46 protein-coding genes (1 of these 46 running past the window's edge) are annotated in these 57,671 nt (G+C 54.3%); 8 read left to right on the top strand and 38 right to left on the bottom strand.

From position 1 onward, the window contains the following. From cysI to C173_RS31500, 7 genes are all read right to left on the bottom strand, one after another. Positions 1-733, bottom strand: partial view of an assimilatory sulfite reductase (NADPH) hemoprotein subunit gene (cysI, locus tag C173_RS31530; protein WP_036733020.1) — the start only. Its footprint begins 983 nt before the window's first position; 733 of the gene's 1,716 nt are visible here — the first part of the coding sequence; its start codon is at positions 731-733; its stop codon lies off the left edge, out of view. A gap of 33 nt (positions 734-766) precedes the next feature. Further along, positions 767-2,620, bottom strand: a complete 1,854-nt coding sequence (locus tag C173_RS31525) for an assimilatory sulfite reductase (NADPH) flavoprotein subunit (protein ID WP_036733058.1) — start codon at positions 2,618-2,620, stop codon at positions 767-769. A 250-nt stretch (positions 2,621-2,870) separates the two neighbouring features. Further along, positions 2,871-3,335 carry a signal peptidase II gene (gene lspA, locus C173_RS31520; protein WP_036733017.1) on the bottom strand — a complete coding sequence of 155 codons (465 nt, stop codon included), beginning with the start codon at positions 3,333-3,335 and terminating at the stop codon, positions 2,871-2,873. Positions 3,336-3,636: 301 nt separating this feature from the next. Next, the gene (locus tag C173_RS31515; protein WP_036733015.1) at positions 3,637-4,611 is read right to left on the bottom strand and encodes an aldo/keto reductase; all 975 of its coding nucleotides are present in this window, start codon (positions 4,609-4,611) and stop codon (positions 3,637-3,639) included. 659 nt (positions 4,612-5,270) lie between these two features. Further along, a complete protein-coding gene (locus tag C173_RS33255) occupies positions 5,271-8,558 on the bottom strand; it encodes an ATP-binding protein (protein ID WP_051478727.1) in 3,288 nt (1,095 codons plus the stop codon). After that, positions 8,545-8,919, bottom strand: coding sequence for a response regulator (locus C173_RS31505; RefSeq protein WP_036733012.1), 375 nt, complete (start codon positions 8,917-8,919; stop codon positions 8,545-8,547). The genes C173_RS33255 and C173_RS31505 overlap by 14 nt, the downstream gene beginning before the upstream one ends. A 46-nt stretch (positions 8,920-8,965) precedes the next feature. Then, positions 8,966-10,600: a GGDEF domain-containing response regulator gene (locus tag C173_RS31500; protein ID WP_036733010.1), complete on the bottom strand. Its 1,635-nt coding sequence runs from the start codon at positions 10,598-10,600 to the stop codon at positions 8,966-8,968. Positions 10,601-10,833: 233 nt separating this feature from the next. Between C173_RS31500 and C173_RS31495 the strand changes: the two genes are divergently transcribed. Together C173_RS31495 and C173_RS31490 are read left to right on the top strand one after the other, a co-directional pair. Beyond that, positions 10,834-11,103, top strand: coding sequence for an ACT domain-containing protein (locus tag C173_RS31495; protein ID WP_036700808.1), 270 nt, complete (start codon positions 10,834-10,836; stop codon positions 11,101-11,103). A gap of 23 nt (positions 11,104-11,126) precedes the next feature. After that, positions 11,127-12,485: a PFL family protein gene (locus C173_RS31490; protein ID WP_036733006.1), complete on the top strand. Its 1,359-nt coding sequence runs from the start codon at positions 11,127-11,129 to the stop codon at positions 12,483-12,485. Positions 12,486-12,832: 347 nt separating this feature from the next. Here C173_RS31490 and C173_RS31485 read toward each other — a convergent pair whose 3' ends face one another. The 3 genes from C173_RS31485 to C173_RS31475 form a co-directional block, all read right to left on the bottom strand. Next, the gene (locus tag C173_RS31485) at positions 12,833-13,729 is read right to left on the bottom strand and encodes a sigma-70 family RNA polymerase sigma factor (RefSeq protein WP_051478731.1); all 897 of its coding nucleotides are present in this window, start codon (positions 13,727-13,729) and stop codon (positions 12,833-12,835) included. Positions 13,730-13,836: 107 nt separating this feature from the next. Then, entirely contained in the window at positions 13,837-14,283 is a 447-nt protein-coding gene (locus C173_RS31480) for a carboxymuconolactone decarboxylase family protein (protein ID WP_036733003.1), read from the bottom strand. Between the two features lie 120 nt (positions 14,284-14,403). Continuing rightward, the gene (locus C173_RS31475; RefSeq protein WP_036733000.1) at positions 14,404-15,858 is read right to left on the bottom strand and encodes an MFS transporter; all 1,455 of its coding nucleotides are present in this window, start codon (positions 15,856-15,858) and stop codon (positions 14,404-14,406) included. 169 nt (positions 15,859-16,027) lie between these two features. Between C173_RS31475 and C173_RS31470 the strand changes: the two genes are divergently transcribed. Beyond that, positions 16,028-16,471 carry a MarR family winged helix-turn-helix transcriptional regulator gene (locus C173_RS31470; RefSeq protein WP_036732999.1) on the top strand — a complete coding sequence of 148 codons (444 nt, stop codon included), beginning with the start codon at positions 16,028-16,030 and terminating at the stop codon, positions 16,469-16,471. Positions 16,472-16,502: 31 nt separating this feature from the next. Here the strand turns inward: C173_RS31470 and C173_RS31465 are convergent, their stop codons facing one another. Both C173_RS31465 and C173_RS31460 read right to left on the bottom strand, forming a co-directional pair. After that, the gene (locus tag C173_RS31465) at positions 16,503-17,942 is read right to left on the bottom strand and encodes a response regulator transcription factor (RefSeq protein ID WP_036732996.1); all 1,440 of its coding nucleotides are present in this window, start codon (positions 17,940-17,942) and stop codon (positions 16,503-16,505) included. Positions 17,943-18,323: 381 nt separating this feature from the next. Then, positions 18,324-19,199, bottom strand: a complete 876-nt coding sequence (locus C173_RS31460) for an SMP-30/gluconolactonase/LRE family protein (RefSeq protein ID WP_235192091.1) — start codon at positions 19,197-19,199, stop codon at positions 18,324-18,326. Positions 19,200-19,334: 135 nt separating this feature from the next. Here C173_RS31460 and C173_RS31455 point away from each other — a divergent pair, with 135 nt between their 5' ends. Further along, positions 19,335-19,961, top strand: coding sequence for a GyrI-like domain-containing protein (locus C173_RS31455; protein ID WP_036732994.1), 627 nt, complete (start codon positions 19,335-19,337; stop codon positions 19,959-19,961). A gap of 2 nt (positions 19,962-19,963) precedes the next feature. On the opposite strand, the gene C173_RS31450 is transcribed toward C173_RS31455, so the two are convergent. The 5 genes from C173_RS31450 to C173_RS31430 all read right to left on the bottom strand — a co-directional run bounded on the left by C173_RS31450 (position 19,964) and on the right by C173_RS31430 (position 24,297). Next, positions 19,964-20,629 carry a hypothetical protein gene (locus C173_RS31450; protein ID WP_036732991.1) on the bottom strand — a complete coding sequence of 222 codons (666 nt, stop codon included), beginning with the start codon at positions 20,627-20,629 and terminating at the stop codon, positions 19,964-19,966. Next, positions 20,622-21,308: a hypothetical protein gene (locus C173_RS31445; protein WP_036732988.1), complete on the bottom strand. Its 687-nt coding sequence runs from the start codon at positions 21,306-21,308 to the stop codon at positions 20,622-20,624. Before C173_RS31445 ends, C173_RS31450 begins: the two co-directional genes overlap by 8 nt. A 33-nt stretch (positions 21,309-21,341) precedes the next feature. Continuing rightward, the gene (locus tag C173_RS31440; protein WP_036732985.1) at positions 21,342-21,983 is read right to left on the bottom strand and encodes a DUF4004 family protein; all 642 of its coding nucleotides are present in this window, start codon (positions 21,981-21,983) and stop codon (positions 21,342-21,344) included. Between the two features lie 170 nt (positions 21,984-22,153). Next, positions 22,154-23,485 carry a vWA domain-containing protein gene (locus tag C173_RS31435; RefSeq protein ID WP_036732982.1) on the bottom strand — a complete coding sequence of 444 codons (1,332 nt, stop codon included), beginning with the start codon at positions 23,483-23,485 and terminating at the stop codon, positions 22,154-22,156. Positions 23,486-23,685: 200 nt separating this feature from the next. After that, positions 23,686-24,297, bottom strand: a complete 612-nt coding sequence (locus C173_RS31430) for a 50S ribosomal protein L25 (protein WP_036732979.1) — start codon at positions 24,295-24,297, stop codon at positions 23,686-23,688. 359 nt (positions 24,298-24,656) lie between these two features. Between C173_RS31430 and C173_RS31425 the strand changes: the two genes are divergently transcribed. Next, the gene (locus C173_RS31425; RefSeq protein ID WP_036732976.1) at positions 24,657-24,932 is read left to right on the top strand and encodes a GNAT family N-acetyltransferase; all 276 of its coding nucleotides are present in this window, start codon (positions 24,657-24,659) and stop codon (positions 24,930-24,932) included. A gap of 12 nt (positions 24,933-24,944) precedes the next feature. Continuing rightward, complete coding sequence (locus C173_RS31420; RefSeq protein WP_036732973.1) at positions 24,945-25,802, top strand: GNAT family N-acetyltransferase; 858 nt, start codon at positions 24,945-24,947, stop codon at positions 25,800-25,802. A gap of 383 nt (positions 25,803-26,185) precedes the next feature. On the opposite strand, the gene C173_RS31415 is transcribed toward C173_RS31420, so the two are convergent. The 4 genes from C173_RS31415 to C173_RS31400 all read right to left on the bottom strand — a co-directional run bounded on the left by C173_RS31415 (position 26,186) and on the right by C173_RS31400 (position 28,970). Continuing rightward, positions 26,186-26,965: a hypothetical protein gene (locus C173_RS31415; protein WP_051478724.1), complete on the bottom strand. Its 780-nt coding sequence runs from the start codon at positions 26,963-26,965 to the stop codon at positions 26,186-26,188. A 2-nt stretch (positions 26,966-26,967) separates the two neighbouring features. Then, the gene (locus tag C173_RS31410) at positions 26,968-27,420 is read right to left on the bottom strand and encodes a flavodoxin (protein ID WP_036732971.1); all 453 of its coding nucleotides are present in this window, start codon (positions 27,418-27,420) and stop codon (positions 26,968-26,970) included. 260 nt (positions 27,421-27,680) lie between these two features. Continuing rightward, positions 27,681-28,046: a VOC family protein gene (locus tag C173_RS31405; RefSeq protein ID WP_036732967.1), complete on the bottom strand. Its 366-nt coding sequence runs from the start codon at positions 28,044-28,046 to the stop codon at positions 27,681-27,683. Positions 28,047-28,151: 105 nt separating this feature from the next. Beyond that, positions 28,152-28,970, bottom strand: coding sequence for a helix-turn-helix domain-containing protein (locus tag C173_RS31400; RefSeq protein ID WP_036732964.1), 819 nt, complete (start codon positions 28,968-28,970; stop codon positions 28,152-28,154). Positions 28,971-29,250: 280 nt separating this feature from the next. Between C173_RS31400 and C173_RS31395 the strand changes: the two genes are divergently transcribed. Beyond that, on the top strand, positions 29,251-30,114 hold the full coding sequence (locus C173_RS31395; protein WP_036732961.1) for a class I SAM-dependent methyltransferase: 864 nt from the start codon (positions 29,251-29,253) through the stop codon (positions 30,112-30,114). Positions 30,115-30,117: 3 nt separating this feature from the next. Next, positions 30,118-30,864: an RluA family pseudouridine synthase gene (locus tag C173_RS31390; protein WP_036732959.1), complete on the top strand. Its 747-nt coding sequence runs from the start codon at positions 30,118-30,120 to the stop codon at positions 30,862-30,864. Between the two features lie 47 nt (positions 30,865-30,911). Here C173_RS31390 and C173_RS31385 read toward each other — a convergent pair whose 3' ends face one another. The 17 genes from C173_RS31385 to C173_RS31305 all read right to left on the bottom strand — a co-directional run. Further along, a complete protein-coding gene (locus tag C173_RS31385) occupies positions 30,912-31,355 on the bottom strand; it encodes a MarR family winged helix-turn-helix transcriptional regulator (RefSeq protein WP_036732955.1) in 444 nt (147 codons plus the stop codon). Positions 31,356-31,534: 179 nt separating this feature from the next. Continuing rightward, positions 31,535-33,976 carry a DNA gyrase subunit A gene (gene gyrA, locus C173_RS31380; protein ID WP_036732953.1) on the bottom strand — a complete coding sequence of 814 codons (2,442 nt, stop codon included), beginning with the start codon at positions 33,974-33,976 and terminating at the stop codon, positions 31,535-31,537. 389 nt (positions 33,977-34,365) lie between these two features. Next, entirely contained in the window at positions 34,366-36,348 is a 1,983-nt protein-coding gene (parE, locus tag C173_RS31375) for a DNA topoisomerase IV subunit B (RefSeq protein ID WP_036732950.1), read from the bottom strand. 73 nt (positions 36,349-36,421) lie between these two features. Further along, positions 36,422-37,411 (bottom strand): ABC transporter permease, encoded by a 990-nt coding sequence (locus C173_RS31370; RefSeq protein WP_036732948.1) that lies wholly within the window; start codon positions 37,409-37,411, stop codon positions 36,422-36,424. Beyond that, positions 37,404-38,387 carry an ABC transporter ATP-binding protein gene (locus C173_RS31365; protein WP_036732945.1) on the bottom strand — a complete coding sequence of 328 codons (984 nt, stop codon included), beginning with the start codon at positions 38,385-38,387 and terminating at the stop codon, positions 37,404-37,406. Before C173_RS31365 ends, C173_RS31370 begins: the two co-directional genes overlap by 8 nt. 48 nt (positions 38,388-38,435) lie before the next feature. Next, positions 38,436-39,356: a GDSL-type esterase/lipase family protein gene (locus C173_RS31360; RefSeq protein ID WP_051478723.1), complete on the bottom strand. Its 921-nt coding sequence runs from the start codon at positions 39,354-39,356 to the stop codon at positions 38,436-38,438. Positions 39,357-39,786: 430 nt separating this feature from the next. After that, positions 39,787-40,566: a CAP domain-containing protein gene (locus tag C173_RS31355; RefSeq protein WP_051478722.1), complete on the bottom strand. Its 780-nt coding sequence runs from the start codon at positions 40,564-40,566 to the stop codon at positions 39,787-39,789. A gap of 248 nt (positions 40,567-40,814) precedes the next feature. Further along, positions 40,815-42,776: a WG repeat-containing protein gene (locus C173_RS31350; protein ID WP_036732940.1), complete on the bottom strand. Its 1,962-nt coding sequence runs from the start codon at positions 42,774-42,776 to the stop codon at positions 40,815-40,817. A gap of 1,424 nt (positions 42,777-44,200) precedes the next feature. Beyond that, positions 44,201-45,208, bottom strand: a complete 1,008-nt coding sequence (mglC, locus tag C173_RS31345; protein WP_036732937.1) for a galactose/methyl galactoside ABC transporter permease MglC — start codon at positions 45,206-45,208, stop codon at positions 44,201-44,203. Between the two features lie 109 nt (positions 45,209-45,317). Continuing rightward, positions 45,318-46,829, bottom strand: a complete 1,512-nt coding sequence (locus C173_RS31340; RefSeq protein WP_036732935.1) for a sugar ABC transporter ATP-binding protein — start codon at positions 46,827-46,829, stop codon at positions 45,318-45,320. Positions 46,830-46,990: 161 nt separating this feature from the next. Beyond that, positions 46,991-48,061 (bottom strand): galactose ABC transporter substrate-binding protein, encoded by a 1,071-nt coding sequence (locus C173_RS31335; protein WP_036732933.1) that lies wholly within the window; start codon positions 48,059-48,061, stop codon positions 46,991-46,993. Between the two features lie 151 nt (positions 48,062-48,212). Then, positions 48,213-49,235: a substrate-binding domain-containing protein gene (locus C173_RS31330; RefSeq protein WP_036732931.1), complete on the bottom strand. Its 1,023-nt coding sequence runs from the start codon at positions 49,233-49,235 to the stop codon at positions 48,213-48,215. Beyond that, positions 49,232-51,058 (bottom strand): sensor histidine kinase, encoded by a 1,827-nt coding sequence (locus C173_RS31325; protein WP_051478720.1) that lies wholly within the window; start codon positions 51,056-51,058, stop codon positions 49,232-49,234. The genes C173_RS31330 and C173_RS31325 overlap by 4 nt, the downstream gene beginning before the upstream one ends. 2 nt (positions 51,059-51,060) lie before the next feature. Further along, positions 51,061-52,710, bottom strand: coding sequence for a response regulator (locus C173_RS31320; protein WP_036732927.1), 1,650 nt, complete (start codon positions 52,708-52,710; stop codon positions 51,061-51,063). Between the two features lie 773 nt (positions 52,711-53,483). Next, positions 53,484-53,948, bottom strand: coding sequence for a GNAT family N-acetyltransferase (locus C173_RS31315; RefSeq protein WP_036732923.1), 465 nt, complete (start codon positions 53,946-53,948; stop codon positions 53,484-53,486). Continuing rightward, the gene (gene purT / locus C173_RS31310) at positions 53,938-55,128 is read right to left on the bottom strand and encodes a formate-dependent phosphoribosylglycinamide formyltransferase (RefSeq protein WP_036732921.1); all 1,191 of its coding nucleotides are present in this window, start codon (positions 55,126-55,128) and stop codon (positions 53,938-53,940) included. Before purT ends, C173_RS31315 begins: the two co-directional genes overlap by 11 nt. Before the next feature lie 681 nt (positions 55,129-55,809). Then, on the bottom strand, positions 55,810-57,671 hold a 1,862-nt coding region (locus C173_RS31305; protein ID WP_036732918.1), incomplete at its 5' end, for a dynamin family protein.

Here is a 57,671-nt window from a genome sequence, read left to right as displayed (position 1 = left end):
TGCCGTCCTCCAGAATGGCGATGAAGCCCAGATCCTGGGAGAATACATCTACATCATTGGATGGAGGCACCGCCAGGCCAATTTTGAATTTGCGGGGCAGGTAGACCGGACCATAGATCGGCTCAACCACCTTGCTGTCCACGACTTTTTCCCCGTCCAGCCAGATCTCATGATACGCGCGGGTACGCGGGGCAAGATGATCGCTGATTTTGTTGGCCCACTCTTGAACCTCGGCATGAACCTCCGACTGATACGGGTTCGGACCACTCATCACATTACGATTCACGTCACCGCAGGCCGCAAGTGTGGTCATCAGGGTGTCGTTGATCGTTCGGATCGTCTTCTTGAGATTCCACTTGAGCACCCCATGCATCTGAAAAGCCTGCCGCGTCGTCAGGCGCAGTGTCCCATTGCCGTACTTATGGGCCAGCTCATCCATGACAAGCCACTGTGCCGCAGACGCCACACCGCCGGGCGCTACTATCCGCAGCATGAACTGGAAAGCCGGTTCCAGCTTGGAGCGTTCCCGCTCACTGCGCAGATCGCGGTCATCCTGCATGTAGCTGCCGTGGAATTTCAGCAGCCGGTTGTCATCCTCCGGCAGCCCTCCTGTAATCGGATTGCTGAGGGTCTCGACAAGCGCCCCGCGCAGATAATTGCTCTCCAGCTTGATATGTTCAACATCACTCGGTGGTCCGCCAATCGGCTTCACCGCTGGTTCATTGTTTGCCATTGCTGATTCTCTCCTCTTTCGCTTGAATCCCGCTTAATAGACATCCCGCTGGTAACGCTGCTCCTGCTGAAGGGTCTCCAGATAGGCGGCAGCCGCTTCCGGGCTTAGTCCGCCCTCTTCCTGGATCACTGTAATCAGTGCTGAATGCACATCATGGGCCATATGCTTCTCATCCCCGCACACGTATACATGCGCTCCTTCCTGCAGCCAGCGGTACAGTTCCTTACTCTGCTCCAGAATACGGTGCTGTACGTACACCTTCTCCTCTGTGTCGCGGGAGAAGGCCACATCCAGCCTGCTGAGGACACCGTCCTTCAGCATCCGCTGCCAGTCCGTCTGGTAGAGGAAGTCTGTAACGAAATGACGGTCTCCATAGAACAGCCAGCTTGGACCCTCAGCCCCCTGCTCTTCACGCTCCTCCAGAAAGGAACGGAACGGGGCAACGCCCGTACCCGGACCGATCATAATTACCGGTACACTGGAATCAGCAGGCAGCTTGAAGTTCGGATTGTTCTGGATATATACCGGCAAGGTGGCACCCGGCTGTACACGCTCAGCACAGTGTACCGAACAGACGCCGTAACGCTCACGCCCATGTGACTCATAACGCACAGCCCGCACCGTGAAGTGTACTTCATCCGGGTTAGCATTATAGCTGCTGGCAATGGAATACAAACGGGCCGGAAGCTTGCGCAGGATGGTCACGAAGAGACTGGCCGGAGCATTCCAGGGTCCATAGTCTTGAATAAGATCCAGCAGATCCCGGCCCTGGATATACTCCTTCAGCTCCTGCTGCCGCCCGGGGGTCAGCAGTTCCTTAAGGGCAGGTGCGGAGGTAAGCCCGGCAGCCTGTTCTAGGAGGGGCTTTGTCAGCACCGTAATTTCGTAATGCCGCAGCAGCGCCTCCTGTAGCGTGCCTTCTTCCCCCTTCTTGTTCAGCGGAACTCGTTCATTCGCATCCCAGCCCATAGCGGCAATGATATCTTCTACCAGCTGCGGGTGATTCTCGGGATAGACGCCAAGAGAATCCCCCGGCTCAAAGGTAATATTCGATCCGGCTAGCGACAGCTCCAGATGGCGGGTCTCGCGGTCTGAGCCGCGGCCGTTCAGATTAAGATTCTCCAGTACTTCGGCATGGAAAGGATGATTTCGTGAATAGGCGGATTCCAGCGACTCTGCGCTCTCAGCAGCCTGAACCGCTGCATCCGCAATTCCTGCAGCATTCTGCGCGCCGTTAAGAGCGCTGATGACCTGGCCGAACCACTCGGCCACCGGCTCATCATAATCGAGGTCGCAATCTACACGCGGGCTTAACCGCTGTGCGCCCAGCTCTTCCAGCTTCTGATCGAAGTCTTTGCCGGTCTGGCAGAAGAATTCATAGGAGGTATCGCCCAGCGCGAGTACCGAGAAGCGCAAGCCTGGAAGCTGCGGCGCTCTTTTGCTGTAGAGGAATTCATGGAAGGCACGGGCATTATCCGGCGGTTCCCCTTCGCCATGGGTGCTGACCAGCAGCAGCAGGTTCTCTGTCTTCTTCAGTCCATTCGGCTTGAAGCTGTTCATCGCGGACACCGTGACCTTGAAGCCCTGCTCCTCCAGCTTGCGGGAGAGGCTCACGGCGAGCCGCTGGCAGTTGCCGGTCTGGGAGCCGAACAATACGGTCACTTCACGTGATGCTTGCTGCGAAGCGGCAATTGCCGACTCTGCTACTACTGCTGGAGCAGCGGGGGATTCTGCCTGGACGCTTGATCCCTGGTTACCCTGCAGCGACAGGGCAGATAAGTACCCGCTTAACCATATCTGCTGTGAAGGTGTCAGCGTGGGCAGAAGCTGATTCAGCAGCTCTGCCTGGTTCTCATTAAAAGGACTGTTTGTAACTTGTAGTTGCAACAATATCGACCTCTCCTTAGCGTGCAATCTTCTTTCCTCTTAATATCATGAACTCAGGCTAACACAATACCGGCAAACGATCAACGAATCATATAACAGGCATCATGTTCTTTAAAAGGTAAATACTTGCATAAAATGCACAAAACCCGGCTAAATCATAGTAAAATGCTCTGATTTAGCCGGGTTCATTACTAATTATGATAAGTTGCATTAGATAAAATGATAGACCGGAGATGTCTTTGCCTGCCATTTATAATAGTCTGCGGGTTGCTCTGTGCCGGAAATGGTCCACAAGCAGGTAGATTAGAATGAGAAGGCCTCCGGCATTGATCGCCAGATCGGCCAGATTCATAATCCCGCCATGATTCCCGAAGACCAGGAAATCTGTAACCTGGTGATAAAGTGCCCGGTCAATGGCATTGCCGACAGCCCCGCCAACCAGGAAGCCGCTGGCTGCTTCGAGCAGGGGGCCGCGGATTTTACCCTGACGCCGGTAATAGAAGATTGCTGCTACAAAAATCACGGCAACAATAGCAAAATACTTCCCGAATCCCTGAAAGGAGCTGAAGGCCGCACCGCTGTTCTCATAGTATACAAACCGCAAATGCGGCGTCCAGGAAGGAAGCATCTCCCCAAGCTCCATATGGGTACGCACTATCCACTTGGTCGCCTGATCTAGCATCAGGACGAAGACAGCTATCAGATAAAAAAGCATCGGCAGTTCCCCTATCTTCTCTAGTTGTTCAACTCATGATCAGGGTCATAGTAATAGTCAAGGCCGTGGTCAAGGTCACTGTTTGTCACAGAATCAGTCTACCATATTCATCTGGATACTTACAAAAATATAGCCGGACCATCCCGTCAGGGACAGTCCGGCTGTTATTCTTCAGGTCATTACGTATCGTATATGCGCTACGGGATGGACAAGGTCCAAGGCTCTGCTTACCACAAACGAATGGACGATAGATATACGATGAACACACGCGGGTGTACCTTACCCTAGCACAGGCCTGACCTTACCAGGCGTAGGCTTCCGGTGCCGGTTTGCCCGGTCCCGGGAAGATCTCGTCCAGCTTCTTCAGTGTGGCCTCATCCAGCGTAATCTCGGTCACCCGCAGGGAGTCCTCGAACTGCTGGATCGTACGCGGCCCGATAATCGGTGCGGTCACAGCCGGATTCGCCAGTACCCAGGCTAGAGCGACCTGATCCTCATGCTCGCCCAGCTCCTTGCAGAGCGCGGAGAACTGCTCCAGCTGGCTGCGGTGCTGCTCCAGCTTGGCTGAACGGGCACTGCGCACCCCGGTCTTCGCGAGTGCATTGCGTCCCAGCAGGCCTCCGGCCAGCGGACTCCACGGAATGACACCCAGGCCCAGCTCCTGTGAGGCAGGCAGCACTTCCAGCTCCGGCGTCCGCTCCAGCAGGTTATAGAGATGCTGCTCGGAGACAAGGCCGAGGAAATGGCGCTCCTTGGCCTTCGCCTGGGCAGCAGCAATATGCCAGCCCGCGAAGTTGCTGGAACCGATATAGTCGGCTTTGCCCTGGGACACCAGGATCTCGAATGCGCCCCACAGCTCGTCCCACGATACGTTCCGGTCGATATGATGCATCTGATATAGTTCAATATGATCGGTCTGCAGGCGCCGCAGCGAGCCTTCAAAATGCCGTCTGATCTTGTAGGCAGACAAGCCTGAGCCGGAATTGGGACCGTCCTGCTCGTCGAACATGTCATTGTAGACCTTGGTGGCCAGCACTACCTTCTCACGCCGTCCGCCGCCCTGCTGAAACCAGCGGCCGATAATTTCCTCCGTCCAGCCCCGCCGGTCCTGGCCGCCGTACACATTTGCCGTATCGAAGAAATTAATGCCCGCATCGAGGGCCGCATCCATAATTCTGAAGGCTTCCTTCTCCTCCGTCTCCGGCCCGAAATTCATCGTCCCCAGACACAACTGGCTGACCTTTAACCCCGATTTACCCAAATAACTGTACTTCATCGCAATTCCTCCCTTTCACTCCTGCTAGATTGGCTGCTTCATATTCACTATAACCCTTAGAGTCCACTCTAAAGCAAGTTTTGCTGGGATACTTAAGACTAGAACTCAAAGCTTGGTCGTCGCTGCGGTGAACATTTGGCCCTCCGGCCGCTGCCCAGTTTGGAGCACAATGTCTGCTGTTTTCCACATACAATGTGGCCGGTTTTTCGATTACATTCGGCCCACACATCTCCGCCAAGCCCAATGTAGTCGGTTTTTCGATTACATTCGGCCCACACGCTTCCGCCAAGCCCAATGTAGTCGGTTTTTCGATTACATTCGGCCCACACGCTTCCGTCACGCCCAATGTGGTCGGTTTTTCGATTACATTTGCACCACACACCTCCGCCAAGCGGTATGTAGTCGGTTTTTCGATTACATTCGGCCCACACGCTTCCGTCACGCCCAATGTAGTCGGTTTTTAGCATACATTTGGCCCCGTCCCCTCATTCGCCCTTTCGCTCCCCATCGTCCCCTTCCCCCACCCGGGAGAATCCCCAAATATACAAAAAAAACAAGCCCCAGAAAGAGACTTGTTCCGCACTAACTATAATCCATCATATTATTGCATTACCCATGTACCTACTAAGCAGATACTCAGCACTTACTCGATACTCACTCTAACCCTCACCAAGCGCCGCTCCATGCCCGGCTTCACCGTTATCCGGGAACAGCACCTCGCCTGTCTTCAGTTGAATGTCCACAATCTCCTGCAGCGTACCCGACAGCTCGCCGGGCGGATAGGGCTTGGTCAAATATTTCTGCACATTGTCCATCATGCTCTTATCGTCCTTGTCCAGCGCCGAGGAGATGACAATCGGCACCTTCTCGGTCCGGGGATCGTTCTTGAGCATGCGGATCAGATCCCAGCCGTCCAGCTCATCGCCCAGCATCAGATCGACAACGATCGCTACGAAGGGCGTTTTGACAGCCTGGTCAAAAGCTTTTTGCGGATGATAATGATGGGTGACCCGGAAGCCCTTACCCTTCAGCTCCTCTGAGAGCAGCAATGACAGGCTGTAATCATCCTCCACAATCATCACATCCGGCTTCTGCTCCTTGCCAGCGCTCCATCTTAACGAATGTTCCTCCTCCGGGTGGCCGGTCTCTGCCTGCATCACCGGAAGACGGAACCATACCGTCGAGCCTTCGCCCTCCACGGATTCAATCCCGATCGTTCCCTTCTGCTTCTCAATAATCTCCTTGCAGATGGCCAGCCCGAGACCTGTACCGCCAATTCGCTTGGAGGCACTGTTGTCCACTCGTCGGAATTTCTGGAACAACTGCCCGATCTGATTCTTCGGAATCCCGAGTCCGTGGTCCTGAATCCGTACCATAATCGATCCCGGTTCGTTATGAAGCATGACCTTAATTTCACCTGCGCCCGGCGAGAACTTGATCGCATTGCTCAGCAGATTGGTCAGCACCTGGATGATCTTATCCTTGTCTACCTCAACCTCGGGATTCAGCGCCTCGTCCTCCAGCAGAATATGGTGGGTACCGCTCAGCTTGTACTGATCGATGACACTCAGGACCGTCTCGCTAAGGTTAACCTTCTCCACATTATACAGCTGTGTGCCGGACTCCATCCGCTGCAGGTCCAGGAAGTCGTTAATCAGCTCCGTCAGACGCTTGGCTTCCTTATGAATCGTCTCCAGATATTTCAGCTGCTTCTCCGGCTTCATGGTTTTGGACAGGAGCAGCTCCGTGAAGCCCAGTACACTCGACAGCGGCGTCCGCAGCTCATGGCTGACGGTGCTGACCAGCTCTGACTTCATCAGATCCAGCTCATACTCGCGGGTAATGTCACGGTGGACGAACAGCGTCCCCACACGGACCTCCCGGCGGAAGACCGGTATGGCATAGGCATCCACATGCTTCATGTCTTCCTTGCCGATAGAATACTTCATCGCACTGGAGTCAGTGGTATGCTCGGACATCGCCTTCTGGTAAAAGCGACCCAGCTCTTCCGATTCATTCACCCGGAGGGTGAAATGCTCCATCCAGCGCTCCTTGGGAATCAGCATGCCTTCTGTCCAGTCCTCATAGCTGAACAGTTGGCTGAGCGCCTTGTTGATGTGCTGAATGACGCCGTCCGTGCCAACGAACTGGATGCCCTCATTGACATTGTTCACAATATCCTGATTCAGCTTGCGGCCATTCTCAATCTCCTCGTACATGAACAGGCGTTCAATGGCCAGGGCAACCCGGTTCATCATCCCCTGGATTTCGTCGGTCTCTTCCTCCGTGAACGGATGCCCGATGCGGGTTCCGCAGAAGACTGCCAGAATCTCATCCTCCGCATTCACCACAGTCGTATAGTAGTCGTAACAATATACCTCATTGGCGGAGATTCCCTGCTCTCTGACCGAGCCCACCCGCTTCACCATGTACGACTTTTCCACGCTCAGGCGGTACAGAATCTCCTTGCTGCCCTCACCGATGTACCGCTCCACATTCTCCGGCGGAACCCCTTTGACCACCGCTATCTTATCCTTGACCAGCAGAAAAAGACTGGAGTCGAACGAGTACAGACGGTTCATGAATTGGTTGAACTTGTCGGCAAATTCCTGCTTGTCCAGCGTATAGGTGATCTCATGATTCAGCTGATTGTTAAGCTCCAGCATCATGGATGTCTGCTCCGTGCTTTTCAGCGTCTCCGCCAGCTCCTGCTGCACATTCTTCATCGAGGTGACGTTATTAGCAATCAGGATATACTGGTAGATCTGGCCTTCATCGTTCAGATAAGGCATGATTGTCAGCTGCAGCCAGAGCGGCGAACCTTCCTTGGCCTTCAGCTCCGTCTCTCCGCTCCACACTCCGCCGGTCGATAGCTTGCGGATCATCTGCTCCACCTGTGATTCCGAAATATTATGCAGCTCAAACAACCGGTAGGTGTATCCGATAACCTCGGAGCTCTTGTACCCTGTGTAGACGCTCAGATTATCGTTCGCGTAAGTGAACACGCCTTTGTTCGACAGAATGCCGACGGCAGAGGTCTGATTCAGCGCCTTCATCATGCTCTCGATTTCACTGAGTGACCGCTCCAGTCTGTACTGCTGATCCTGCAGCTCGTCCTGCTGGGCGTGCAGCTCTTCATTCTGCATCATGAGCTCTTCCTCTTTATCCTGGATGCTATGAGCCATATTCAGAAAAGCCTCATAGAGCCGCCCGATCTCATCCTGCTTATGCAGCTTACCGAGCAGAACCGCATCACCGGCCGCCAGCGAATTCGTTGCTTCCTCCAGCTTCACAATCGGATCGATGATAATTTTGAGCATCTGCCAGATCAGCAGTGTGAAGAACAGCAGCAGCAAAGTGCTAAGCAGAAAAGCAACAAAAGTGAACGTATCCGCCTGCCTGATGGAGCGGGAGTTCAGCTCATTCAGCAGCGCATCCGAATTGGCTTTGAATTGCTTCGTGTAGCTCAGGAATTCGTTCACAGCCCGGGTACTGCCGCTTTGGGACAGGTTCCGGATTCCCTCGTAATCATTATTCTTCACTAAGAGCATCACTTCAGGCAGGGTCTGGCTCTTGTACTGTTCATAGAACACCTTGAGGTCATCTCTGTACCGGACTTCTTCAGCCGACAGCTTCAGGGAGGAATACTGCTCCAAAATGCCATCAAGCCCCTTAAGCGCAGCGTTCAGCAGCACAAGCTCGTTCTCACTCTGAGTAGCCACATAACCTCTCGCCCGGAAAAAGACCTCGCTTAGCGTCACCGCCAGCTCGTTGATCGTCGCCGTCTTATGTTGCAGCACTTCACGTTTCTGATCCAGCTGTTCCTGCTGGGCATTGATATAGAAGACAAGCCCGATTCCTCCGGCCATAATGGCAACGAACAGCAGCAGAAGAATCCGGTAATATTTCGTTTTGATGCTCCGGCCTTTAAGCTTAAGGTTTCTCACTCAGAATATCCTCCACGAGCTGCAGCAGCTCCATCGGGCTGAACGGCTTGGGCATGAAATAACGGGCTCCCGCCTCCCTGGCCCGGTTACGGTCCATCTCCTGTGCCTTGGCGGTCAGCATCATAATCGGCGTCCGGCTCTTCAGCTCCCCGTCCAGCTCGCACAGCACTTCAATGCCGGTCATGACGGGCATCATGTAATCCAGAATCACCAGGTCGTAAGGTTCTGCCGCCAGCCTGGCGAGCGCCTCGCCCCCATTCTCGGCAGTATGGGTCTCCACATTCTCGAGATCCTCCAGCGTATCCTCAATCAGCATGCGCAGAACCTCTTCATCATCTACAATCAGTACCTTTTGTACCATAGCTCACTCTCACCTTTCAGTCATCCCTGCTTGGGATGCATTGCATTTAGAACAGAAACCGGTGGGCCAGACGCTCAATCCGGGTCAGCAGCTCCGGCAGATGGAACGGCTTAATGACATAATCATCCGCCCCCATCTGCAGCGCATGGACAATATCCCGCTGGTTATTGCGGCCGGTCAGCATGATCACGAGAATGTTCACCTCAGGATAGCCGCTGCGGATCTTCTCCAGCACCTCAAGCCCGTCAAGCCCCGGCATGACGCCGTCCAGCAGAATCACATACTTCTCTTCAGGAGCATACCAGTCCGATTTCAATAAAAGCGCGCCGTCCGCGTAACTCGTAACCTTCACTCTGGCGTTAGTCCCGGGCTGCCAGGCAGCGAAGTGGGTCGTTACCATTCTGCGGATCAGCGGATCATCATCCACAATAATGACATTAAGCAGCGTCTCGCGCTGGCCCAGCAGCAGATCCTTGCTGTACAGGGTACTCTGGTTCCTGCCGTTATGCTTGCTGGCATAGAGCGCCAGATCCGCTTCCTCTACTAATGTATCGGCATCCTGCACCTCTCCGTTAACCTCGGTCACTCCGCAGGAGAAGGTAACATGGAAGCTCTCACGTTTGGCCTGGAATTCCCGGGCCGCGAAGACCTCCTGAATCCGCTCCATCACAAGCAGCGCCTGCTCAGCAGGAGTATTGGGCATGAACAGGGCAAATTCCTCGCCACCATAGCGGCAGAAGGTATCCTCCGTGCGGATGGACTGCTTCACCAGCTCCGAGAAGCTCTGCAGCACCTCGTCCCCCATCAGATGCCCGTAAGTATCATTAACCTGCTTGAACAGATCGAGATCCAGCAGAGCGAGGGAGAAGGTCCGGCCTGTCCGTCTGAAATCGGCGATCAGCTGCTTCATCGTCTGGTTGAAGTACTTGCGGTTGAACGCCCCGGTCAGCTCGTCGACAATGATCGATTCCTGCCACTCCTTTTTCAGTTCAAAGCGGTTCTTGATCAGCACCAGGAACAAATCGATGTCCACCGGCTTCTGTATGTAATCCATAACCCCCAGCGAATAGGCATACTTCTGAACCTCAATAGAATGCTCGCCGCTGATGATAATGATCGGGATCCGCTCTTTCTTGGCTTTGCCGATAATCTGCTTCAGCACATCGATCCCGCTGCGGTCCGGCAGCAGAATATCAAGGAGGATCAAATCCGGCTTCGTTTCATAAAAAAGCTTCAGTCCGCGTCCGGCCGACAGCGCAATGCTGACATAATAGGACTGGCGCTCCAGCGATTCCCGCAAAAAAGCGACCAGCTCCACATCATCGTCCACGATCAGAATCTCGTACTGCTGGTGGACATTGCCGTGGGACAATGCAATCCCGGGAGTCAACGGGGGCACCGCGCCTTTCGATTCCGGTTCGTCAAAGAGCTCCAGCACCGGATAGATATAATCGCCCCATTCTGCTTCCGTCCAGCTTCTATGGTTATCATCCGAGAAATAGAGCAGCGCATTACCCGAGAAAGCCTCTACGGTATCGAGACCCACAGTGCCCGAGGTGCCCTTCAAATTATGCAGGAAACGGTAAATATCCTTCTCCTCGACTGCTGACTGTTCCGACCATTTCTGCAGAGTTTCTCTCGTGCGCTCTTCAACCAGCTCTTTATATTTTCTCGTTGTCATAATAGCTCCTTATATCCAGCTTATCGTTCAAAACTCAAATAAATCATATTTCACATCAAGTGTCAACATTATTATACCCTCAGGAAAATGCAGGCTCAAATCTCTGATCAGCCCGACACAAAAGCTTTGGTTGATAACCTATCCTTGATTTGACATAATAATTAAAATCGTTCATTCCGTTAATGCGGCAATGAGCGAAGATTTCAGACCATGGATAACGGGAGGCTTTTCAATTGAAGGGGATTATTACGGTACTCGGAAAAGACAAGGTAGGCATTATCGCCAAAGTGTGTACATACCTCGCAGAGCACAATCTGAACATTCTGGACATCTCCCAGACGATTGTGCAGGATTATTTCAACATGATGATGATCGTGGACATCTCTGCCCCCAGCAAGTCCTTCGAGGAGATTGTGGAGGAGCTTCAGCAGGTAGGGGAAGACATCGGTGTGGAAATCAAGCTGCAGCATGAGGATATCTTCAATATTATGCACCGGATTTAACCGGCGAGGGAGGAGCAAGGCTAGTGATCTCGATAGTAGAAGTTCAGGAGACGAATAAAATGATCCGGGAAATGAACCTGGATGTCCGCACCATTACGATGGGCATCAGCCTGATGGACTGCGCCCATACCGATATGAAGGTGTTCAACCAGAAGGTGTATGACAAAATTACCCGCTCTGCCGAGAAGCTCGTGAAGACCGGCGAGGATCTGGAGCGCCAATTCGGGGTGCCGATTGTCAACAAACGGATCTCCGTAACGCCGATTTCGATTGCTGCGGGAGCTGTACATACCGATACCTACGTGCCTGTCGCCCAGATTCTGGACAAGGCTGCCAAGGAGGTAGGCGTCAACTTCATCGGCGGGTATTCCGCGCTGGTGCAGAAGGGCTGTACGAAGGGCGACCGGATTCTGATTGACAGTATTCCGGAAGCGCTGGCGGTGACCGAGCGAGTCTGCTCCTCCGTCAACGTCGGCTCCTCGCGCAGCGGCATCAACATGGACGCCGTGAAGCTGATGGGCGACATCATTCTCCAAACGGCGGAGCGTACCAAGGACCGCGACTCCATCGGCTGTGCCAAGCTGGTTGTATTCTGTAATGCGGTCGAGGATAACCCGTTCATGGCCGGTGCCTTCCACGGGGTCGGCGAGCGGGAGTGTGTGATTAACGTTGGCGTGAGCGGTCCGGGTGTGATCAAGCGGGCGCTGGAAGAGGTCAAGGGACAGGACTTCGAAACCCTGTGCGAGACGATCAAGCGTACAGCCTTCAAGGTTACCCGTGTCGGACAGCTGGTCGCGCAGGAAGCCTCCAAGCGGCTGAATGTACCCTTCGGCATCATCGACCTGTCGCTGGCCCCTACGCCCGAGATAGGCGATTCTATCGCAGAGATCTTCCAGGTCATGGGCCTGGAGGAAGCCGGGGCTCCCGGCACCACAGCAGCACTCGCCATTCTTAACGACAATGTCAAAAAAGGCGGAGTCATGGCCTCCTCCTATGTCGGCGGCTTAAGCGGTGCCTTCATCCCGGTCAGCGAAGACCACGGCATGATCCAGGCCGTCCAGCGGGGTGCGCTGACGCTGGAGAAGCTCGAAGCCATGACTTGTGTCTGCTCAGTAGGCCTGGACATGATTGCCATTCCCGGCAGCACCAGCAAAGAGACCCTCGCAGGCATCATTGCCGATGAAGCCGCCATCGGGATGGTCAACAACAAGACCACAGCGGTCCGCGTCATTCCGGTCATCGGCAAGGACGTCGGTGAAATGGTCGAATTCGGCGGCTTGCTGGGATACGCTCCTGTCATGGCTGTCAACCCGTTCAATTGTGCGGGCTTCGTCAACCGTGGCGGACGGATTCCCGCGCCGATTCACAGCTTCAAGAACTAAGTGAGCATGCAGGCTTAATTGCATTCTGTACATCTAAACCTCCTGATTTTCAATCCATTCTGCGTTTAGTTGTATATCGTACATGTATAAGGCCGTTTTTTCTTACTACTCACACTTTTAGGCAGAGTTAGTTGTACAGACTACACTTAAACGTGACTTGTGTGAAGTTTCGCTGTTTTAAGTGTACGTTCTACAACTATCCCTAAATTTCACTTGGAGCAAAAGACTTCATCGAGGAAATGGGTGAGTTTTATTATTTTCTTTAACAACCAATAAGACACGCTGCCTTCCCTCTCCGGGGGCAACGTGTCTTATTGGTTGTTGTGCCGGGCATCAAGAACCGGACATCAGCGCTGCGGCAGCTCTGGCGGTACGATAATATGGGACAGCTTCGCAGGGTCCATCAGAAGGTACAGGCTCTGAATCCGTTCCCCGCTGGAATCCGTACTCAGGCAGAGCACGCACTTCACGACTCCCTGATCGGTGAAGATCAGACCCGGCTCGCCGTTCAGCAGCCCGCAGGAAGGCTTCCACTCCCGCAAATAGTGCATAACCCGCTTCGAGGTCAGCAGTGCAGTAACTCCCCGGCGGCCGGTCATCGGCCGGAGAATGGTATGCACCTCGCGGCCACCGCCGTCGGCAACCAGTACCGGATGCTCGCCCAGCAGCTCCAGCATGCCGCCAACGTCATAGGAGGTGAACGCGGCAGTGAAGCGCACCAGCAGATTCTCGGTGACTGCTCCATATCTGAGCGAGGGTAACCGGGAAGCCGGCTCTGTCTGCAGGATACGCTTGGCCCGGCTGAAGATCTGCCGGCAGTTGCTGCCCGACTTGCCTAACATTCCGGCAATGGCTTCATAGTCGTATTCGAAGGCCTCCCGCAGTACGAATACCGCACGTTCCGTGGGAGACAGACGTTCCAGCAGCACCAGAAAAGCATACGACAGATTATCCTTGCGTTCTGCCGCCGCTTCCGGGCCGTCATATCCCTCGCTTACCGGCTCAGGCAGCCACTCCCCGATATAAGTCTCTCTGCGGCTGCGTGCCGAGTTCAGCATATTGAGGCAGCGGTTGGTCACGCCTTTGGCCACATAGGCTTTGATATTCTGAATGCCGCTCCGGTCCCGGTGCTGCAGCTCGGCGAACATATCCTGCACCGCATCCTCTGCATCGGCAATCACGCCAAGCATCCGGTAGGCAATGGAGAAGGCATAGCCTTTATAGCTCTGATACAGCTCCTCCATACCGGGATTCTCCGCCACAGGTGTCTTGGCCTGAGCCGTTATTTTACCCCTGTCCACTTCATGCCTCCCCCCCTTCCTTACGATTCCGGCTGCTTCATTAACCGAAGTTAGCCGAAGCAGCCCGGGAACATCCCGGTTGTAATGGCAATCCGGTTCCAGCTGTTGATCGTATTGATCGCCATAATCCAGTCTACCAGTTCCTCTTCGCTAAAGTGCGTAAGCATCTTATGGTACAGCTCCAGCGGAACACCAGCTTCGCTGATCAGCGTGACCTGCTCGGCGAATTCCAGCAGCACACGTTCCTTCGCACTGAATAACGGCGCTTCGCGCCACACACTCAGCAGCAGAATATGATCGGCATAATTGCCCAGCTTCATCAGATCCTTGCCGTGCATATCCAGACAGAACGCACAGCCGTTGATCTGGGAGACCCTTATTTTAACCAGCTCATACAACACCTTATCCTTGCTGCGGCTTCCTGCATGCTGCTCCAGCGCCATCATTGCCCGGAATGCCGGGCCGTTAACCTCACGATAATTCATTCTTAGACTCAAATTAGGTCGCCTCCATTATGGTTGTATTGCTCTTCATAACTGTAGACAAGATAGAGCCGGTTGTTGTGACACAAAAAAAGCAGGACAGCGAAATTCCGCAGCCCTGCCCGTTTATTCCTGTTATGCGCTCAGGCTCTTGGCCCTGCGCGAGGAGAACAGCCGCCAACCGGTCAGGAGCGCCGATAACAGGCAGATCCCGGAAGAAGTCAGGAAGACTGCATGCATCCCCGAGAGGAACAGCTCCGGACGTCCTTCTACCAGCCCGGTTACCCGGTAGCCGGCCTTGCTGCTCATTACATTGAACAGGATAGAGGTGGCTAAGGTAATTCCGACGACCATCCCCACATTACGGACCAGCGAGTTCACGCTGCCTGCCGAGCCTAGCTGTGTTCGCGGCACCGTTGACATAATCAGCGAGTTGTTCGGTGAGCCGAACATCCCGCTGCCGATGCCGAGCATGGCGATCCAGACGCCGACCAGCATAACCGGACTGCCTTCATGCAGCCGGGCCAGCCCGAACTGGGCAACCACCATCACGATCAGCCCTGCGAAGGTGAGCAGCTCCGAACCGATTTTGTCCGACAATGCCCCGCTTAATGGAGCGACTATCACCATGCAGATCGGGTAGAGCATCAGCAGGAAGCCTGCATCGAAAGGGGACATGTTCAGCATATTCTGCGCATAAAACGGCGCGATGATATTGAAGCAGAAGTTCGAGACGAACACCAGAAAAGCACAGAATATGCTCAGTGAGAACAAGGGATTCCTAAACAGGGTAAGCTGAAGCAGCGGCTGGGCGCTGCGCTGCTCCACAATCAGGAAGACGATGAAGGTAATCACCGCAGCGGAGAGAGCGGCAATGATCCGGGTATCCCCGTATCCAAGCTGCTGGCCGAGCAGAAGTCCGGCGAACAGAGAAACGATGAAGACAGCAAACAGCAGGCTGCCGGGAACATCAATCCCTGACTTCACGCGTACCAGATCCTTCGGCAGTACCTTCCAGCCCAGTGCAATCGCCACAATTCCAATCGGCACATTCACCCAGAAAATATACTCCCAGCCCATCGACGATACGATAATTCCGCCTAAGCTGGGCCCCGCTATACTGCCGAGGGACACGAAGGTTCCAATCAAGCCGAGAGCCTTGCCGCGTTCCGTAGACGGGAAAATATCCGTAACAATGCCCTGGCTGTTCGCCATGGTCATCGAAGCACCGACTGCCTGCACTACACGGGAAGCAATGAGCAGCGGCAGGCTGTGGCTTAATCCGCAGAGCAGAGAGCCGATGGTGAAGACGACCATGCCCAGCTTGAACATCCTGATTTTGCCGGCAATGTCACCCAGCTTCCCGAAGAACAGAATTACTGAACAGATCGCCATCAAATACCCGGTTGTCACCCACTCCACCTGGGCTACCGGCAGCCCCAGCTCCTTCACCAGCACCGGCAGCGCAATATTCACAATACTTCCATCCAGTGTAGACATAAAAGTAAACAAATTAAGCACGATCAGAATCAGCCAGCGCTTCTTCTGTATCCCGGCATCCTCCTGATAGGTCGCCTCTAAGCTGCTCATCCACTAACACCCTCTTGGTTCAAATGTAATCTAGTTGCACACGCAACAAACTAATCCTTCACAGTGTACTGCAAATTAGTTGCGTACGCAACAAAATTACGGTAAGATCTGAGACAGGGCGGTATGCCTTAGGCAGGCTGCCGTTATAATCCTCAGCGAGGTGTCCATTGTGACTTTAAATAGAGAACCCATCGGGAAGCTGATCTCCCATCTTCACCGTCAGAACCAAAAAATACTGGCCAAGGAGCTGCTTCCCTACGGCATCGGCAGCGGAGGCCAGCATAGCTTCTTAAAGCTGGTGCTGAGTCATCCGGGGATCACCCAGGATCAGATGACCAGCCGGATTAAATGCGATAAAGCGACAACTACACGCTCCGTCAAGCTTTTGGAGGCCTCGGGATATATTGAGCGCCGGACAGATCCGACCGACCGGCGCTCCTTCCTGCTGTATCCAACTCCCAAGGCGCTCGATTTCGCCCCTGCCTTCCAGGCGCTGCTGGATGACTTCAACCGCGAGCTGTCCATGGACCTCACCGAGAGTGAGCTGGATACGCTGATAGATCTGCTCCATAAGGTCACCCGTAACTCAGACCGGCTGAACGGGCAGGGCTGAGCGTATTCATTAAGTAGAGAAAATCCAGCAGTCACTGCTGTCCCCCGTGTTCAGCCGCAAATAAGGCGCCTTGAAGCTGGCCTTCTGCGCGGAATTCACTCGGCAGCTTGCCGACATGCTCCCGGAACAGCTTGCTGAAATAACGGTCATCCCCGAAGCCGGACCTGCAGGCAATTTCACACACCGGGACAGGGGTCTCCAGCAGCAGTGCTTTCGCCAGCTCCAGGCGCATGCGCCGCAGGCACTCCCCGAAAGTCTCACCGGCAAAGCGGGCGAAGCACCGGCTGAAATAGCCGCGGCTCATATGGATAGCAGCGGCAACATCGCCCTGATTGATTTTATCGCCGGCATGGCTCTTCATATAACGCACAGCGCTGATCAGGCAGAGCATCACCTCTTGACTCAGGCCCAGCTCAATCATCCGGCGCTGGACATACCCCGTGAACTGATGCAGCCAGACTTGCCAGTGCCGCCAGTGCCGGTTGCACTCTGCCGCCAGCGCGAGCTGTTGCGCTTCCTCCGCCGTAAGCAGCAGCCGGCTCCAGCCCCGCAGCAGCTCTTGGCCAAAGTCCGCCACTGCCGCAGGGTCCGGCTGCTGCATCGCAACCCCGCTGAGGAACAGATCCCATTCTCTCCGCTCCAGCGTCCAGCGTAGATTCTGCGCCTGTACCAGCGCGGAAGGGACGCCCGTCTCCGGCCGTTGCCGCGCGGCCAGCGCCTGCAGTTCACCATAGTACAGCCTCGGGAGCGCCTGGCCGCCCGCCGCATAGAACAGCGCCTGCCGGGCTGACTGTTCCAGCACCGCAGCGATTCTCTTCAGCGGCTGACCGCGCACCCCCTCCAGCAGCGCCGCTGTCCAGCTTGTCCCAAGCACCGCTCCCAGCTCTCCTCCGATCCGTGCTGCATCCACAGGATACGGCAGCGGAGACAGCCACATTCCCGGCACAGCATGCAGCGTGGAATTTCTCACCAGAGACAGCGCGTACAGCTGCTCTTCCTTCAGTTCCGGCGTAAGCGGCACATATAGCAGCGCTTTGTCCTCAGCGATTACTTTTTGCTCTGCTTTTGAAGGGATGCTCTTGTTTCCGTCCTCCCACCTGATCCGCTCCACCAGTCTGCGGATGATTTCATCGGCATTCTCCGGCTCCAGCAGCGTTTTGACAATGTAATCCACCGCTCCCAGCCGCAGCGCCTCCTGCACATCATCGAATTCATGATGGCAGGTCAGCACCACGCACCGTACCGCGGGATACCGCAGCCTCACCTCCCGGATCAGCTCGAACCCGGTCATTCCCGGCAGCGACAGATCCACGAACAACAGATCCGTCTCCTGCTCGCGCAGCAGCTCCAGTGCCGCATGCCCGTCTCTGGCCTCTCCGGTAATCACCACCCCGAAGGACGGCCAATCCAGCAGTGAGATGAAACCCTTGCGCACCAGACGCTCATCGTCTACGACAACAGCCTTAATCATCGAAGTCCTCCTTGCTTTTGATAGGAATAATGATGGATACCGGGTTCCGTCTTTCTCACCGCTCTTCGTGAAAGCGTTTCAATATATAGATACAATACCATATTTTGTTTATTCTGAAAATAAAAAGGCATGCACTTCAGGCTTGAACTCGATGCTTGGTCGTCGCTGTGGTGAACCTCTGACTTCCGGCCGCTGTTGTCCCCAGATTTCATGATTTCTTACAACATAAAAAGAGCTGCTCACAGGCAGAATATCCGCCTTTTAAACAACTCCGCTTGTATTTCTACTTCACTATTTTAACCCTTCAGGCCTCATCATGCCCAACCACAATTTAAAGACTGATGCTCTACTAGGGCAAGCGACCCGCCCGCCTACCTTCACCTAAAAAGCCGCCCGATTAGCCTCCCGGCCCCTCACTCCAGGCTTGAACCGGAACAATCCGCCCGCCTGCGGCCAGCGTTCCTGCTCTTCTGCACTCATGTATCCGCGTGCCGTAGTGATGTACAGTTCGTCCAAATTCCCGCCGCCGAAGGTACAGGAGGTTACATAATGCGCCGGAACCTCAATTTTCTCCAGCTGCTCGCCTGTATGGGGATTCCACCGTGAGATACAACCCCCGCGCCAATGGGCAACCCAGAGCATGCCTTCACTGTCGATCGTCATCCCATCCGGCCAGCCTTCGCCTTCCGCCAACCGGATGACTGTCCGGCGCCCGCTTACCGAGCCGTCTGCCAGCGAATAATCCATTACATCGATCCCCTTGGTCAACGTGTCAATATAATACATGACCCCCAAGCTGTCGTTCCAGGCCAAGCCGTTGGAGATGCCGATCCCAGTCAATACCTGCCGGACCTCACCGGCGGACTCCATTACATACAGGCTGCCATCTCTTCCCGCAAACCTTCTGTTCATCGAGCCGAACCACAAGCGTCCACGGCTGTCGCATTTGGCATCATTCAGCCGGTTACCGGGAATTCCGGTCTCCACCGTTGCCAGCAGCTCCACAGGCTGATGCTCCATATATCTGTAGATCCCGTCCTCCATCGTCAGAATCCAGCCGCCGCGCTCCGCCGGTACGGCTGCACTTACCTTTCGCTCAAAGGAATGAATATCATCCGTCCCCTTGGCGGGGTCATAGAGATGTAATTCATTGCTGTCAACATCCATCCAATACAGTCTGTCCTTCCTGTGATCCCAATGGGGACCTTCTCCGAGTGCCGCCTTCGCAGCAACCACGCGTTCCATCGTTCCGCTCAACATAAATCCTCCTCTACTAAATACTCTTTCTATGTACTACTGCTCTTCAGCCTCCAGCCTCCAACCTGACATACACCTGTCCGGTTCGCATGCTATGCTGAATGCAGCACAATCCTATGAACTGAGGTGACCCATATGAAGGTCGAATGGAGAAAACAAGACAAAGCCCTATACCTCCCCCCTGCCGAACCGGGGCTGATTCAGGTACCCGCCTTCCCGTATTTCACCCTGCGTGGTGAAGGCAATCCCAACGGCAGCGCATTCGCAGAAGCAGTAGCTGTGTTGTATTCCTTGTCCTATGCAGTCAAGATGCTGCCGAGAAAAGGTCCCGCACCCGAAGGTTACTACGACTACACCGTCTTCCCGCTGGAAGGGGTATGGGATCTAAGCGAAGCCGGGCGCCGCTTATTCGTTCTTGATAAGAACGAGCTGGTATACACCATAATGATCCGGCAGCCGGATTTCCTGACCCCTCTGCTTGCTGCAGAAGTGCTGGAGCAGGTCAAGCGCAGCAAGCCGCACCCGCTGCTGGACAAGGCCGTCTTCGCCCGCATCGAAGACGGCCTGAGTGTACAAATGCTGCATATCGGCCCCTATGATGATGAACCGCACAGCTTCGCCAGAATGGAGCAATTCTGCTCTGCTCAGGGCCTGCTGCGGGAGTCTCACCTGCACCGCGAAATCTATATCTCGGATGCCCGGCGTGCCCGCCCGGAGAAGCTGCGAACCGTGCTGCGGTTCAAGGCCGCCCGGCAGGATTAACGCTACATTTTCACCGCATTCCTTACCGTTGAGCTCTTGTGCACCTCCAGCAACTCCCGGTACTCCACCGTCTCAATCTCGCAGCCGGGCCCGATCACAACGCTTCCGCCCCGGACGGTCTGCGCCTGCGTATGCTGAAGCTCGATCCGATCTCCTTCGATCAGCCGGGCCGCGAAGCTCATCTTCTTCCCGGGTCTAAGCAACGCGCCGGAACGGCTGCGCTTGATGGAGATGCTGCCGCCGCCGACCGTATCCGCCCTACAGGGGCCGAATAACGTCAGGTCGAGCCTCTCCGCATTTAATAGTCCGCTGACCTCCAGGACTCCGGTAATCTGCACCTGCTCTGCTTCACAATCGCCCGTAACTATGATCCCGCCGGTCAGCTTGATATCCTCAATCCGCAGCCCGCCGCCTGCCGTAAGCTCTCCTTGTCCGCGCAGGCTGGCTGCGTCTACCCGGCCCTTCACCTTGCACTCCCCGGTGATTTTGATATCCTGTACCCGAAGATTTCCTTCAACCGCTACCTCTCCGGTCTGCGCAAGCTTATGGCAGTCCACATCCCCGCTAAAGGTACATTCTCCCGTCACCTTTACATCCTTAAAAACTCCGCCGACAGAGCTTGACGTTCCGAGTATCTTCAGATCATGGCGTTCTACCGCTTCATTCACCGGTCTTCTCCTCCTTTCCCACCTGGGCACCGGGATGTACAGTCAGTCCCGTTCTATACTCCACCCGGCCAATCGAGCAGCCCTGTCCGATAATGACCGTACCGCCCCTCACTACATCTGCACTCGTGTATTCCAGATCTAGCGTATCTCCCTCGATGAGCTTGGCCCGCAGCCCGATTTTGAGCTTGGGGATCATTCCGCCGAGCAGTCTGCCCCAGGCCGCGTTACCTTTTTTGCGGATCACCAGGCTCTCCACGCCAATCTCCCCTGCCTCAGACTGACCCTGTAGCCCGAACTCCATCCGGCCCGCACTCAGCAGGCCCCCCACCGTGAATACCCCTTCACCGGTCAGCTCCTCCAGCTCACAATCGCCCTTCAGCTTCAGCATGCCGTCCATTACACAGCGCTCTCCCCGCAGACTGCCTTCTCCGTTCACTACTCCATTCAGCTTCATTTCACCAACCTGCAGATTGCCCTTCAGATTGAGAGTTCCGTTCATCTCCAGCTCATCGGCCGTGAGGTCACCCTTCTGCTTCATCACGCCGTCACAGCTATAGGTATGTGCGTGGAGCGCTCCGTTCATCTTACTGACACCGTTGATATTAACTTTGTTATATCTGCCTCCGGCAGCTGTGTTGACCCCATCCATCACCAGATCCGGCAGTTCATTCTTCTCCATGGTCCAGCCTCCTGTGGTTTACTGTTCCTTACTCTATAAGCCGTCTTCAGTCAAACGTCTATTCAGTAGTTCCGCCAGATCGGCAGAGCGAAGCCTGCTCACCAGCCGTACCCCCTCTTCGAAGGCCAGCCCCGCTCCCGGCAGTGCCATAATGAAGAAGCTAACCCCCATCTTCCGCAAAAAAAACAGCTCCCACCCCTTCTCCCCGTACCCCGGCGCATGACTCTCCAGCGTCTGATAGAGCCGGTCTGCTTCCTCCCAGCTGAGCTCCCCCTTACTGAGCAGCCAATCTGCCGCAAATACATTAAGAATCTGCTCGAAGCTCAGCGGTAAGCCCTCGGCCTCCGGTCTCCCGAACCGCTCCAGACTACCCGCCGAAACAATGTTACGTTCCTTTAGCTGGGATACAGTTAAGCTGATTCTGTACGAGGATGCCGGCTCTGACAGCTTATCCGCCAATTCATCCAGGGAGAGATCATCCTTCTTCTGTAAAATATGCTGTACCCGCCCCAAAATCCGCGCCCGCGGAAAAAAGGTCTCTTGTCCCGTAAAGGTAGATTTGCGGATGAACCATTCCTCAGGAATCAACTGCTTCCGCTTCCAGCGGTACAACTGCCCGTAAGAGATTCCTGTCTCATCGAGCAGCTCCTTTTTGGAGATTAAATCCTCTTCCATATCACCACTCCTTGCGCTCATCGTAACATAACACTGTTACGTTGTAAACTGACAAGCTGCCTAAATCGCTCCCCTCCAGTGCAACAGCGCCTCCTCCTATCCACTCCTTCATAAAAAACAGAGCAGAACCTAGCCCTTACCGGCTTCGGATCTGCCCGCTATACTTCATTCTATGAACGCACAACGCCCTTCTGCCGGGCTTCACGCAGCCATTTCGGGTACTCGTTGAACAGCCGGTCATACAGGTCCTCATCGCTGACCTCGTCCAGATCATCCAGCGCGAAGAAATCGGCATTATCCACATAACGGCCCCGCAGATCGTCAAGCTCACGGAGTACGCCATAATCCGCATTGCCCAGTCCCACAAACTGCCAGAAGATATTATGCTTCGAGCTCTGGATCAGCAGCTTCGATATTTTGGGCGTCTCATAGATGCCCCCGTCGCTGAAGAAGACCACATATACCGGCAGGTCGCCCGGCTCCTCCTTCGTATATTTCTTGATCAGATCCGCCATAACCACCGGCTCATTGTTCCCGATGCCCAGTCCCCCGAACATCTTCGGTCCCGGATAGGTCCGCTTCACATAATCCTCATATCCGTGTTCATTCACGCTTGGCATTCTCTTACTCTTAGTGGCGAAGAACCAGACATCCAGCATTCCGTCATCATCCATCTTGGCAGCCACAGCCAGCACCCGTTCAAAAGCCCGCTGCACGACTCCCTTCGCATATAATTGCGCCATGGAGCCAGATGCATCGAACACCACGGCCACCCTTGCCTTCTCCTGGTCAAGATTCTTCTTGCGCAGTGAAATTCCGACCTGCTGCTTCAGGAGATCAATCTTCGTCAAATTCAGGGCAGGCCGGGGAGCCTCCTCCTGGACTGCTTCCTTAGGAGGTCCGCTGTATGCAGCCGCTGCTTCCGTATGGCCTGACACCGGTTGAGCCTCTGCTCCGCTGCCGTGCTCCGGCGCTTCGTCTTCCACCTCGACCCCGTGCGCTTCCGCCAGCGGCTTAAGTCCGCCATGAAAGCCCCGTCCAACCGCGCGAAGCTTGAAGCCCCCGCCATGGCGGTACAGCTCTGCCAGCACGAGCGAGGTCTCGGCGTTACCGTCCATAATTTCATATACCAGCTCCGTACCCTTCCCCGCCGCGCTGATTCTGCAGCCTCTGACATCGGCGAAGGTTCCGGGACCGTCCAGCGTAGCCGCGAAGACGCATTTATCAATGCCCGAGGCGCTAAGCGCACGCAGATCAATGGCGAATTCCCCGCTGTATTTATCGATAGGATTGAATACGACCGTGTGCTTAGGATCAGCTGGCTGATTATAAAAGATAAAGAAATCATCGGACGGAACCTTCCCGTTCCCGCCCACCATGAAGCAGCTGATATCCAGAATCGCCGGAGAACTGCTGCAGGATATCTTCACGGTTGCCTGGGTGGAAGCCTCGTCCAGCTTCGCATTGGAGCCGCTTACCAGCTTGATTATATTAGGATTCATGAATGCACTCTCCTACTCTCATATGTAATACCAGGATGTACCAGATTCCGCTTCCGCAAAAAGGAGCAGACCATTCCCTGCTAAGGATATGTCTGCTCCTGGTTGATCAAAGATTATGACTCTCCATATACAGCCGTTATCTCAGGCTGTCTGCGGAGTTCTCTGCATATAGAGATGCGATGGCTACAGCCAGAAAAGTCTTATTCTTCAGACTTCTCAGCTTCGGCTGCTTCCTCAGCTGGTGCGGCAGCAGCTTCATCAGCCGGCTCCTCCATCACGAGCGGAGGCGAGATCCGCACGATCAGCGTATCTTCAGGGGTAAGGATCTCCCAGCCTTCATGCTTCGGCAGATCGGACACCAGCAATTGATCACCGATATCGAGGCCGCTGATATCTACTTCGAGGTTTGCTTCCAGCTTGTCCGGCAAGGTCCGGATATCCAGCTCATACAGCTCCACCTGCTGCACGCCGCCGCTCTTGACGCCGATAGGATCACCTGTGAAGTGGAAGGCTACCTTGGTATCCAGATCAGCCTTCATGTCAATCTGCTGCAAGTCTACATGAAGCAGCGTACGGGATAACGGCTGGCGCTGCACTTCCTGAATAACCGCATTCTTTGAGCCGGAGCCCGGGAATTCCACCTTCAGGATGGCACGCGGATTTTTGCCGAGAATATCATTAAGTGTTTTGGCATCTGCTGAGAAGGACTGGGTATCTGAACCTGCACCGTAAACTACAACCGGTACAAAACCTTTGCTGCGCTGGGATGAATTCGATCCGGATCTTTCAGTCAAGCGTACTGTGGTATTCATGATATTTCCTCCTAATAGTTTTTTGAGCGCTACGCCCTTTTCGTTAAGAAAGCCGGGCAAGTTGCCGGGGGCGGCGTACGCCAAGTAGTGTCAGCATAGCTGCATTAAAAAACAAGACCAATTAGCTCTTATGTCTAATCAGTCTCTTATTAACCATATTTGCCCGCTATGGAATCAGTATAGCACCGGGAAAAGAACAAGTCAAAATAGGGTAAAATTCAAATCCAATCCATATTTATAAATGATTACGCTGAAATCACACGCTGTAAATGACCTACGGTGCCTCTCTTCCCCTTTCTCGCTTTTTGCCGCACAGGGTAGTAAAATAAAACCACTATACCCGAATGGAGTGAAGATACATGGAACAGATTGCAAAGGGAGAAGGACGTTTCTATATCGCTGGTGACGGAAAAGACCTGGCCGAGATTACATACAGAACCGAAGAGAACACAGGGAATCTGGTGATTGACCATACCTTTGTCTCCGAAGATCTGCGCGGCCAGGGGGCTGGAGAGAAGCTCGTGCGGGCGGTCGTTGACCTGGCCCGTGAGCAGAGTGTCAAGATTGTACCGGTGTGCCCGTATGCGGCCCATCAATTCGAGAAGCACGAGGAATACAAGGATGTACTCAAATAGGAGGAAGAACGTTTGACGAATACAGATACACTGAAACAGATTGAAGAGCTGCAGCAGCGCTGCGAGCAATATGAAGGAATCTCGCTGAAGCTGAACTGGGACATGCTCCGGCAGCCCAGTGTAGCAGGCGGTGCAGAGTGGCTTTTGACCTATGAGGACGGCCTGCTGGTCGGCTTCATCGGCCTGTACGGCATCGGCGGTGATATGGAGGTATGCGGCATGGTCCGGCCGGGCTACCGCCGCCGGGGGATCTTTAGCTCCCTCTGGGAACAGGCCCAGGCCATCATCCGCAGAGGGAAGACGAAGACGCTGCTGCTGAACACCCCTGCGGCTTCGGCTTCAGGCAATGCCTATCTGAAGACCTTGCCGCTTGCCTTCAGCCATTCGGAGTTTCAGATGAAATGGGATGGTGCGGGCAGCAAGGTTAGAGCCTCAGAGGCCAGCTCGGCCTCAGGCAATGTCATGCTCCGGCCTGCACGTCCGGAGGAGACCCCTCTACTCATCGCCTTCGACTGCGACGGGTTCCAGATGACCGAAGAGGACGCCGCTGAAATGTATGAGCTGCACGAACAGGAAGGCTCACAGGAGCATATCATCATTGAGCTCAGCGGCCAGCCCGCCGGGAAAATGCGTCTGTGGTCCGAGGACAACGAAACCTGGATCTACGGATTTACGGTGGACAAGAAGCTGCGCGGTCTCGGCATCGGCCGGAGTGCCCTGCAGCAGACCATTGAGCGGGAGCAGCGGAATTATAACGGAGTGAATCTGGAGGTTGCGCTGGATAACCCGAATGCACTGCGGCTCTATGAGAGCTGCGGCTTCGTCATTCAGAGCCAGCAGGATTATTACACCTATCCTTTGAACGGCTAGCCTGGCAACGAGTATTTCAAGAAGCATACATTTAGCCCATATGCCTGCGCACCAGCACAATGTATGCTGTTTTTCGCATACTTTCGGGCCAAACGCCTGCATGTGAGCACAATGTATGCTGTTTTTCGCATACATTCGGCCCATGCGCCTTCGTGTGAGCACAATGAATGCTGTTTTTCACATACATTTGCGCCAACGCCTGCTGGCTAGCACAATGTATGCTGTTTTTCGCATACATTTGCGCCAAACGCCTGCTGGCTAGCACAATGTATGCTGTTTTTCGCATACAATTCCTAAACAATCAAAAAGCATCCCCTCACGGTCAAATGACCCTGAAGGAGATGCTTTTTGTATCGTCTCCAATTCCAATTCATCGTCTGCTTCTACATCAGTCCGTAGCCCCGCACCTGGGCTTCATCCCGGTCGCTGCGGCGGTTGCTGCATTTCACGCAGCCTGCTGCCTGTTCCTCCCGTTCCAGGAAGACAGACAGCAGGCGCACATAATCCAGCGATTCCTGCAGGGGCATGCCTGCCCCGTCATATAGCTGCCTGCGGCCATCCAGCAGCGAGTAGATGGCGATCGTCTCCGCCGGCTTCCCGTAAGCCTTATGGCAGAATACATTCGCCATATGCAGAAATCCGGTAATCACCTGCGGGTCAGCATGTACCATGAATTTCTGGATATTCAGACTGCGTCCCGTAAGCTTTGAATTCCAGGCCAGCTGAAAAATCACCGCCAGCTCAATCTCAAGCTCCCGGACAGGAACATGCCACTGTTCGAACCGCATCACCGGAATCTCTCCGGTGTAACTGCCTGCGACAATCCGCATCAGCTCATCGGCCACCGCCTGCTTGACATCCCAGTAATGCATCAGGGAAGGAAAAGCATTGCCCTTCGGCGGCCAGCGGCGCTCCAGCAGAAACTGGACAGGCGTCTCCCGGCGCACCTCGGGCCGCAGACTGTAGTAGTCATTAAGCGTATGTCCGACTGCAAATTGAACCTGCTGTCTCCAGCGGGGAAGTCCGGTAGCGGGAGCTCCGCTGCCGGCCGCCTCGGCCCCGCCCAGCATGATGTGCTCCATGCGGTAATCGTTCAGACGTCTGTACCGGCCAGCTTCAGCATCCGGCATCGTTCCTGTGATGTCTCCTGCCGCCGCGCCCATCCTTAAGAGACCGCCGCGCAGATCTCGATGAACTGGCGCCCGTAAGTGCGGCAAGCCTCTTTTTCCGCTGCATTCGGACCGTATTCAATCTTCAGGCTGGGCTGCACAATCTCTGCCCCGCGCTCCTTCAGCTTCTCTTCAATCTGATCCACTGCTCCGCAGTAGATCGCATACCCGGTGTCTCCGCTTCCGAAGGCCGCCGCCTTACAGGCGCTGAGATCCAGCTCATCCAGCTCTTCATAGAAATCCAGGAATTCATCCGGCAGCTCGCCGTCTCCCCATGTGTACGCACCCAGCATTACAGCCTCATACGCTTTTATCTCATCCGCATTGCAGTCCATGACCGATTTCAGTACGGCCTCTCCGCCTGCCGCGCGTATTCCTTCCACGATCAATTCAGCGATTTCCTCCGTATTGCCAGTCAAGCTGGCATATGCCACTAGCACTTTAGCCATGACTTTTATCCTCCCAGGGTCCAAATGAAATGTATTCTCTATAATCCGGTCCCTTAAGCAGACCGCATCTTACTTACCTTAATACTGTGTTAATCTCATTCTATTTGATAATGATTATCATTGTCAATATTAAAAAAGCGATCCTTCTCTTATCCTGGCCACCCTTGCCGCATAATACAAGCAGCGCCAGTCCAGGACATAACTGCTGCCCGGAGCTGACGCTGCTCAGTATTACTATTATCATATGATGTGTGGAACGATTAATATCCGCCTTCCAGCAAGGTAATTGCGTTGCCGTCGGGATCACGGAAATTCATCTCTTTACCGCCGTACTCCATGGTTGCAGGAGGCTGGCAATCCAGTCCTTTCGCCTTCAGCTGCTCATACGTTTCGTCCAGACTGCCGCAGGAGAATACCAGATTAACGGTGCCGGTGGTAAGGTTCTCCCACTTGTCTGCGTTCCATATAATGATGCCGGGCTGGCTGGCGTCTATCGCAATTTTGGCCCCGCCAGCTTCTCCATAGCCCTCGAATGGAACCGGAATGCCCAGTACCTCCGAATAGAATGCTACCAGAGCTACGGGGTCTTTACTGTACAGGTTGATGCCGTCAAAAGCTGTAATCATAATGATATCCTTCCCTTCATTGCTTGTATTGTGATCGGGCTGGTGTCAGCCGTTCTATCCTCATTGTACTTCTGCCTGAATAGCTTGTATTGCAAAAAAACGACATCAGCGCCGGGCATGACTCAGCGCATCCAGCGGAGTTCTGCCTGCGAACTTCTTGAAATTGTTGATCAAATGCGACTGGTGGCTGTACCCGTAGGTGAACACCATATCCTGCATTACGCCCTTGGTCTGGGAGGAACGGTACAGGTCACGCCAGACATTCTGGAAACGGATAAGATCGGCCACCTTTTTGGGCGGAAGGCCGATATGCTCCCGGAACAGCCGTTCAAGCTGGCGGCTGCTTAAGCCCGAGCTGCTCTCCAGCGCCCCTGCCGTCATGATCCCACGTGCTGTAAGCAGCCTGTGGACCGCGTTCATCATCCCGTCACTGCTGCGGTTTCCCCGCTCCAATCTCCGCAAAAGGAATGCTTCAGCAGCAGCGATGCGCTCAGTCATTGTGCGGATATGCTGGAGCCTGTCTCCCAGCTCCTTACGGAAGGTTCTGAAATAATACTCTACCGGAACATGAACATTCAATACCTCCGTCAGCGGCTCGTCTGCGAACAAATGAACGGACCAGAAATGAAACCGGATGGCGAAACGCTCTTTAGTAACAGGCTCTGCTGCTTGTCCTGCCTCAAACGGAGTGTCGTTAATCCCGCAAAAAATCCCGCCGGACTCCCCTGTCCGCTCATCCCATTCCCATATGATGTCCATGCAGCTATCAGGTATGATAGTCTCCGTCTGCTGCGGCAGCCGGGGCTGTGCTCCTGATCCCCAGTAGCAGCGGATATACGGCTGAAGCAGCCTGCCCGGCAGATACTCGCCGCCCCCGGCCGGATTGGCCGTTATCGGATGATACAGCGCCGAAAGATTATACATCCCAGTGCAGCCTCCTTCCTTTGCTGTAACCTTGTATTCAGATCATACACAATCCCTGTACGAAGTGCCAGAACACCTGCTTTTCGATTGGCCAAGCCCCCTGCTTACTGAATGATTAGTTGCAAAATGGATCTGCCCTGCTTTTCCTGGTAATATTATACGCCTCTTGCTTGTTGGCTACACTGGGAATAGTCGCTGCTTTGCAACCATTTTGTTTGTAGCTGCAGGCTTAAATGTTGTACAATAAAGGCTAAATGACTTTTTGAAGGATGGATTAATAATGTATCTAGCCAGTGATTGGAAAGACTATGAAGTGATCGATACCGGGGGCGGGGAGAAGCTCGAACGCTGGGGCGATATTATCCTGCGCCGGCCGGACCCGCAGATCATCTGGCCGCTGGCCAGCGAGAGCGCCAAATGGCGGGATGTACACGGACATTATCACCGCAGCTCCGCCGGTGGCGGGCAGTGGGAGATGAAGAAGACGATACCGGAGGACTGGAAAATCAGCTACGGCAAGCTGAAGTTCCACCTCCGTCCAACGAACTTCAAGCACACCGGGCTGTTCCCGGAGCAGGCGGCCAACTGGCGCTGGATGATGGACAAGATCGCAGCGGCTAACCGGCCGATCTCCGTCCTCAACCTGTTCGCTTATACCGGCGGAGCCACTGTTGCGGCAGCAAGTGCCGGAGCCTCCGTCGTGCATGTCGATGCAGCCAAGGGGATGGTTCAATGGGCCAAGGAGAATGTAGCCCTGTCCGGTCTTGCCGACAAGCCGCTCCGCTTCATTACCGATGATGTATTCAAGTTCGTCCAGCGCGAACAGCGCCGCGGCAGCAAATATGATGCTATTATTATGGACCCGCCGTCCTACGGAAGAGGGCCGGGCGGAGAAATGTGGAAGCTCGAATCCAGTCTTTATCCGTTCTTGGAGAGCTGCATGGAGATTATGAGCGACCGTCCGTTATTCATGCTGATTAATTCCTACACGACCGGCATCTCGCCAACCGTACTGCGCAACATGCTGTCAATGACGATGGGCAAGCGCTATGGCGGCAAGCTGAATTCCGGTGAGATCGGCTTGCCGATTACAGCCTCCGGCATGAATCTGCCTTGCGGGATTCTGGGCCGCTGGGAGGCGTAAGCCATGACCGGAACGAATAACGGCGCAGCAGGAGAATCCGGCAGCAGCCCCTCCCGGTTCGAGATTCTATATGAGGACAACCATCTGCTCGGCATTGTGAAGCCTGTGAATATTCCCGTTCAAGAGGATGCTACAGGCGACCCGGATCTGCTGACCCTGCTGAAGGAAGATGTGAAGGAACGCTACGCGAAGCCGGGCAACGTCTTCATGGGCCTGGTTCACCGGCTGGACCGTCCTGTTGGCGGGGCGATGATCTTTGCCAAGACCTCGAAGGCAGCCTCCCGGCTATCCGAGAGTGTGCGCACCCACGCCTTCCAGAAGGTCTATCTGACAGTGGTGCATGGTCAGCTTCCGGGCGCAGAGGCCCGGCTGGAGCATACGCTGCTGAAGGACCCTAAGAGCAATACCGTCCAGGCCGTCCGGGAGGGAACGCCAGGCGGCAAGCAAGCCATCCTTGATTATACCGTGATTGGTACGGCAGAAGGCTATTCGCTGGTGAGGATTGACCTGCTGACCGGCCGCTCCCACCAGATCCGCGTTCAGCTCAGCGATGTTGGATGTCCGCTATATGGAGATCAGAAGTACGGCGCGGCCGTGAACAGACCGGGACAGCAGATTGCCTTATGGTCTGCACTCACCCGGTTCCCGCATCCGGTGACCAAGGAAGAAGTCGAGCTGCTCTCCCTGCCTCCCCGTTCCTATCCCTGGAATCTTTGGACTCCGCAAATGCAAAAGCAGGCTATCCTTTAACGGACAGCCTGCTTTTTTGCATGATCATATAGGTTCTCAGTAGGTGCTTATACGGACTGTACCGAAGCTGCGTCATCCACGGCCGGGGCAACCGCCATCTTGCCCATGAGGTAGAGCAGCAGCTGCTGATTATGGGAGGAAATGGGGTCCAGCGCTTCTGCAAAAAAATCACTGCGGACCTTCAGTCCGCGCAGCGTCTCCCGCTGGCCTGTCTCGGTGATGCTCACCCAGACAATTCTGCGGTCTGAGGCATCGCGTTCACGGACAATCAGATTATGCTTCTCCATCCGGTCAAGCAGCATCGTTACGGCCGCCGGGCTGGTGGCCAGATGAGGGGCCAAATCAGAAGGCTTCATCGCATCACGCTCCTGCAGTAATTCCAGTACGGTAAGCTGGGCATCAGTCAGTGTAGGGGCAAGCTTGCTGTCCATATGTAGCTTATAGTCCTTTAATATCTTATGCCAGATTTTACTGAATTCAGTGGAGTGCACACTTATTCCTTCCTTTCCTGCGGATCTCTATAAGGTATATTTACTTTTTCGCCAGAAAAATTCCAAATCCTTCAAGGCCCAAAAAATAAAATCATATCTGCAACTATTCCCCCCAAATTAAAAGCGCGGGCAGCCTGTTACTCCTGAGCTGCCCGCGCCGTTCCATGCGGTATTATATTTTACTTGACTGCCTGAAAAAGAATGGCGATCTCGTCCTTCTTCTCGACAGCAACCAGCTGCTTGCCTGTAGAACGGCGTTCAGCAATCGGTGCCGATTCGGAAGAGAAGGAATGTACCGCGCCGCTCTGGGTGATGGCGGTCACCTCCAGCGGCTCCTTGCAATAGAATGCGCCTGCCAGCCTGCTGCCGTTCGGGCGGACACGCTTGCCTTCCTTGAACTCGAAGGTTGGCATCCCTTTGCCTCCGCGGCTCTGTGAAGGATAATCCACCATCAGGGAGCGCTTGGCATAACCGATGTCAGATATCGCCAGGATCTCACCTTCATCCTCGCTGACCCAGAAGCAGGAGACCACCTCATCTCCTTCACGGAGCTGAATTCCCCTAACTCCTGTGGCCACCCGGCCCATAGGATTCACTTCATTCTCACGGAAACGGATGCTCATGCCCTCACGGGTAATCAGCACGATGTCCTTGTCACCCCTGCTGTGCGCCACTGTAATGATCTCATCGCCTTCGGCCACCTTACAGGCGGCAACGGCTCCGGAACGGCTTGTAGAGTACTCCTTGAGCTCGGTACGCTTCACCTGCCCCTTGCGGGTGATGAAGACCAGACTGGCCAGCGGGTCCTCCAGGTTGCCGACCGGCAGTACACTGACGACACTGTCTCCCTTATTCAGTCCGATCACGTTGACGATGGCCGTCCCCGGATCTTTCCATTTGAACTCTGGAATCTGGTGCACGGGAAGCAGGAAGTATTGACCCTTGCGGGTGAATACGAGCAGGCTCTCCCGGGTATTCAGATCCAGCAGCTTGACGATATGATCGCCATCCTTGACGCCTGAAGAGTGGCGCTCCCCGCCCGAACGGGTGAAGGACAGCATGCCGGTCCGCTTGATATAGCCGTCCGCAGAGAGCGCAACCAGCACATCCTCCGCATTGACCAGAACCTCCATGTTAACCTTAAGTTCCTCTACCTCGCCCTGAATCAGGGAACGGCGGTCGATTCCGTATTTGTCACGGATCTCCAGCAGCTCCTTGCGGATAACGGTAATCAGCTTCTTGTCGCTGTCCAGAATCCCCTGGAGCACAGCAATCCGGGCCAGCATCTCATCCAGCTCCTTCTGCAGCGAATGAATCTCCAGATTGGTGAGACGGTACAGCTGCAAGGTAAGGATAGAATCAGCCTGTCTTTCGCTGAAGCCGAACATCCATACCAGATTATTCTGGGCATCCTGGCGGTTCTTCGATGCCTTGATGGCAGCGATCACTTCGTCCAGAATATTCAGCGCCTTGACCAGTCCCTCTAAGACATGGGCACGGTCCTCCGCCCGTTCCAGATCGAACCGGGTACGGTGAGTGACCACTTCGCGCTGATGGGCAATGTAGGCTTCAAGGATCGCTTTGAGCCCCAGCTGCTGCGGAGCCTTGTTAACGATGGCTACCATGTTGAAGTTGTAGGTGACTTGGAGGTCGGTTTTTTTGAGCAGATAGGCTAAGACGCCTTGTGCATCTGCCTCCTTCTTCAGCTCCACCACGATGCGCAGGCCCTCACGGCCGCTCTCATCGCGGACCTCGGCGATCCCTTCAATTTTTTTCTCCAGACGGATGTTCTCCATGGAGGTCACCAGCCGTGACTTCACGATCTGGAAAGGCACCTCGGTGATCACGATCTGCTGCTTCCCGCCGCGCAGATTCTCAATCTCCGTCTTGGAACGCAGATAGATTCGGCCTTTGCCGCTGCGGTAAGCATCCATAATGCCGTCTCCGCCCATAATGGTTCCGCCTGTCGGAAAGTCCGGCCCCTTGATGAAGGTCATGATATCCTCAAGCGCAATGTCCGGCTTCTGCATGACCGCGATGCAGGCGTCGATGACTTCCCGCAGGTTATGCGGTGGAATCTCCGTGGCGAATCCGGCCGAGATCCCGCTCGTCCCGTTCACCAGCAGATTCGGATAACGGGAGGGAACAACCACCGGCTCCTTGGCCGTATTATCGAAGTTGTCCTTGAACAGTACGGTGCGCTTCTCAATATCGCGCATCATCTCCATGGCAATCGGAGACAGACGCGCTTCTGTGTAACGCATCGCCGCCGCCGGGTCATCATCCATGGAACCCCAGTTGCCGTGTCCGTCTACCAGCACATGCCCCATCTTCCACGGCTGTGCCATCCGCACCATCCCGTCGTAGATCGAGGAGTCCCCGTGGGGATGGTAGTTACCCATTACATCACCGACGGTTTTGGCTGACTTGCGGTATGGCTTATCCGGCGTATTGCCGGAATCGTACATGGCATACAGAATCCGGCGCTGCACGGGCTTCAGCCCGTCGCGCACATCGGGGATCGCCCGGTCCTGAATGATATATTTGGAATACCGGCCAAACCGGTCACCCACGACCTCTTCCAGAAAAGCCGGCAAAAATTGCTCTGATAAACTGCTCATATCCTCTTCACCTTCTGTTCCTCATTCTGTCCGCGTTTTTAAAGATTGATGATCTGACGCTTGGCGCTGAGATATTCAACCAATTTGCTTCAAAACGAGATCGTAATCTGAATAGAAGGGATGAGCGTAACTGCGGTGATCTTGGACTTCCGGCCGCTGTTGTATTTAGATTTCTAATTCATACGCTTTAGCGGATGAAATCTAAATACAAAGGCGGACGCTGACGCTCCTCCAGTTCCAAAATCCCCTCCGTCACTTCCCCTTCTATTCGATTAACAATTCTTATTTCAGCAAACCGTGAGTAACCCAACCGCTTCGCTTATGCAGATCATCAAAAAATTAAAAACGCGGAAGTAATCGTCACTTCCCACTACTACTTACGATCTTTGTTACTCCACGATCTCCGTGAAGTCGACGTTCTCGACAATCCAGCGCTTACGCGGGTCGACCTTATCGCCCATCAGCGTGGAGACGCGGCGCTCCGCCTTGGCGGCATCCTCGATCTGCACCTGAAGCAGCGTACGCGAATCGGGATTCATCGTAGTCTCCCACAGCTGGTCCGGGTTCATCTCACCCAGTCCCTTGTACCGCTGCAGCTCGAAATTCTTCCCGAATTCCTTCAGATAATTCTGCAATTCCTCATCGCTCCAGGCATAGCGGACCGTCTCCAGCTTACCCGATTTGCGCGTCAGCTTATACAGCGGCGGCTGGGCGATATAGACCTTGCCGGCATCGATCAGAGGCTTCATGTAGCGGTAGAAGAAGGTCAGCAGCAGCACCTGGATATGTGCGCCGTCCGTATCGGCATCGGTCATAATGATGATTTTGGAATAATTGCTGTCCTCCACGGCAAAATCAGGCCCGATTCCCGCACCGATTGCTGAAATGATCGCCTTGTATTCGTCATTCTTCAGGATATCCAGCAGCTTGGCCTTCTCGGGGTTCATCGGCTTGCCCTTCAGCGGCAGGATCGCCTGAATCTTGGAATCCCGGCCTTGCTTCGCGGAGCCACCGGCTGAATCGCCCTCGACGATGAAGATCTCGGTACGTGTAACGTCCTTGGACTGTGCAGGTGACAGCTTGCCGCCCAGGTTCGAGCTCTCACTGCGCTTCTTGCCGCTGCGGATCTCATCACGGGCCTTGCGGGCCGCTTCACGGGCCTTGGAGGCCTGAATCGATTTTTTCAGCAGACTCTGTGCAACTTGGGGATTCTCTTCCAGGAACCGCGCCATCCGCTCAGAGACGATGAAGTCCACGGCACTGCGGGCAGATGCGCTTCCGAGCTGATCCTTCGTCTGTCCGACAAACTCCACATCCGACATCTTGATGCTGATGACCGCCATCATGCCTTCGCGCAGATCATTGCCCTCCAGATTCTTATCCTTCTCCTTGAGCAGCTGCGTGCGGCGGGCGTAATCATTCAGTACACGGGTATAGGCTGTCTTGAAGCCTGTCTCGTGTGTTCCCCCGCTGCGGGTAGGAATGGAGTTGACAAAAGAAGCGATCGTCTCCGTATACCCCGCATTATACTGCAGCGCGATTTCCACCTCAATCTCGTCCTTCTCGGAGCTGAAATGGATTACATCGTGCAGTACATCCTTGCCTTCGTTCAGGAATTGCACGAACTGGCTGGCGCCGCCTTCGTAGAAGAATTCATCCTGACGCCCGCTGCGCTCGTCGCTCAGATTGATTCTAAGCCCGGAATTCAGGAAGGCGATCTCCTGTACCCGTTCTGCAAGCGTATCATAGTTGAATGAAATGCCCGCAGCGAAGACGCGAACATCCGGCTTGAAGGTAATCTTCGAACCGGTCTTATTCGTATTCCCCAGTATCTCAAGACCGGTCACTGGCTCACCGACATGTTCTTTTCCGCTTTTGTCGACCCAGTATTCAAAGCGCTGACGGTGAATCTTGCCCTCGCGGTAAATCTCCACTTCCAGCCACTCGGACAACGCATTGGTTACTGAAGCCCCGACCCCGTGCAGGCCGCCCGACTTCTTGTAGCCGGAGCCGCCGAATTTGCCGCCTGCATGCAGTATAGTGAATACCACCTGCGGCGTTGGGACTCCTGTCTTGTGCATTCCGGTCGGTATTCCGCGTCCGTTGTCAATAACGGTCACCGATCCGTCTTTACGCAGTGTAATGTCAATCTTCGAGCAAAACTTGGCCAAATGCTCATCTACGGCATTATCTACTATTTCCCATACTAAATGGTGCAGACCCGAGGAACTCGTACTGCCAATATACATGCCGGGCCGTTTGCGGACCGCAACCAGACCTTCGAGCACCTGAATGTCGTCAGCATCGTATCCAGTCCGGCCTGCTTCGCCGTTCTTAGAGACTTTTGCAAACATATCGATCTGTTCGAGCATTCATGCTCCTCCTTCACTTGTCTTCCTGTCTCTCTAAAAATGCAAACAAACGTTTTCGTTCACTTTGTACATTCTAATTCAAAATATCCCGTTTCGTAAAGACGGCGAATGAAATGATTACGGCCGCAAGTCCCCAAATGCCCAGAACCGCCATCGAAAAGCCCAGTGTCATGCCCTCTATCGGCGCGGGAGTGCCCGCTAAATAAGTCGTCAGCTCCATATTGACCATAAATAAATATTTGGCCGCCGTCCAGGCGGAAGCCATATTCGTCAGGATCGTTCCGGCAATCAGCGCCGCCATCATCACTACAATGCTCGCAGCCGTACTGCGGACCAGCACCGACACCATGAAGGCCAGCAGGGCCACCACGATGCTGACATACCAGATCAACCCGCCCTGCATCAGCAGATACTTCCACTGCTCCACGGCATGAACCTTCGTCATATCCACAGTATCACCGTTTAGCTGGAAGCCTGTAAAGACTGGAACATTGAACCCCTTATAGCCAAAAGCCAGCCCCGATATCAGATAGCTGATTACGAATACGGACAGGACAATCAGCGAGACGAACATCAGCAGCGCTACCATTTTGCTGAACAGTACCTTCCAGCGTCTGACCGGGCGGGTCAGCAGCATTTTGATCGTGCCTGTCGTCCGCTCCCCGGAGACCAGGTCGGAGGCAACCGCCATGATCAGCAGCGGAATGAACAGGGAGACGGAATTATTGACAAACTCCCGGGTGAACGTTACTCCGCTCGGTTCGTTCGGATTCACATCATGGTCCAGATAATACTGCAATTGCTGGAGAAAAATCCGCCGGTACGACTTCCATTCCTCCGGAATCCGGTCGCTGCCGAGCGAATTCTGGTTATCGGTAATCTGCTGCTGGATCTCCAGCCTCCAGTCAGAGTTAAATTTGTCACGGCTGCGCTCGGCTATGCGCATTTGCGCATAGGTAAACATTGGCACCAGCACAAGCAGGATGAGCAGGATGACATAGAAACGTTTCTTTTTAATAATCTTCAGGCACTCATTTCGGATGAGCGGCAGCAGGTTAGTCAATGGCTTCACCTTCCGTTAGCTTCAAGAATAGCTGTTCCAGTGTAGGGTTGATTTTATGCACAGCCCGGACTTCCACCTCTTGTGCAACCAGTACGGCAACAATCTCCGGGATCAGCTCCTCGTCCATCGCCGTAACCAGGGAATTCACGCCCATGCCTGCGATGACCGAGTCATCCAGGGTAACCTCGTCCAGATGAAGCAGCGCGATATCCGGCCGCCCGGCCATGATGTCTCTTGCCCGCTGAAGCGGCTCCAGTTCCCACAGGACATACGGTGAGTTACGGGCAACCAATTCATCTACAGCGCCAACAGCGAGTACACGGCCTTTGCTGATAATGGCTACCCGGTCGCACAGCAGCTGAATTTCACTCAGCAGATGACTGGACACAAAGACCGCCAGCCCTTCGTCTGCCAGCTTACGGATGAATTCGCGCAGCTCCTTGATCCCTTTGGGGTCCAGGCCGTTGGTCGGCTCATCGAGAATCAGCAGCCGGGGACGGCCGAGCAGAGCTTGGGCAATACCGAGCCGCTGGCGCATCCCCAGCGAATACGTGCTGACTTTATCCTGGATGCGCTGATCGAGCCGCACAATTTCAACGACCTCGGCAATCCGCTGCTCGTCCACTCCGGGCTGCATACGGGCGAAATGCTGCAGGTTCTCCCAGCCCGTCAGATACGTGTAGACCTCCGGATTCTCGACAATAGAGCCGACGTATTGCAGCGCTTTTTCCGGATTCCGGTTCACATTATAGCCGCAGACGGTAATCGTCCCTTCGCTCGGGCGGATCAGGTCCACCAGCATGCGGATGGTTGTGGTTTTGCCTGCTCCATTCGGACCGAGAAAGCCGAAGATTTCGCCTTTTTTCACATCAAACGTGACATCATCTATAATCCATTTGCGGCCGATTTTTTTACGGACTCCCCGGGCGGACAGAACGACTTCTTCCCCCGGTGCCTCATGAATGGTTCTCGCCATCTTATACAGCTCCTTGCCACAGTCATTTCTGTTCAAAAAATCATCGATTCAACGAACCGCCTGTACAATCCGCTCGCTCATCCGCTGATAGCCGTCCCCGTTCGGGTGAAAATGATCATTTGACAGATATTTCGCCAAATGGCGGTCAAACAGGTCAAAGGTCGGGACCAGCGTCATGTTCTGATGCCTGTTGATCATATCCATCGCCGCATTATTCCACGCCGTTACCGCCTGATTGCCGGGAATTAGCAGCCCCTCGATATCTCCAAAGGGATTATACAGTCCGATGTAATAGACTTGGGCCTGCGGATTCACTTCTGCAACTGTATCCAGTATGCTGCCCAGCCGTTTGGCGGCCCCAGGCAGAGCGGAAAGAAGCGATTCCGGGGTCAGATCACCTGCAGACGCGGTTGGAACCGGGGTAGTGCCTTCTACCTTGTTATTGGCAGGGGCTTCCGTGCTCTGAGGTACCGCTTGCTCCGAAGGCTTCGCAGAGGCGGCTACTTGTCCGCTGCTCCCGCCTGTGCCCAGAATATCCGAGCCCCGGAACAGGTCGTTCCCGCCGATGGAGATCAGGATGACATTCGCCTGACGCAGCGCGTACTGTACCCCTTCCTCCTGAAGCTTGCTCTGTAAAGCAGCAGTGGTCAAGCCGTTAATGCCCATATTGCCCAGCAGCTCTGCCTTTCCTCCATTGGCCGACAAGGCATCCACGGTCCGCTTAACGAACCCTTGCCCGGAGTTGTCACCGGTCCCTTTGGCCAAAGAATCGCCAAGCGCCAGGATCTTGTATTCGTCATCTGCCGCGGCTGTCGGTGCAGCCGTCTCCTGTGGAAGGGAGGAGAGGAACTGTTCCCCCTTCGGGTTCAGGATATCTCCCACTGCATACACAAATCCTGTAATCAAAAGTAAAGTTGCCAGGATGGACACCAGGCTTACTGTCCTCCAGGTCCATTTGGAATCCTTCAATGCTATCCCTCCATCTGCCGTACTCTTCTGCCTCTTCCATCATTCACAACATTATTAACTATGTAGATAAACATAATTCTTCTTTGCACAATTTGCAAACCGTAGGGGGGTTTAGGTGGGGGCGCGGCTGCGGGGATTTTGGACTTACGGCCGCTGTTGTCTCCAAATTTATTGAATGAACCGTTATACGGTTAAAAATCGGAGACAAAGGCGGACGCATTCGCTCCTACAGTTCCAAAATCCCCTCCGCCGCTTCACACCTAAACGGTGGAAGCAGTAAGGGCGGCACGATGGCGCTGCGCTGATCGTGCAAGACCGCGGACTGCGGCACGATAGCGCTGCGCTAATCGTATCAAGACCAATATTACTTTAATATCCTAAAAACATAAAAACGCCCCCGGCAATGCCGGAGGGCGGAGTTAACGTAACTTTATTTACCGATGAATTCCTGGACCCAGTAATTATTATCGAAGCCAACACCGATGTAGTTGAAATTCGCGCTCAGGATGTTAGCCTTATGACCCGGGCTGTTCATCCACGCCGTCATAACTTCCTGAGGGGTCTTCTGGCCCATAGCGATATTCTCACCAGCCGCCTTATACGTAATGCCGAACGCCGACATCATATCAAAAGGTGATCCGTAGGTCGGAGAAGTGTGTGAGAAATAATTGTTCGAGCGCATATCCGCAGCCTTGGCCGCAGCCACTTTGTTCAGGCTGTCCAGTGCGGAGACAGGGGCTAGTCCAGCTGCAGCGCGCTCTTTGTTCACCAGTGCGACTACTTGCTGTGTGTAGCTGGAGGCGTTATTGCCAACTGCAGGAACCGCAGATGGGGCAGGAGTTACCACAGGTTTTGCAGTGGCAACGGGGGCCGGGGTTGGCTTAGCAGTTGCTGCCGGTGCCGCTGTAGCCACTGGTGCTGCTGTTGCAACCGGCTTAGCCGGAGCTACCGGCTGTGCTGCCGGGGCAGCTGCAGCTGGCGTTGTGTATACAAAGGTTTTAGTGACAGTGTACGTATTGCCACCCAGTACAAAGGTCTTCGAATTGTTCTGTGTGAAATAGTCCATGAGCTGTGCGAAATTCATATCTGATCCGGCTGCCGCAGGGGCACCGGCTGCTGCTGCGTTTGCTTGTAATGGAAGAGAAATGCCAAGCGCCATAACAGCGGCTACGCTTCCACCTATCATTCTTCTCAAAGTCTTGCTTTTCATTCTGCCATCTCCTTAATCTTCGTTGTGGTGTATCATGGGGACAAGGGTGTCTGTCTACATATGTTACAAAGTTGTAATCTGTTCCTAGGTCATTGTAACACAAAACTATCAGCTGTGCGCTTCTAAATTCTGTCATTTTATAGATAGAAAAGGCTTGTACCCTACAGCAGCGGCAAAAGAAAACAGCATTGCCGTCCTTTTCAGGACGGCTGTGTCTATCCTATATATCGGCGATTCTATCGCTTAATTTAATGAAAAGACTGCCAGAACTCCCCTTCGGTCGAGATCAGGCCCATAATCTCAGCATACGGAATGCGGAAGGTTGGAAATCCTGCGGCGTACGGAGCAATCTCATAAGGGGCAAAATACAGGTACAGTGCCTCCGCATCCACATAAAAGGGCTGATCGGCTGTAATGCCTTTATACGTGTCAGGGAAAACATAGGAATACTGCGGATCATTCGCAATCTGCTTGCCGACAATATCACTGAGCTTCTGCACGTATTTGCTGCCGGGCTTGAACAGATCGCTGAGCGTGTAGAACTTGCCGGTGCGCAGGTTGATATGCTCATAGATCCGCGTAGGCATACCGTGCGCAGCGCCGAACGGAAAATGATAACCGCTAAGCTCCAGCACCAGCAGATTCTTGCGGAAGAAGGATACGGCGAAATCTCCCGTATAGCTGAAATCCTGCGTGCCTCCCCCCGTCCCCGCCCCGTATGGGAGCGACAGATTGCGCAGCTTGTCATTCACTGCCTTCGAGACCTCAGCAACCGCGATCCCTTCCACGACCGGATAATAGACCAGATAATCCCGGTTAGGCTTGTATTTCTTCTCCAGCACAGAGTAGGGCGGTCTCAGCGGAATGACCCCGTTTTGCCGCCAGACCTGCTTGCCTTTACGATCATAATAGGAGGTGCGCAGATCAATATCCGCGCGGATCAGGCTGCCGCTGAAGGACAGTGATCCTGAGCCTGCGATGACCGGGGGCTGGGCGGCTTTTTTTCCGCTGGTGTCAATAAAATACGTATCCTTGGCATCATACACCGACGCGAGTCCCTGCTGATAATTGTTCACGCCCAGCAGCGGGTGGGTGCTGAGAATTCTTCCGGTCAGCGCATCGGCGATGACATATCTGGAGCCTCTGTAGGGCTGATCCGCATACAGCGGGGTTCCCAGCGCCACACGGTTCTCTCCCAGCTGCTGCACCTCATAATAGACGGCGGGAATGATCATTTTCCCCTGCTTATCGATCAGACCGTAGGCGTTGCCATAATCAGCGGCTGTGTTAATCACCGCCCGGCCATCTGAGAACGGCAGAGCTGCCGTATACTGCGGCTGGATAGCAATCGTGCCGTCCGTGTGCAGATAACCGTATTTTCCATTCTCCGTCGCCTGAAAGGCCAGCAGCCCATCCCCCGGATACCCGACAAAAGGATGTTTGTACGTATGCAGCACCACGCCATAGAGATCAATCAGCGCATATTCCCCTTCGGCTATTTTGACCAGTGCAGTCCCGTTCGAGAAATCCCCGGCGTCCAGATAGACGGCTGGCAGCACCTCTTTGCCCTGGGCATCCAGGTAGCCATACAGCGAGTTCCCCCCGGTAGTATTCTGCTTGGAGAACAGCGCACGGCCTTCGTGCAGCGAATTCAGATAGTCATAGCGTGCGGACGTCACCTCTTTGCCTTTTTCATCAATAAAAGTGTAGCCCTTCGCATCCGACACCACAGCCCGCCCCTCGGAAAAAGGACCAATAAAATTATAGACCGGTTTGACCCGTTCCCGCCCGGAGCTGTCAATCAGACCGCTGACATTCCCCCGCTGCACCACTGCCAGGCCATTCTCCTGAAACTCCTCCGCATAATCATATCTCGGCTCAATCACAATCCGGCCGTCGTTGTTGATATATCCCCACAGCGTCCCGTCCTTAAGTTTAAAAGGAGCCGGATGCAGCAGCGCTGCCCGCAGACCTCCGCCGTCATCCGGGAGCACAATGAGCGCCTCCAGAGGCTTTTTGGAGTAATCTACACGGTATAAGCCCGCCTCTGCCGGGATAGTCACGAACAGTTCCTCTTCCGCCCGGATGAAATCCTCCTCCTGCTGCGGAATACACTCATTCCAGCCGATACCGTCCCACCGCCATACCTCCGTCTGAATCAAACCGTTGTCGTTCCCTTTTCCCAGCTCGTTCAGCTTAATCCTCAGCATGTTGTCGTTCTCCTTTACAAAGGCTTTTGCCTATAGACTATGAGAGTGAGGGGGAAAGGGTGTGTCTGTGCCTAGGAACGGCGGCTGGAGTTGAGGACTGAGGGATTTTAGGGATTAAAAATTACAAAGGCGATGCCGTAACTGCGGTGAGTTTTGGACTTCCGGCCGCTGTTAGGTTTGGATTTCTTGATTTTAACCGCTGTTCGCGGTAGAAATCCAAACCTAAAGGCGGACGCTCCCGCTCCTCCAGTTCCAAAATCCCCTCCGTTACTGCTGCCTTTCTGTGGGTAAAAGCACAAACACACCCTTTCGGAGGGTGTGTACCGGGGATACAAGGGCTGCTTTGCCTGCCCTTGAAATATGAGACTAATCAACTAATCCTTTTGCTGGGCGGGCAAAGGTTAAAAAAATCTATAAAGGATAGAGGCCTAAGACTCTATTCAGCGGACTGGATAAATAGTTAGTTTGCATAAGTGTCGAACCTAACCGCTGTCTGACTGCTAACCTCTTGCCACTCGCTGTCCGCTGGCTGATTGTTAACTCCTTCCCCCTACTGTCTGCTATCTGAATGCTAACTACTTGCCTCCCACTGCCTGCTACCTGATTGCTAACTACTTGCCTCCCGCTGCCTGCTGTTTGATTGCTAACTGCTTGTCTCCCACTGCCTGCTACCTGATTGCTAACTACTTGCCACTTGCCACCTTTCGCTCCTGCCGCCCACTCCCTGCTATCTGCGCCCCTGGAACAGAATAAAACTATTAATTAGTCACTATTAGCTGCAAAATCCTGCCCAAAATGCAACATTCGGCTCCCTGCACCGACTTTAAACTAACATTGTTGTATGAAAGGCAGCATTTGTCCGCCCTCAAGCCAATTAGAAGAGGAAATGTTGTATTTCATGCAGCAACTACCCCCAGTTCCCCTGTTTCAGCCAGCCGGAATTGCAATTATTGGATCATTTCACGATCATGTGATATCAGGAGCGGAAGGGAATTGGGAAACGAAGGAGGGGTAGCATCCGGAAGCCCCAAATCCTGCAGGCACGTGTATTCTAATGATTTGGAGCAACGCTGCGACAAATCCGGGCAAGCCAAAAAGCATTTGCGAGATACCGCAAACGCTCTTTGCCTGCCTTCCCCACCCTTGGTGAGGTGATAGGAGTACCGGAGGGGATTTTGGAACTGGAGGAGCGGTAGCGTCCGCCTTTGTCTGCGGATTTCAACCGCTAATAAGCGGTATGAATCAAGAAATCTGCAGACAACAGCGGCTGGAAGTCCAAAACTCACCGCAGTCACGATCATACCTTCCACCCAAGATGCTCAGTTCAGTTCAAATTATATGAACACTTGAATTCAATAACTTAGGAGCGACAGCGGCCGGAAGTCCAAAATCCCCGCAGGTACGGATCATCACCGAACCCCAAGCTATTTTTTCGATGAATATTTCCGCATATCAAACGATACCGCAGCGATAATGATCAGGCCTTTGATGATCAGCTGGTAGTAAGGGCTGATGCCGATGAAGGTCAGGCCGTAGTTGATCAGGGTGAAGATGATAACGCCGACCAGGACGCCTGGAACGGTACCAATCCCGCCGGTAGTGGATACGCCGCCGACGACGCAGGCTGCGATGGCGTCAAGCTCGTACATGTTACCATAGTTGTTGGTAGCGCCGCCGGTTCGGGCTGCTTCGAGCACACCAGCAAGACCGTACAGGGCACCAGCGATGGCGTAGATGTAAATCAGGTTCTTGGAGACATTGATCCCGGATACCTTGGCTGCCTGCATGTTGCCGCCGATGGCGTACATGTTCTTACCCAGCTTGGTTTTGTTGAACAGCACCCAGACTATGGCTGCAACTCCGAGGGCTATAAGTACGATGTACGGGATGGAATATTGGCCGCTGCCGATGAAGCCGGAGCCGATGTTGGTGAAATCCTGGCGCAGACCGCCGATCGGCTGGGACTGGTTAGGGTCCATATCGAAGTACAGTGAGTTCAGACCGTATACGATCAGCATCGTGCCCAGAGTGGCGATAAACGGCGGAACGTTCAGCTTGGAGACGATAATCCCGTTGACGAGCCCGCAGAGCAGACCGGCCACAATGGCGATCAGAATCGGCAGCCAGACCTGCACCTGTGGCAGATCGGGGAAGAAGCGGCGGGAGTAGTCAGGAATCTGCAGCATGGAAGCTGAGATGACAGCAGTGAAGCCGACCACCCGGCCTGCCGACAAGTCGGTCCCGGCGGTGATCAGGATAAAGGCTACCCCGAGTGCAATAATAACGCGTGTGGAGGACTGGATCAGTACATCCCGCAAGGTGTTGATCGACATGAAGCTTGGCTCGTATATGATGATCCCCATAATCAGCAGGATCAGTACGATGTAGATTGCGTTTTGAGTCACGAAGGACTGCGCTCTTTTAATAGTCATAATTGTGTTCCTCCTTAATTGTTACGCGAAGTTTAAGCATTCGTTGCTGAGCTTCTTCAGCCTTGCATCTGCCCTATGGTCTTCGCCGTCCTGTGAGTGCAGTTCCTGATTAATGCTGAGCAGCGAGTCGCATTACTTCGGTTTCTGTAGCCTGCGCACCTTCTAATATCCCAGTAAGCCGTCCTTCCGACATCACCATGACACGGTCAGACATCCCCAGCAGCTCAGGCATTTCCGAGGAGATCATGATGATGCTCTTCCCCTGCTTCGCCAGGTCGGCAATGATTGTATAGATCTCGAACTTCGCACCGACGTCAATTCCGCGTGTCGGCTCATCGAGCAGCAGCACCTCGGGCTCAGTGAGCAGCCATCTGGCCAGCAGCACCTTTTGCTGATTCCCGCCGGATAGATTCATAATCTGCGTCTTGGTCGTTGGCGTTTTGGTGCGCAGCTTTTCAATCATTTTATCGACTTCAACCTTCTTCTTGCGGCCGTTCAGCAGCAGATAAGGCGTCTTGTAGCGGTCAAGGTTGGCAATGGCGCCGTTCTCATGCACAGACAGCACCGGGAAAATCCCTGTCACGCGTCGCTCCTCGGTCAGCAGGGCCAGGCCGTGTTTTTTGGCATCCTGCGGAGAATTAATCTTCACCTTCTTGCCGTCAATCGAGATGGAGCCGGATTTTACTGCACGCAGTCCGAACAATGCTTCAATAACCTCAGTTCGCTGTGCGCCGACCAGACCGCCGACACCCAGAATCTCCCCGCGTCTCAATTCGAAGGACACATCCTTGAAGGATCTGGGCTCGGGTGAGGTCAGACCTTCTACCTTCATGAACACCTTGCCTGGAACATTAGTACGCTCCGGGAAACGGTTCGTCAGATCACGCCCGACCATCTTGGAGATAATCAGGTCCGTGGTCAGTTCGGCCGAGGGCCAGGTGCCGATCTTTTTACCATCACGCATAATCGTCACTTCATCGGAAATCTCCAGGATTTCTTCCATTTTGTGAGATATATAGATAATAGCTACGCCTCTTTTTTGTAGGTCCCGGATGATCCGGAACAGATGCTCCACTTCCACGCTGGTTAAGGACGAGGTTGGCTCATCCATGACAATCACGCGGGAGTGAAAAGAGACCGCCTTCGCAATTTCGATGGATTGGATCTTGGATACAGACAGCTTGCCCACCAGTGTTTCGGGATTCAGGTCGATATCCAGATCTTTGAATAAGCTTTCGGTGTCTGTGAACATTTTTTTGTGGTCAATGAACTGAAGCGGCCCGATGCCCTTGGTTGGAAAACGTCCCAGCCAGATGTTCTCCATCACGCTGCGGAAAGGTACAGGGTGCAGCTCCTGATGGATCATCGAGATGCCGTGCTTCAATGCTTCGCTCGAATTGGAGATGGAGGCCTTCTGACCATCCAGGAAGATCTCACCGGCATCCGGTGAATAGATTCCAAAGAGGCATTTCATCAGTGTGGACTTGCCTGCCCCGTTCTCGCCCATAAGTGCATGAACCGAGCCCGGACGAACCTTAATGCTGACTCCATCCAGCGCCTTCACGCCGGGAAATTCTTTGGTAATGCCGTTCATTTCCAGCAAAAATTCCGTATTTGCCATGTTGTTACGCCCCCTACGCTTTTTGTCTTTTTCCATGAGAGGCACAGCGGTTCCATCCTGCTCCCTACCCGTAAGGAATTCCGGAGAGCGCATTGCAGCGCCCTCCGGGACTGGTATCTATGATACGTATCTGTATCTGTAGCCTTGCACCTGTTAACGGATTATTGCGCGTCTGCTACGTTGTCTTTGGTAATCTTTTTGTAGGAGATCCATACAAACTGGTTGTCTGTGATGTCGAAGCCTACGTTCTCTTTGGTTGGCGTTTCGCCTTTAGCCAGCAGAGCGGCCAGGGTGATCGCTGCTTTACCTTGGTTGTTGGCATCGTTCAGTACGGTACCGAGCATCGTTCCATCCTGCAAAGCCTGAACCGCAGGAGCTGTTGCATCCACGCCGACAACCGGCATGTATTTGTCGCCGCTGAAGTAGCCTTGAGCCTTCAGAGCTTCGATGGCGCCGAGTGCCATGTCATCATTGTTGGCCAGTACGGCTTCAATCTTGTCGCCATGGGAGCCGAGGAAGGCAGCCATTTTCTCCTGGCCTTTTACACGATCCCACATCGCGGTATCTTCAGCCAGCTTCTCCACCTTGATGCCTGCATCTTCGATTGCCTGGATGGAATATGTGGTGCGAAGTTCTGCATCCTGATGTCCCGGTTCGCCCTTCAGCATGACATACTGCAGCACGCCGTCGCCGTTCTTGTCCGCTTCAGGGTGTGCCTTCCAGTAGTCCACGATCAGCTGGCCGGACATGGTGCCGGACTCTTCAGCTTTCGCACCTACATAGTAGACTTTATCCCATTTCTTCATATCTTCCGGCAGCGGCTCGCGGTTCAGGAAGACCACCGGAATGTTCGCTGTCTTGGCTTTGTCAATGATGACGCCCGCAGCGGTGCGGTCTACCGGGTTGATCAGCATGCCGTTATATTTCTTGGTGATGAACAGATCCACCTTATCGTTCTGTGTAGGCTGGGAATTCTGGCTGTCTACGATATCAACAGTGGCAATGCCCTTGGCAGCAGCATCGATGGCGTTGCGGACACCCGTCATGAACGTGTCGTCGAATTTGTAGATCGCTACGCCGACCTTCGGAGTCTCAGCGGAACCGGAATTTGCCGTGTTAGCCGCAGTTCCTGTGTTAGCAGCGTCAGCCGCCTTGTTATTGTTGCCGCCGCAGCCTGCGAGAGCAGCACCCAGCAATGCACTTGCAAGTAGAACGGAAGTGATTTTTTTCATGTCTAATTGACCTCCTGAGGATATTTCTTTATTTGGGATGATCCCGGTGTGTCCCGGGTACATCCTTATTATGCCCTACGTGAAAACGGTTGCGAATATAAAATCCTACTCATTTCCATGAAAATTCTAATGTTTAATTCTTAAATTTCTGCTACCTTACAAACGGGAACAGCAGCTTCTGATTCTCAGGCCACAGCATATTCTCCAGATCGATGAGCTTGGTGCCCGTGTCCACGCGTTCGGGAATATCCATGCCTTCGAGTGCCTCCACGGCATATTTCACCGCCAGATACCCGTTGCTGAACGGATTCTGAATGACGGTCGCCTGCACAGTGCCATCCTGAAGCGACTCCATCATGGAGGGCGAGCTGTCAAAAGCAATCATTTTCACACTATCCCTCTTAAGACCCTGAATCACCCTGGCCGCGCCTTGTGAAGCAATTTCATTCAGGGTGGCAATACCGCGCAGATTGGGATACTTGTTCAGCATCTCCCGGGTCAGATTTTCGGCGTCGGAGGTGCTGGAGGAGGTGTAGGCGATCTGTACGACCTTAACATTAGGAAAGCGGGCGGCATAATTCAAAAAACCCTTTTCCCGCTCATCTGCATCCCGCGCACCATAGTCGATGCTGCCAGTCTTGCCGGAGTCCGGTGTAAGCGACGAATTGGTGAAGTTAATAATCCCGATCTCGCCATAGCCCTGGAGCAGCTGAATCAGCCGCTCGGCGGACTTCTGTCCGGCCTCGTAGCCGTTCGACCCCACGTAAGTCCGAACCTTGGCCGAGCCAACCTCCGCATCGACGGAGATCACCGGAATTCTGGAATACGCCGCCTGGTCCACGACCTGCGCCAGTCCCATATAGCTGCTGGCCGCGAGTATAATCACATCCGCCTTCTCCTGGATGGAATCTTCTACCATGACGACCTGCTCCTCAATATCACTCTCCGAATCCGGCGCCTTGAACGTCAGATTGACATTGAATTCCTTCGCCGCAGCCTCTGCTCCGAGCTTCAGGGTGTTCCAGTAATCCCCTTTGTTCATCTTGACAATCAGGTGGATATTCCGCGTCTTGCTGGTGCTGATATAGGCTGGCGAGGCATTGAAACAAGAGGACACAGAGATCCACAGCACTCCGCACAGCAGCACGGTGAGCCATACACGCAGGCTTTTCACAGGTTCGTCTCCTCCTTCTGCTCATCCATAGCCTCTCCCGCCGGGCGGGCCGGAAACACAATCGTAACAACCGTCCCCTCTTCCAGCTCACTCTGAAAAGCAAGCCCGTACTCCCGCCCGTAATACAGGCCGATCCGTTCGTGCACATTCCGGACACCGACCCCTGATCCGCTGGTGCTTTTGACGCTTCCGCTTAGAATGCCGTTCACCGTCTCCTTGGACATCCCCAGGCCGTTGTCGCTGACCCTGATGATGATTAGCCCGTCCTGAAGCCCGGCGGTGATCGAGATCAGCCCCTCGTCCGGCATCATTTCGATCCCGTGATAGAGCGCGTTCTCCACGATAGGCTGCAGAATCAGCTTAATCGTCTGGCACTCTAGGACCTCTTCCTGCGCCGTGATCTCATAACGGAATTTTTTCCTGAAGCGGAAGCTCTGAATCACCAGGTAATGGCGGATATGGTCCAGCTCTTCCTGGATGGTGATAATATTCTTGCCTTTGCTGAGGCTGATGCGGAAGAATCTGGAGAGCGACTGGATCATGGTGACGACTTCATCCGTTTTGCCGCGTTCTGCCAGCCGGATGACGGAATTCAGCGTATTGTACAGAAAATGCGGGTTAATCTGCGATTGCAGCACCTCAAGCTCACCCTTGCGCTTCGTTTCCTGCTCATAAATGATCTGCTCCATCAGCTGGCGGATACGCTGGAGCATCATGTTAAAGCGCCTCGACAGCTGCTCTACCTCATAGGCTCCGCTAACATTAATCGGCGTATTCAGATCCCCCTCCGCCACCTGCTTCACGGTACGCTCCAGCTTGCGGATCGGGCTGGCAATCAGCCAGGACAGGAAGACCGACACCGCAATCACGCAGACCAGAACAACACCAAGAAACCACGCCAGGAACTGGTTCAGATCCCGCTTGGTGGTGACAATCTCATCGTAATAGGCGACCCCGACAATCTTCCAGCCGGTCTGCGCCAGCGTGCGTACGGTAATAAAGCGCTTCTCCCCGGTCGATTCGTCCAGATAGCTGCGGTAGGCGTATTCCAGCACCGGCTCCACATTCTCATACTTCAGCCCGGCGTAAATGAGCTGCTGCTGCGGATGATAGACGATATTGCCGAGCGGGTCGAGGATGTAGGCATAGCCTCTTTTGCCCAGCTTGACCTGCTTGCTGAGTTCGTCAATCGTTCTGAAGTTGAAGTCCAGCAGCAGCACACCGGTTCTCAGCTCCCCGTTCTCCCTGTATTGAATCAGCTTGGAGATGGAGACCACCCACGTATACCTGCCCTTGAACAAATTCTGGATATGCGGTGCGGAATAGGAGATCTCCGAGGTACGCTTGGCTGTGGTGAACCAGCTCTGGCTCTCCAGCCCTGTGTTCATGCGCATCGTCTGCCCCGGCGTCCCTACAACATACTGCCCCTGCGGGGTAAAAACAGCCACAGACACCAGATCCTCGCGGCTGCTCATCAGTGTATCCATCCGTTCATAGAGCAGCGGGGAATCGATGGAGGGCGTAGAGGTAATCTGCTTCTCGGCGGTTGCAAAAATACTGCCCATCCCCTTCACATACAGCTCTAGGTTATAGTTCACCTGCTCGATGATCTGCTGCATGTTGAGATTGGCATTCTCCTCCGCCGTGTTGGCGAACTTGCCGTACAGCATCACACTGACAATCACGGCCACCGCCGCAGTCACCGCCATGAACGTCAGCATGATGATCAGCTGGATACTCCGCAGCTTCGAGGACAGGCGCAGCCTGCCGCTCTTGCGGGACCCCGGCCGCAACGGGAAGAAATAACCCCTCGGCTTGTTCATGGCTATTCTCCCCGCGCGCTGTTCTTATACTCTTTGGGGGATTGTCCGTATTTCTTGCGGAAGCAGAAGCTGAAATAGTTCGGGTCGGCAAAACCGATCCGCTCGGCGATCTCGAACGCCTTCAGCTCGGTGGAACGCAGCAGCTCCTTGGCGGCCTCCAGCCGGATCTGCAGCAGATAGCTGACGAAGGTCATCTTCATTTCTTTTTTGAAAATGCTGCTGAAATAGCCTGTGCTGATATGCAGATGCTGGCACACCCTGCCGATGGATATATCGGATTCTTCATAGTGGCTGCGGATATATTCCTTAGCCTGGTCAATGAGCTGCTTGTAGCTCGACTGGCGCTCCGAAGCGATGGAATCCATCAGCCGGCTGCATACGGTAATAATCCACTGCCGGGCTTCTTCCAGGTTGTTGAATTTATTCATATCGCTAAGCGAGGTCAGGCCGGGTCCGATAAAATCATTCGTTCCGCTCCCAGATTCCTTCGCCACCCGCAGAATGGAGGTAATGATCTCCAGCAGGAAAATCTGATAATCCTGCGCCGAGACCTGCTCCGTATCCAGTCCCCGGAACAGCTCGTCCACTACTTCCCGTAGCTCCTGAATGGTGCCCAGCTTGATCGTACGGATCAGCGACTGCTGGGTCAGCTCATCATAGTCCAGCATCCGGCTGGACCGCGATTCCACATCCTCAATCCATATGACCCGGTTGTTGCCGAGGATCAGCCGGTAATCAAGCGCTTGCAGCGCATCCCCGAAGGAATGGAACAGCATGGACGGTGCCTTGCAGACGGTTCCGGCCCCGGCGGTTACGGTAAACTTCAGGAAGCGCTGCACATTCTGGCAGATCTCTTCGAGAATGGCGAAGGTTCTGGCGGTAATGTCGCTCTCCTCCGGGCTCTGGCTGACCGAGAGCAGCACAACATCATCCCGGTGGATGAATACCTTGCCGAAGCCATGCTTCTGGCAGATCTCCTCCGCGATGTTCAGCACAGCATAGAGCTGGAGATTACGGTCGCCGGTATCCCGCAGGGACACGGGCCGCTGAGCTTGAACGGCGGTAGAATGGTCCGGGCGGATATAATCGATGCTGATCACGGAGGACTGGAAGCATTCACCGGTGAGGGGGATGCCGTACTCTGTGCTTTTCTCAGCGATCTCTGCGGAACGCAGGCGGCGGGACACCAGGGTAGAGAGGAACTGCTCGCGCAGAACGGGCAGGCTCTTGCGGTAATGCTCGCTCAGCACGAACACATTCTCCTTCTCGGCGATCTCGGTCTCGATCGTGGCGCGAACCTTCAGCAGAACATCAATCAGCTCCTGGGACGAGAAGGGCTTCAGGATATATTCATCAATCTGCAGCTTAATCGCCTTCTGGGCGTATTCGAATTCATCATAGCCGGTCAGAATGATAATCTTCGTATTCGGATGGCGGCTGCGTATCCATTCTGCAAGCTGCAGGCCATTCATAAAGGGCATCTGAATATCAGTAACGACCACATCCGGCAGCAGCCGGTCGATCGCATCCGCCGCCTCCCGCCCGTTCTCAGCCTGCTCAACGACCTCGAAGCCGTACTGCTCCCAGTCAATCTGGGCGATAATGCCTTCTCTTACATCTTCCTCGTCTTCGGCGAGTATTAATTTGTACATGCTTCATCCCTCTTCGGCATAGAATATGGAGGTTCACAGAACTATAATAGCTGATTCAAATGGCCCGATCTATGTTTAAAATAGAGAAGGCTGCGGGTCTTGGGAGACACTTTAGTGGATGATAGAGTGACAACTGTAGTGAATAGGAGCAATTTACTATATAGCGTTGCCTGATATAACGCAAGCGGAAATTATGTACATAGGTTAGAGGCATTTAAGATTAGGGACACTCAAGATTAGAACTCAAAGCTTGGTCGTCGCTGCGGTGAACATTTGGCCCTCCCGCCGCTGCCCAGTTTGGATTTCTTGATTTTAACCGCTACTCGCGGTAGAAATCCAAACGCAGCTTTTCTTACGATGCGAGCTTTCCTTCGGAAAGCTTTCAGGCGGACGCTATCGCTCCTCCAGTTCCTAATTTCCCCTCCGCTTCTTTAAGTGCTAATTTATATAAACAACAAGTGGATTTTGTATACTTAATTTTATTATTTTAACCAATTAGGCTATTTTAAGTGGATAAATTACATTTATTTCTGCGTATTTACTCATAATGCGGGGATTATGGACGATTAGATGTACTTTTTCCAACTGCTAGTTTGGACACGGGAATTTCGGGCGAAATAGATGCTCTTTTTCCACTAAATTCCGGGGGTAGCCTCGGGGAGAAGGCGGAGCGGGGAGCATTCCCGACAAGCTGCGGCGGGGTTGGCGCGCTATCTCCAAAAAAAACCATCCCGATTACGCCGGGATGGGGATGTTCGGTTACACGTATAGGATTATAGCAGGGTTTTATTGAAGCGGTAGCCTGTTGTCTTTTCAAAGCCGATATGGCGGTAAAACGCATGTGCAGGTGCACGTTCAACGCGATTGCCGCTCCGCAGGAACAGCTGGCAGCAGCCCTGATGGCGTGCCCATTCTTCCGCTGCAGCTACGAGTCTTTTGCCAAGGCCTTGTCCTCTAAGCTCCTCTGCTACGATCAGCGCGGTAATCTCCGTAATACAATCGGCATGCTTGTAGTAGGACTTCACCTGCCGTAAACCGATCATTCCCACAACTTCGTTATTGAGCTCTGCGACGAGTGTGCAGTGGAACGGATCATGCTCCATGCCTTCCATTCTCTCTTTCATCACGCTAAGCGTTGTCGGATAGCCGAATTCACGCAAAAGGGCTGTCACTCTCTCCAGATCATTCATGCCGCATTTGCGAATTTGCAGTACCTGCTCCTGAGTACTACTGTTCATCCTTGTATACCTCCACTTGTAGCTTAGACGCAGCCTGCTTGGCCGTCATCCGCGCGATTTCAATATCTTCCGCTGAACTGAGTGTTACTGCCATCCGCCGTCCCGGGCGGATCTCCGGCTTGCCGAATATCCGGACCTGCGTGCGGGGAAGGGCCAGCGCTTCTTCAATCCCGGTCACCGCAAAAGCTTGTCCGGCTCCATCAGTCTTCAGGGTGGCCGAAGCTCCCGGTGACAACAAACGTACCGCTTCCAGCGGAAATCCAAGAATGGCTCTGACATGCAGAGCAAATTCCGACAAATCCTGCGTAATCATTGTAACCATACCTGTGTCATGCGGCCGGGGGGACACTTCACTGAACAGAACCCCATCCGCGGTGAGGAATAATTCTACTCCAAAAATTCCATAACCGCCAAGCTGATCGGTAACCTTCCGGGCGATGGCCTCAGCCTCTTCCAGCTGCGCCCCGCTCATCTGATGCGGTTGCCAGGACTCTACATAATCGCCATCCTGCTGAATGTGGCCGATCGGCGGACAGAATACGGTTCCGCTAACCGAGCGGACGGTAAGCAGTGTGATCTCGCTCTCAAACGTAACAAAAGCCTCTACGATGACGCGTGTTCCCTTCGCACGAGCGCCTTCGAGCGCCGTATTCCAGCAGCCTTCCGCATCCTCAGGTGTTCTGCACACGCTCTGGCCTTTGCCGGAAGAGCTCATGATCGGCTTAATGACACAGGGCGTTCCCAGCTCCGATACTGCCTTGCGTAGTTCGTCCAGACTGTCAGCGAATCGGTAGGCTGCTGTAGGTAGGCCCAGCTCTTCTGCCGCCAGACGGCGGATGCCTTCGCGGTCCATGGTCAGCCGTGCAGCACGGGCAGTAGGAACAACCAGGAATCCTTCTTCCTCCAGCTCCACCAGCGCTCCGGTAGCAATGGCTTCAATCTCCGGTACAATCAAATCGGGCTTCTCTGCACGGATAAGCTGCTTCAGTGCCTCTGCATCCAGCATGTCCAGTACATAAGAGCGGTGGGCGACGCCCATCGCGGGTGCCGCTTCATAACGATCCACAGCTACGGTCTCTACGCCAAGGCGCTGAGCTTCGATAATGACTTCCTTACCCAGTTCACCGCTGCCGAGCAGCAGCAGCTTTTTACTCCGGGCTGATAAAGGAGCTCCCCACATTGTCGACTCCAACCTCTTTTCGCAAATTTGTCTGCTGACTTCTCTGTTTCTGTAAAATGTCGCAGTTTGATTGTAAATTTTCAGTCTTCTTTATTTTCATCCATCATCCACCAGATTGCAAGCATTCTTCGACATTTTCCTACAAACTTCACAGATGGCTGTTCAACAGACTTGTGAAAACGGTTTTACTGTCCCTTTTAGGGGCGGCACCATTTCATTGAGAAATACAAGGATATGTTATCAAGTGCATGGAACAAATTCATCCTAACGGATGAATGGGATTACCTGCGCTCCGGCAAAATGTATGCTGTTTTTCACATACATTTGAGCCATGCGCCTGCATGGTAGCACAATGTATGCTGTTTTTCACTTACATTTGGGCCATGCGCCTGCGTGAGAGCACAATGTATGCTGTTTTTCACATACATTCGGGCCACGCGCCTGCGTGAGAGCACAATGTATGCTGTTTTTCACATACATTCGGGCCACGCGCCTGCTTAAGAGCACAATGTATGCTGTTTTTCACATACATTCCGCCTTTAGGTGAAGTCAGATACACTGCTGCTCCTCACGGCGAGTCTTCAGACACATTCAGCCACAAAGTCACTCTATGCATCATTCAAAAACTCCCAACCACAAATTTACGCACACCTTGGCCACAACAGGAGGAAACTATAGTTCTTATACAACGACGAAAGCCTGCTCCTGAAGCCGTAATTCTTCGGCGATCCGGCCCCAATGCTGCGCACCATCACCCCCTTTCAGCAGCGCCGACATGGCTGCCTCCTGTTCGGACAGGCCTTCACGCAGCTGATCTGCAGCCTGGGATAAGGCGGCTGCTGCTGCATCGGTATAGAATGTCAACAGAGAGTCCTCCTGTCCTTGCGCCGCCGCAGCCACCGCTTCTTTGAACCACGGCTCGGCAGCCGCGCGGATCTCTGCCCGGCCCGGTCCCTCGAAGAAGTGGCGCGGAGATTTGAAGCGGCTCCACAGTCCGGCCCAGTCCAGCGGAGCCAGTACGCAGTCCAGCTTCGCCGGTGCCGGCCAGCGCTCATCCGGATTCTCCAGCAGCTGAAGCTCCTGATCCGGAATGGACAGCTCTGCTGCAGCCGCTGTAGCCGCCTGGGTCACGAATCTGCGCCCTGCCGACTCCAGCCGCAGGGTCGTTGCCCACAGCTCCTGCTCCAGTTCACGCAGAATACTGCGCTCCAGCTCCCGCCCGCAGGCGATGAAGATGTCCTTCAGGTTCCCTCCGTCTTCCCGGAGAATGGAGGGATGGAAGGACTCCTGAAAGGAACGCCCGAAGGAAAAGGCAATCCGCTGCCGGACATGATAGAGCAGCTCCGCACCTTCTCGGCGCAGGTCCCGGAGCGGGCGGTCTTCCTTAGCAAGTGCGGCCAGCCGCAGATTCGCCGCTTCCCGGCGCTGGCGGAACTGCTTCATTCCTTCCTCCTGCTGGTCTGCCTCCATCAGCGCAAGGCGTTGCCATTCTTCCGCGCGCCCACGCACCGAGCTTAGGCTGTCCCTGGCTGCTGCCAGGGACAGTCCCGGCAGTTCATCACCGGCGAACGCGGAGAGTGCGGCTTCAAAGCTGCCGAATCCCGAGGCCTCGTAGGCTTCCGCCGCTCCGCTTGACTTACCCTCCAGCGCAAGCAGGCTGGACACGCTGTAGATCCGCGGCGAGGTCAAGCCTCCGGCCCGCAGATTTTGCACCACATGCTGCTTCACCTCTTCAAGCTCCGCCTCGTCCGCTGCGAGGTCTGCGGCGTTGATGATGAAGAACATCTTGTCGAGCGCGAAGCTGTCTTTGATTCTACCCAGCTGGGCAAGCAGGCTGCGGTCAGCCTTGGAAAAGGCGTGGTTATAATAAGTCACGAAGCAGATGGCATCGGCGTTCTTCATGTAGCCGAAAGTTACACCAGTGTGCCGGGCATGTAAGGAATCCGCACCCGGCGTGTCCACCAGTACAATACCGCTCCGTGTCAGCGGACTGTCATAATACAGATCCGTGCTCTGCACGAAGCAGGCGCGCTTCTCGTCTGCGACCAGGCTGCGGTATTCCGCCAGACTGACCGTCCGCTCTGTTCCGAGCAGCGGACGGGACTCCTCCCATCCGGCGGCAGCTGCCCGCAGGAAGCCGGCATGCGGCAGCGCGGAAGGATGGAGCCCGCCGGTCTGCAGCCGGGCCACGGCTGCGGTCCACGAGTCGTGCTGCGGCGTCGGCAGTTGCAGCACGCTGAAGGAATGGAGGATGTCCTCCCAGACCTCCTCCGCCCGCTTCATGGTGATGGCCGCCGTCCCGTGGGCGAAGCCGCCCTCCGGCGCCAGAATCCGCCCGACGGCAGCCGTTGCCGGATGCGGTGACACGGGCAGCACCTCTTCGCCCAGCAGGGCGTTGGCGAAGGAGGATTTGCCGGCGCTGAACGCTCCGAACAGCGCCATCGTGAAGCGGCCGCCGGCGAGATCCTCCGCCCGCGCCGCCAGGCTGCGCGCAGCCGAGGCCATGGCCGGCTCGCTCCGCAGCACCTCGGCCGCCGCGTGCA

Source organism: Paenibacillus sp. FSL R7-277, from assembly GCF_000517965.1.
GTDB lineage: Bacteria > Bacillota > Bacilli > Paenibacillales > Paenibacillaceae > Paenibacillus_AQ > Paenibacillus_AQ silagei.
The sequence above is the reverse complement of the archived record's forward strand: the minus strand, read 5'-3'. Positions and strand labels throughout refer to the sequence as shown.

Coding starts and splice junctions, on each gene's coding strand:
- C173_RS31505 (WP_036733012.1), bottom strand. CDS start 8,919: ATGGTACAAAAGGTACTGATTGTAGATGATGAAGAGGTTCTGCGCATG.
- C173_RS31425 (WP_036732976.1), top strand. CDS start 24,657: ATGGAACAGATTGCAAAGGGAGAAGGACGTTTCTATATCGCTGGTGAC.
- C173_RS31455 (WP_036732994.1), top strand. CDS start 19,335: ATGAAGGTCGAATGGAGAAAACAAGACAAAGCCCTATACCTCCCCCCT.
- C173_RS31320 (WP_036732927.1), bottom strand. CDS start 52,710: ATGTACAAATTAATACTCGCCGAAGACGAGGAAGATGTAAGAGAAGGC.
- C173_RS31410 (WP_036732971.1), bottom strand. CDS start 27,420: ATGGCTAAAGTGCTAGTGGCATATGCCAGCTTGACTGGCAATACGGAG.
- C173_RS31515 (WP_036733015.1), bottom strand. CDS start 4,611: ATGAAGTACAGTTATTTGGGTAAATCGGGGTTAAAGGTCAGCCAGTTG.
- C173_RS31405 (WP_036732967.1), bottom strand. CDS start 28,046: ATGATTACAGCTTTTGACGGCATCAACCTGTACAGTAAAGACCCCGTA.
- mglC (WP_036732937.1), bottom strand. CDS start 45,208: ATGACTATTAAAAGAGCGCAGTCCTTCGTGACTCAAAACGCAATCTAC.
- C173_RS31475 (WP_036733000.1), bottom strand. CDS start 15,858: ATGAGCAGCTTAGAGGCGACCTATCAGGAGGATGCCGGGATACAGAAG.
- C173_RS31390 (WP_036732959.1), top strand. CDS start 30,118: ATGACCGGAACGAATAACGGCGCAGCAGGAGAATCCGGCAGCAGCCCC.
- parE (WP_036732950.1), bottom strand. CDS start 36,348: ATGCTCGAACAGATCGATATGTTTGCAAAAGTCTCTAAGAACGGCGAA.
- gyrA (WP_036732953.1), bottom strand. CDS start 33,976: ATGAGCAGTTTATCAGAGCAATTTTTGCCGGCTTTTCTGGAAGAGGTC.
- C173_RS31325 (WP_051478720.1), bottom strand. CDS start 51,058: ATGAACAAGCCGAGGGGTTATTTCTTCCCGTTGCGGCCGGGGTCCCGC.
- C173_RS31365 (WP_036732945.1), bottom strand. CDS start 38,387: ATGGCGAGAACCATTCATGAGGCACCGGGGGAAGAAGTCGTTCTGTCC.
- C173_RS31465 (WP_036732996.1), bottom strand. CDS start 17,942: ATGATTAAGGCTGTTGTCGTAGACGATGAGCGTCTGGTGCGCAAGGGT.
- C173_RS31445 (WP_036732988.1), bottom strand. CDS start 21,308: ATGGAGAAGAATGAACTGCCGGATCTGGTGATGGATGGGGTCAACACA.
- C173_RS31435 (WP_036732982.1), bottom strand. CDS start 23,485: ATGAATCCTAATATAATCAAGCTGGTAAGCGGCTCCAATGCGAAGCTG.
- C173_RS31415 (WP_051478724.1), bottom strand. CDS start 26,965: ATGGGCGCGGCGGCAGGAGACATCACAGGAACGATGCCGGATGCTGAA.
- C173_RS31400 (WP_036732964.1), bottom strand. CDS start 28,970: ATGTATAATCTTTCGGCGCTGTATCATCCGATAACGGCCAATCCGGCC.
- C173_RS31340 (WP_036732935.1), bottom strand. CDS start 46,829: ATGGCAAATACGGAATTTTTGCTGGAAATGAACGGCATTACCAAAGAA.
- C173_RS31355 (WP_051478722.1), bottom strand. CDS start 40,566: ATGAAAAGCAAGACTTTGAGAAGAATGATAGGTGGAAGCGTAGCCGCT.
- C173_RS31350 (WP_036732940.1), bottom strand. CDS start 42,776: ATGCTGAGGATTAAGCTGAACGAGCTGGGAAAAGGGAACGACAACGGT.
- C173_RS31315 (WP_036732923.1), bottom strand. CDS start 53,948: ATGAACAGTAGTACTCAGGAGCAGGTACTGCAAATTCGCAAATGCGGC.
- C173_RS31395 (WP_036732961.1), top strand. CDS start 29,251: ATGTATCTAGCCAGTGATTGGAAAGACTATGAAGTGATCGATACCGGG.
- C173_RS31430 (WP_036732979.1), bottom strand. CDS start 24,297: ATGAATACCACAGTACGCTTGACTGAAAGATCCGGATCGAATTCATCC.
- C173_RS31440 (WP_036732985.1), bottom strand. CDS start 21,983: ATGGAAGAGGATTTAATCTCCAAAAAGGAGCTGCTCGATGAGACAGGA.
- purT (WP_036732921.1), bottom strand. CDS start 55,128: ATGTGGGGAGCTCCTTTATCAGCCCGGAGTAAAAAGCTGCTGCTGCTC.
- lspA (WP_036733017.1), bottom strand. CDS start 3,335: ATGCTTTTTTATCTGATAGCTGTCTTCGTCCTGATGCTAGATCAGGCG.
- C173_RS31500 (WP_036733010.1), bottom strand. CDS start 10,600: ATGACAACGAGAAAATATAAAGAGCTGGTTGAAGAGCGCACGAGAGAA.
- C173_RS31485 (WP_051478731.1), bottom strand. CDS start 13,729: ATGGAGGAGCTGTATCAGAGCTATAAAGGCTATGCCTTCTCCATTGCC.
- C173_RS31335 (WP_036732933.1), bottom strand. CDS start 48,061: ATGAAAAAAATCACTTCCGTTCTACTTGCAAGTGCATTGCTGGGTGCT.